Below are 57,671 nucleotides of genomic sequence, written 5' to 3'. Positions count from 1 at the left end.
GTAACTTTTTGATTTTTATCCCATCCTGCAATTTCAAGGCTTAAAACCTCTTTGCTGATTGGTCGATCATTGTAGAAATAGTCGTTATTTTCCGTAATCGTCAATAACTTCGCCAATTCATCTGCCTTCATCGCTTGGGTTGTGCTGGCTTTCGGGATATTCACTTGGATTTTACCTTGCGAGATAAACGAAGCGGTAACCAGCACAATCGCCAATAGCACCAACATAATGTCGATAAAGGGAATAATATTAATTTCGTCAAATTTTTTCACTCTGCACCCCGTGATATTGCAAATTTGTATCGAAAACCGACCGCTTGTTACTGCACACGAGAGGCATTTGCCTGCCATTTGAGTTTGTTTTCTTCCACTTTGCGTCCAAAGCCGTTGTAGAACATCATTGCCGGAATGGCGACCAAAATCCCGACCGCCGTTGCTTTGAGCGCTAAGGATAAATGCACCATAATCGAGGCGGCATCAATTTCACCACCGGAATGCCCCAATTCGTAGAATGTTAATAAAATCCCAATGACAGTACCAAGCAATCCGATATAAGGAGCATTAGAACCGATGGTGGAAATCGTGGTTAAATTGTGGGTGAGATCGATTTCCAATTCTTCCAATGTTTGATAATGTTCAATCTTGATCTTCTTATAGAACAAAATCCGTTCGATCACCTTCGCAAATAAGACAATGCTCATCAGCGCCAATAATCCCAAAATAATGTAATCAATGTAGGCTTGTAAGAATTGAAAAAGTTGATCCATAAACTGCTTGTCCCTGAAAGAATAAAAAGCGTACCGATTGTACGCATTTGATAATAGTTCGTATTATATCCTCTTGGGGCAAAAATTCAATCTGTCTAATAGGTTTACAATTTTTTGTTTAATGCTATATTCGCCGATTTAACATTGAAATAGGCAATGCTATGCAAGACACTTTTACGGAGATCACCCCACAGCAAGCGTGGGAGATGATGCAAAACGAAGATGCCGTGCTGGTGGATATTCGTGATGCGGTACGGTTTAGTTATAGCCGCCCGCAAGGCGCATTTCACCTCACCAACCAAAGTTACGGCACGTTCTTAGATGAATATGATTATGACGAGCCGATTATCGTCAGTTGCTACCACGGGGTGAGCAGCCGCAATACCGCCCAATTTCTAGTCGAGCAAGGCTTTGAGCGGGTGTATAGCGTTAAAGGCGGTTTTGAAGGTTGGGTCAGAGCCGCATTACCGATTGAACAAGGCTATTAAAAGGAGAGAAAAATGTGGCAAGACATATTGCTGAGTTATGGGATCTTTTTACTGGAATTACTGACGGTATTCGGTGTCATCGCCTTTATCGTAATGATGATATTGGAGGCAAGAAAGCAGCCGGATAACGGCACAATTCAGATGACCGACTTAACCGAAAAGTACGAAGAACAGCAAAAAGCATTAAACGGTTTCTTTTTAAGCGAGCAAGAGCTCAAACAGCAAGCGAAACAGGAAAAGAAAATACAGAAAGAAAAAGCGAAAGCCGAAAAGAAACGCTTAAAAGAAAACGGCGAACAGACGGAACAGGATAAAGCCCGCCTGTTTGTGTTGGATTTTCAAGGTGATATTCACGCCAGCGGTGTAAACGGATTACGCAAAGAGATTGATGCGGTGCTTGCGCTTGCCAATCCCGAAAAAGATGAAATCTTACTGAAATTGGAAAGTCCCGGCGGTGTGGTACACGGCTACGGTTTAGCGGCGTCTCAACTACAAAGGTTAAAAAATGCCAAGTTACGTCTCCATATTGCCGTTGATAAGGTTGCTGCTAGCGGTGGTTATATGATGGCGTGCGTGGCGGATAAAATTACGGCAGCCCCTTTCGCTGTGATCGGATCAGTGGGCGTGGTTGCGCAAGTACCGAATATTCACCGCCTACTGAAAAAGCATGATATTGATGTCGATGTAATGACCGCCGGCGAATACAAACGCACAGTTACCTTGGTCGGTGAAAATACCGAGAAAGGCAAACAAAAATTTCAGCAAGAATTGGACGAAACGCACCGCTTGTTCAAACAATTTGTAGCAAAACACCGCCCGCAATTAGAGATGGATAAAATTGCCACCGGCGAACATTGGTTCGGGCAGCAAGCTCTTGAGCTGCAATTGATTGACGATATTGCTACCAGCGATGATTTAATTCTTACCGCCGTCAAAGATAAACAGGTTATCGAGCTAAAATATCAGCAAAAGAAAAAATTATCACAACGCGTTGGCGAGCAAATGGAAAGCAGCCTAGAAAACTTGGTGGCAAAACTGCTACACAAAACCCGCAGCACAATGCTGTAATATGATGAAAGTACAAAAAAGTTGAAAAATTTTGTCTTTATATCAAAATTGTCTAATAAATAGACTTCCCAAACGCATAAAAAATGCGTATTATATGCACCCTTAAATCAGAAAATTTTTATCGAAATTTTTTGGCAAGGGAAAGAAAAGTACGGTTTTTACCGTACTTTCTTATTTGGAAATCATTTTGATCGGCGTTAGCTTTCACCAATGGATAAAACGATGCGGATAGGACAATATGAAATCAAAAATCGTATTTTCCTCGCACCGATGGCAGGGATAACCGACCAACCGTTTAGACGGCTGTGTAGTCAATTAGGTGCAGGTTTAACCTTCTCGGAAATGATGTCCACTAACCCTGATGTATGGCATACCGAAAAATCGAAACTGCGTCTTGCGCATCATCGAGAAATCGGCATCAATGCTGTACAAATAGCGGGATCGGATCCCACCGAAATGGCAAAAGCGGCGCAAATTAATGTTGAGTACGGCGCTCAAATGATTGATATCAATATGGGGTGCCCGGCAAAAAAGGTAAACAAAAAAATGGCTGGATCAGCCCTTTTGCGTGAACCCGATTTAGTCGCTCAAATATTAGAGGCAGTTGTCAATGCCGTAGATGTCCCCGTGACACTAAAAATAAGAACCGGTTGGGATACCGAAAACCGAAACTGCCTTGAGATCGCACAGATTGCTGAACAAGCTGGTATTAGCGCCCTCACCATTCACGGACGCACACGAAGTTGTCTCTTTGAAGGCGAAGCGGAATATGACAGCATCAAAGCGGTAAAGCAGACAGTTTCGATTCCCATTATTGCAAATGGCGATATCACCTCCGCCGAAAAAGCAAAACAAGTGCTTGATTACACACAAGCCGATGCGGTAATGATCGGCAGGGGCAGTTTAGGTCGTCCTTGGCTATTTTCGGAAATAGGACGTTTTTTAGAGAAAGGAGATCTCGGTTCGGCATTATCATTGGATAATAAATGCCAACTGATGTTAAAGCATATCCAAGACCTTCACCAATTCTACGGTGAACAAAAAGGTTATCGGATAGCTCGAAAACACGTTGGTTGGTATCTCGAACAGCTAAAACCCAATGCAAATTTTAGACGTACTTTTAATGCATTAGATTCAACCAAAGAACAGCTCATTGCATTAGAAGATTTTGTGAAATCGATTCATCAAGAATCTTAACGAAAGTTGGATAGAGAACAATGTTAGAACAACCATCTACACAAAACCCATTAACAGTATCAATGCTTAACGCTCAAGCACAACAAGTTAATAAACCATTGCGTGAAAACGTAAAACAAGCGGTAAGAAATTATTTGGCGCAATTAAATGGCGAAGATCCAACAGAATTATACGAATTAGTATTATCTGAAATCGAATACCCAATGCTTGATATGGTAATGCAATACACCCGTGGCAACCAAACTCGTGCTGCGACAATGTTAGGCATCAACCGCGGCACACTCCGCAAAAAATTAAAAAAATACGGTATGGGCTAATTGATAATAAAATAGCACAACTACAATAAAAAAGCGCTTTCTAAAAAGGCGCTTTTATTGACTAAAATTCATATAAACTTAAATAATATTTCCATAAGTCATTGCAAGATTTACGAGCTCATTTTATCCACTCCAGTAATAACGAAGAATATGAAAAAAAATCGGTGCTGAAAAGCATATTGAATCCATTCTATCAAGTATACCTCCGTGTCCACTAACCATTTTGCCCCAATCTTTTACACCATAATCTCGTTTAATAGCGGACATCACCAATCCTCCCAAAAAGCCTATAATACAAATAATAAACCCAACTAATCCAGCCTGCCAGTAGCTAAACGGCGTAATCGGTGACATCAAGATAGCAATAAAGGTAGCTGAAATAACTCCGCCTACAGTACCAGAAATAGTTTTAGTTGGTGAAAGGCCCGGCATAATTTTTGTACCACCTATTAACTTACCCCAAATATATTGTAATACATCGCTTGCTTGTACAGTAGTAAGCATAAAAATTACTAATAAAATATTATTTTCAGACTGAAATCCTTCTAAATTCAGAAAAAGTAAAGCGGGAACATGAGAAATACAGAAAATACAAATCATAGCAATCCATTGAATCTTAGCAGTACGAGCCAAAAATTGCTCAGTATTGCCACTTAGGCTACCTACAATTGGTAAGAGTAAAAAACCGCACACAGGAATAAAGATAGAGAACATTCCATACCATTGTACTAATACAAAATAGTATTGTATGGGTAACAGTAAGTAAAGACAGACAACCATACTATGGTCGTAGCATTTTTGGTAAATCACTGTCATAAATTCACGTAGAGCAACAAAGGAGATGAAAGAAAATAAAATCGTTACACCTATACGACCACACACAAAGGCAATATACAGTACACTTACCATTACCCACCATGCATTGATCCGTAAAACTAAATTAGCAATAGTACTATTCTCTTCACCATATTTGTTCTTAAGTAATTTCCCAACGACACTTGCACCAACCAATAATAAAAGCACCACGAAAAAAATTAAATTGATTTGAGACCACATTACTCAATATCCTCAAAAGGATTAGGATTTAATACTAGCAACACACATAGTTCGCTTAAGAAAGGCTTAGAGACACCTTTTCAAGCCCGAATAAATATAGATAGTAAAGGACACAAACAGTTATCCTAGATGCTTTAATAAAAATGAAGGAGCTGTAGTAGATTAGCCCCAAATAATTTTTCCTGTAATTGTTCATTATTCACAAACTCTCCTTGCTTGAAAAGCTTGGCTTGCTCTTTCAATCTGATGCAAAACATAATCCGATAGCATTATTTTTTGACGAGCATTTTTCATAAGAAAAATAGCTTCATTTAATTCTTCCACTTTTCTAGTAGCAAGTAACCATGTCAGTACTACTGCTACACTACGCCCATATCCTAAAGCACAAGCAACCAAAACACGATCGTTTTCACGTTGCAACCGGTCTAATTTTTCCGCTGCTTTACAGAGTTCATCAACACTGGGAGGTACTAAATCTAACATAAGAGCTTGCTCATATATTTTAGGTGCTGTAATAGGCAATTCACCACAACAATCTAGCACTGCATCAAATTCGCAAGATGCTAAAATACTCCCCACTGAAACACCTCCAAAAACAAGAGAGCTTTTCTGCTTTCCATATAACCAATAGACGATATTAAGTCCTGCTCCAATGAGATAAGGCAATAGCAACAAGTATGATGCAGAGGTCAATTTACCATCTGGCTTTTTCTGGAAAATTAATACACCACGCCAATAGGCAAATGCCACCAATCCGAGCGATAAACTGCCCCATAAACTCCATAGCCACACGCCACCCCAAAATGCTAATAGGGCAAAAATTACCATACCTATACTATAAAAACCAATCAAACGGCGATGATAAGCAACTAAATTTTGCGACTGCTTTACAAAAATCGGGCTAATACCATTTTCTGGTAATAACCACATCACCAAAAAACCAACTAATGCTCCTGTGGGTAAGTCTAAAAAATGATGTTGGTAAGTCGTGAGAATAGAAAAAGCAATCACCCCTAACCATAAGCAAAGCAGCAACCTGTATTTAGGCAATAATCGCCAATAAAATCCTCCCACTACAATCGTCAAAATAATATGTAATGAAGGAGCTTGATTATAAGGTTGATCAAAACTTTCTAGAGATTGGAATAAAAAACCGAAAACACCACCGGTTTCTGGTCTTATCCAAGTGTTCTGTAATGGAAAAAACAAAAATCCAAGAATAGCAATACTCTGACCTAGCAATAAACGTGCGGCATAATTATGCAATTGAGCACGGGATTGACACAGGAAAAACGGAAAAATATAGAGCAAATTAAGTGACCAATATGGTATAATCGTCCAAGCTAAAAATGGAATATCCCACTCCCAATCAAAGACTATTTCAGGAACATCTTCACGAAGAGATGTTAAAAAATTGGTCAATCCATAACTGAAATAGAATACTCCACTACTCCACAATAAGTAGCCCAATCGAGTTCGAGCATCTATCATTTCACTTTTTAATCGCAAGGCTAACGGTGAAGATACCATCTTCGTCAATCCATTGATGTATTTTACGGAAACCCGCTTTCTCTACTAATTGATCTATCTCTTGCTGGCTACGGCGGCGCATAACCCAATTTGGCTTTCCTTCTTTATGGCTTGTTAAACAACGAGCAATCAATTCTAATTGAGGATGCCACGGTTGACCTGTATAAATCAAATAACCACCTTGCTCAATCGTAGAACCCAAACCATTAAGAGAGCACATAATTAAATCGTTATCAGTAAACAACTCGTATAAGCCTGACACAATACCCAAAGTAGGACGTGGGTTTAGATCTTCATAATACGTAGATTCAAAAGCATTTATTTCATTAAAAGTAACTGTTCCTGGCAAACCTCTCTCTTTAATCAAAGTAAGTCCAACCATAACATTAACAGGGCTGTAATCTCGTAATCGTAACGAGTCTGGCCAATTTTCGGCAGTCAATGCATCTAACACATAACGTCCATGCCCAGAAGCAATATCCAAGATATGAATGGCTTTGTCCACTTCACGCAATTTACAGATAGCCAATCTAATAGCTTTAGCAATATTCTCTTTACGCTGGCGAATACCACGCCAACCAATCGCATTTAAATAATGCTTATCCACAAGACGCCCAAATGCATTTGTACCTTGAGGTTGATTTCGGTAAACGTAATCCAACATACTACCTGAATCATAACCCATTACTTGCCCAATACGCAGTCCTTCACTCCAACGAGCTCCCAGTTTCATCAAAGCTCGATAACTTGCCCAAAAGAGTCCTTCTAGTGAATAAGGTGGTAATGGAGTAGAAAGTTTATCCGCTTCAAGACGACTTGTGCCGAATATATGTGCACAGGTACGATCTACAATCTGTAAAGGTTCATCAAAACGTTCCCGAATAAAACGCTTCATTGGTTCAAATACCAAATAATTATTCTCTTCCCCAAAAGTATCATGCAAAAAACCATCTAATATATGCCGCTCTTTTATGTAGCTGCCAAGATGATTATAGAAATCATGCTGCGGTTTGTTATCTACCACCCAATCATCCCCTGAAATAAAGAGCTGAATTGGCGTAGTAATCGCTTGTGCATCTAAAACAACTCTCTCCGCTGTTTTGTATAAACCAAGCAACATTCGGACGGAAATAGCCCGGGTAATCAACGGGTCACGGTTAAAACTTTCTTGACTCTCTTGATTGTGGGTGAGATATTTCGCTTTCACATAGCTATTAACAAAAAAATTACCACGCAACTTTGACCACAAAGTCAAGCCTATACGTGCAAATGGTACATACAGCTTAACCTTAAATGCAGGCGCTGCCAAAATAGCACAACGAATTTTAGGAGCATAATCATGCAACCAAGTTGAAACTAACGCAGCACTAATGCTTTGAGCAATAACACAAATATTTTCAGGAACAATATGATAGATTTGCTCAATATGTTGAAAAAATGATTGAATATCAGAAACTGCGGTACCAAAACTTGGACTATCACCACGTTTACCCGGACTTTTACCATGCCCACGAGCATCCCATGCAAAATAAGCAAAATCATCAAAACCAATTTCATCTGCTACAAACATTATTCGCCCAGAATGCTCGTGTCCTCGGTGGAATAATATAATCGCCTTATTATTGCTACCACCTTTTTTAGCGGGGCGATAGCGATAGAATAACTCTGTATTATCTGCTGTTTTAAAAAATTTTTCTTGTTCAATCATCAACATTTTCCTTAGAAATACTCAACCCTTGCTTCACACGATTATAGGCAGTCAAAATAAGTACTATATTTGCAACCCAAAATAAGCTGCTAAAATAGAGTTGTAACTCACCGAAATATGCATATGCTACCCCTAGTACAGCAACTCCAAACGCCCTATCACTTTTGCCAAGAGGTCCATCATAACGGCGCCCATTGCCGTGAATTTGCCCTAATACACCGCAAAATTCAACTATAACTGATAATAAAACAAACCCAAATACTGATTCAGGAGAAAAAGGCGAGACAAAAACAAAAGGCAAATAAAGAGCTATATCTGCTACTACATCAGAAATTTCATTCAAATATCCACCTAGCGCAGATTGTTGATAAAATTCCCGAGCCAACATACCATCTATTGCATTTAATGCCATACGTAAAAACAGCCACAGAGGTAATAGATAAAATAGATAGGGAACAGTAGAAAAGTATGAAAGAACTATACCAAATAAAATTGATACACCACAGGTAAATAAAGTAACTTGATTAGCAGTAATCCCCCTTTTTTCAAGATACCCTACCAATGGCCGTAATAACTTTTGAAAACCAGGTTTGAGCCGATAAATACTCATTAATTACCTTTCGCCTTTAGAATGACTTTATCAAAATATATCTGATGCATATTAAAAAAGCAAATATTCTCTCTGAAAGAGCTTATCAAGCGAATAGATACCTGCAAACATTTAGGAAAGGCACTATGCTAAAAGCTATAATAAAGAAAAAATTGATAGATAATTAAATAACATCTGAAAAAGCAAGTATAGTTTAAATACAACTTATAATTTTTATCTACAAGTATAGAAAGTTTATCCATTTTATAACGACAAAAATAGGTTGTAAAATCAACTTTACACCTATATTTCCAAAATTGCTAAAGCCAAGCCCACCCCCTCAAAAAACCGTTCGAGATCGTGTTGATTATTGTAGTGAGCGAGGGAAAGGCGGAGTGTGCCGGTTTGGTTGAGGTAGCGTAAGTAGGGCTTGGCACAATGCTCGCCGCTGCGTAGGGCAATTCGCTGCTCGGTCAGAATAGCGGCAAGGTCGGCGTGGTGCTGATTTTGCACGGTAAAGCTCAAGGTCGGGCGGGTACCTTGCCCGATAATTTGCACGTTCGGATAAGCATCTAACCGCTTGTAGAGGGTGGCAGCCAACTTATAAAGCCCTTGATTGAGCATTGCAAAATCCCATTCATTCAGCCATTCCAACACACTGGCAAAGCCGATAATACCAGCGATATTCGGCGTGCCGGCTTCAAGGCGATAGGGGAGACCCGCCAAAATTAACCGTTCTGCATTCACCTCTTGTAGCATTTTGCCGCCGAAAACCAGCGGGCGTAATTGTGCCAAACGTTGCATTTTGCCAATCAATACGCCGACACCGGTCGGGCCGTACATTTTATGGGCGGAAAAGGCGTAAAAATCGGCATCTAATGCTTGCACGTCAATCGCTTCGCTACACACCGCTTGGGCAATATCCAATACGATGATCGCTTCGCTGTGTCGGCGGATAATCGGTATAAGCCGTTCAACCGGTTGGCGAACGCCGCTCACGTTAGACACCAAGTTCAATGCCACAATTTTGGTACGAGCCGACAACGCATTTTGGAGTATATCATCGTCAATTTGATAGGCTGAATTGAGCGGTAACACTACCAATTTTGCCCCTGTTTGTTGGGCAAGTTGTTGCCACGGCACAAAATTAGCGTGATGCTCCGCCACGGAAATCAAAATCTCATCGCCCGCTTGAAGCCGGGCAGCCAAGCCATTTGCCACGATATTCAGTGCGTGTGTCGTGCCGCTTGTCCAGATGACCGCCTCTCTCGCTTCGGCATTAAAACGTTGGGCAACCAAATCCCGTGCCAATTCATAGCGTTCGCTTTGGGCGAGATCGTACTGACTTCGATGCACCGAGCCGGCGGAGCGATAAAATTCGGCGGTCGCCTCTCCTAAAATAGCCGGTTTTAAGGTTGTAGCGGCGGAATCCAGATAAATCCACTCGGGCTGTTGTTGAAAAAAAGGGAATTGTTGACGAAATTGTGCGTTCATTTGCGATTTGCCTGCCGATAAAGTTTGTTACAGGGAATACCGTCATTGTTGCCGTCCAATTCTTTCCAACCACATTGTTGAAAATAACGCAAGGCTTCATTGTAATCTGCCATTTGGCGACAACTGCGTTTCACATTGCAGTTTAGCGTCGCAGCAAGCGGGGCGTTTGGGCGGGAATGTTGCAAAATTGGGGCGTGATCCGAGCGCTTGTTCGCCCGCCAATCCGCCGGATTGATCGGGTTTGCCGCTTGCCATAGTCCAATTCGGCATTGGCGGGCAAGACTTTCGGCTTGTTGATAGTTCGGTTGGGTTTGGCGATACGCCCACGCCATTCCCTGTTCGACCAACATCAGATTGAGATTTTCGCCCCGCTCATTGTAGATCACGCCGAGCAAACGTTGATATTTGTCGTAACCGCTCACAGCAACACGCACCTGTTTTTTAAACGCCAAGGCGGATAAGGCTTGTTTGGCTCGCTGACCAAACGGCTGGGTGCTTTCCGGCGCATCAATATATTGTAAACGGATTTTGAGCGGTTTGCGATCTTTTAAGCAAGTGAGCGTATCTCCATCACTGATACCGACCACTTGACATTCCAAATGACGCAGCTCGGCGCTGCTCCCTGCGGAAAACAGACCTAATCCTAAGCTCATTATCAATATACGCCATCGTTGCAACATTTTCTCCCCCAGTACAAATCATCATCGGGCATTTAAACGGAACGGCAAATAATAAATTGATTGTTGTTTTTAATCAAATTTTATGCCTAAAATTGTATTCTTTACAAAACAAAAACAATTAGGAACCAATATGACACAACAATCGACTTGGCAAAGTAAATTTGCCGCTATGGGCCCCGGTATTTTAATGGCTTCGGCAGCCGTAGGCGGCTCGCATATCATCGCTTCAACCCAAGCCGGCGCGATTTACGGCTGGCAGCTTGCGTTAATCATTATTTTAGCCAACCTGTTCAAATACCCGTTTTTCCGCTTCGGTGCACAATATACCCTCGCCTCAAATAAAACCTTATTGGAAGGCTATAAAGAAAAAGGCACGCTCTACCTGTTTGTGTTTTTTGTCTTAAATGTGTTTGCCACAATGATCAATACCGCCGGTGTCGGTATTGTAACAGCCGCTATTTTGAGCTTTATTTTGCCGAAATCGTGGGCGCTTACCATTCCACAGCTCAGTACGATTGTTATCAGCGTTACTTGGGGGATTTTGTTACTCGGCAAATATCGCTTCTTAGACCGTTTGTCGAAATGGATTATGACGGCATTAACCGTTTCAACGGTCAGTGCGGTCGTCATCGCCAGCTTTAAAGGCAGTGTGATGTTGCCCGATTTTGTCGAACCCTCTCCGTGGGAACTCGCCTCACTCGGCTTTATCGTGGCGTTAATGGGCTGGATGCCTGCGCCGATTGAAATTTCCGCTATCAATTCAATGTGGGTGGTCGCCAAACAGCGTTTCCACAAAATCAGCTATCAAGACGGCTTATTCGATTTTAATGTCGGCTATATCGGCACCGCCATTTTAGCCATCGTCTTTTTGGCATTAGGGGCAATTATTCAATATGGTTCAGGCGAAATCGTGGAAAAAGCAGGGGTGAAATATATCGCCCAACTGATCCGTATGTACGCCTATGCGATTGGCGATTGGTCAAGCCTGTTAATCGCATTCATAGCATTTATGTGTATGTTCGGCACGACCATTACCGTGATTGACGGCTACTCCCGTGCCAATGCCGAAGCCTTGCGGGTGTTACTCAACAAAAAAGAGAGCTCCCAAGCCCAATTAAGCCTTTGGATGACCTTTGCCGCCGTCGCCGGCTTAGTGATTATTCTTGTCTTTATGAGCGATGTCGCCAAAATGCTTAACTTTGCGATGATCTGCTCGTTTATCTCTACCCCGATTTTCGCTTACTTGAATTTATCGTTGGTACTCAAAGGGGAGCATCGGGTCAAAGGCGGTTTATTTTGGCTATCTATTATCGGCTTAATTTATTTAACCGGTTTTACCCTGTTATTTATCGCTTATAACTTTGGCTTTCTAAGTTAGCCGAAATACAAGCGGTCGTTTACGCACAAAAATCTGCAATCGATGCTTTTCTGCTTGTGAAAAAAATTTTTGTGCGTATAATACGCCCGTTCAGTCATATTCACTTTTTAATCCTTGCTTCCACAGGTTGATGACTGGCTAAAGTTGGAGGCTGTTAAACCCGTAAGGATAGTCAATGCGTCACTACGAAATCGTTTTTATGGTTCATCCGGACCAAAGCGAACAAGTACCTGGTATGATCGAGCGTTATACCGCTTCTATTAAAGAAGCAGGCGGTCAAGTTCATCGCTTAGAAGATTGGGGTCGTCGTCAATTAGCATACCCAATCAACAAACTTCACAAAGCACACTATGTGTTAATGAATGTAGAAGCGCCTCAAAGCGTAATCGACGAGCTAGAAACTAACTTCCGTTATAACGATGCGGTTCTTCGTAACTTAATCGTTCACACTAAAAGTGCAGTAACAGAAGCATCACCAATGGTTAAAGCGAAGGAAGAGCGTAAAGCCCCTGAAGCAGTTGCTGAAGTTGAAGCCGAGGATGCAGGCGAGTAATTCGCCGATTGATAACTGTTTAATCCTATCCGGCACTGTTGCCACAAGGGTTAAACAAAGCCGAAGCCCGCTAGGTATCCCACACTACAGTTTTTATTTGGAACATCGTTCCAACCAAGTAGAAGTGAATTTACAACGCCAAGCGTGGTGCAAAATCAAAGTGATTTTGAGCGGTAATCAATTTAGTACAATAGCCCAACAAATTATGGTCGGTGTTCGAGTGAAAATTCAAGGTTTTATCCACACTCACAAAGACTACAACGGTTTAAACCAGTTAGTATTACACACCGAACAGATTGAATTTATAGATTAGGAGAAGCCAAAATGGCACGTTATTTCCGTCGTCGTAAGTTCTGCCGTTTCACTGCGGAAAATGTTGTTGAAATCGATTACAAAGATATCGCTACATTAAAGAACTACATTTCTGAAAGCGGCAAAATTGTTCCAAGCCGCATCACTGGTACTCGTGCGAAGTATCAACGTCAATTAGCTCGTGCAATCAAACGTGCACGCTATCTTGCGTTACTTCCATACACTGACAACCATCAGTAATTTAAGGAGAGTACAATGCAAGTTATTTTATTAGACAAAGTTGCTCAACTTGGTACAGTAGGCGACCAAGTAAACGTTAAAGCAGGTTTTGCCCGTAACTACTTAATCCCGCAAGGTAAAGCGGTAATGGCAACTGCAGCAAATATTGCACATTTTGAAGCTCGTCGTGCAGAATTAGAAGCGAAAGCCGCAGAAGCATTAAGCGCAGCACAAGCTCGTGCCGCAGCAATTGCAAACTTAGGCGCTATCGCTATTACCTCTAAAGCAGGTGATGATGGTCGTTTATTCGGTTCTGTCGGTGCGCGTGATATCGCCGAAGCTATTTCTGCTGCCGGCGTTGCTATCACAAAAGCGGAAGTACGTCTTGCCGAAGGTGCGTTACGCACAACTGGCGAACACGAAGTGAAATTACACTTACACGCTGAAGTGAACACAACGGTAACAGTCAATATCGTTTCAGAATAAGCCGATAAAAAACCCAACCGAAAGGTTGGGTTTTTTATTTAAGCTCTACTTGAAATTATGCCGCCTTTTTTCTCAAAATCGCATAGATTTCGTCTTTTAAATGGAGCTTCTCTTTTTTCAAGACTTCAACTTCCGTATGGGTCGCCAGCTCAATATTCGATTCCATATTTTTAATCCGCTGATCCAGCTCGTTATGTTTATCAAACAGCCGTGCAAAGTGGGCATCTTCCGTTTTTAATTGACTGATTAAATCACGGTATTCAGGGAACATATAAAACTCCTTTGGTTATTATTTATTATGGTTGGAATAATAACACTTTCATTTTGACTGCCGACAACTAAATATTAAAAATTTGAAGCAGATCACAAAAAATTCAGGTAAAATCCCGATGTGAACAAATTATGTTTAACGTTATAATAGTTGCGATTTTTTACTTACTAGGATCAAGAATGCGTTATCTTTCCGTCTGTCTGACACTGCTTTTGCTTGCTACCAATACGGTATTTGCCAACTGGCAGAAAATCAGTGAGGCCGATTATGTTTGGGGGCCGTTTAAAATCTATAATCTCTCGCTGTTTACGGAAACAGGTGAATATCAGCTCGGCACTCGCCCGCTAATGCTCACACTAAAATATGCAAAACCGGTGGACGGACGGGATTTTGCGATCTCCCTTGCCCGCTCGTGGTCTAATCTTGGCATTACGTTGGAAAATCAAGATGAGGTTGTCGATCGCCTCCGCAAAATTCTGCCTAATATTAAGAAAAACGACCAATTAAGCTACATTGCATTGAGCGATAAAGGTTATTTTGTGCTTAACGATACGGTCATACCGGAAGAATTTAACCAAGCCTTCAACGATGCTGTCGTCTCTGTTTGGCTCGATCCACGGGTGGAGATCGGGCGAAAGTTGCTAGAAAGCCAAAAAAATGTTGAAACGATAGTGGTGCAGATGCCGAAGCCGGAAGCAGTCATTCCGAGTGAAGCCACTGATGATGCAGAAACAGCCTCCGAGCAAGCGGTGAGTTCCGAGCCAAATAATGCAAATACGTCAGCTCCCGAAGCACCAGCGCCTCAAAACGATAAAAAACCTGACGCTTCACCCACTAATGCAGATCAAGAGATAGAGATTTCACCCCCCGCCGATCCGATCCCTACGTGGCAAAACCCAACCAGCTAACGAATGAAATATACTATCAAAGATATTGCACAACTTTGCCAAGTCGGTAAATCGACGGTGTCCCGTGTGCTAAACGATGATCCGAATGTCAATCCCGCCACACGAGAACGCATTCAAGCCGTAATCAAATCGCTGAATTTTCAGCCGAACCGCAGTGCTAGAGCAATACGGGGCAGCCGAGAGCCTGTGGTAGGCATTATTGTTACCCGTTTGAACTCGGCAGCGGAATCCCAAACATTGAGTGCCATTTTGCCGGCACTTTACCATCAACAAATCACCCCGATTATTGTTGAAAGCCAATTTCAGCCAGAACTTGTCAGCCGGCACTTTAAATTATTCCGAGAACGCCAAGTGAATGGAGTGATTTTATTTGGCTTTTCCCAGCTCTCTCACGCCGTTCTCAATGAATGGCAGTACCATTTGGTTACGGTGGCACGTCCCTACCCGAATATTTCCGCCGTGTTTTATGATGACGCACACGCCGTCAAGCTGCTAATGCAACGTTTTTATCAACAGGGGCATCGAGAAATTGCTTACCTCGGTGTGAATAATGACGATGAAACCACCGGCAAATTGCGTAACCAAAGTTATTTGCAATTTTGTGAGCAGCACCATCTTTCACCGAATTTGGTGAAAACACCGCTTGGAGCGGACAACGCTTACCGCAATGCACCGCAACTGTTTCGGCAGCCCGTTTCCGCTATTGTATGCGCCAGCAGCAGTTTGACGATCGGCTGCCTTAAATATTTGCAAGAAACACAACAAAACCGACCACTTGCAACGATTGGTCGCAACGAATTGTTGGATTATCTGATCCCCGATTTGATCAGCCTTGATTTTGGCTATCAGCAAGCGGGCAAATGGGCGGTCGAATTATTGTTGAAACAATTACAGGGCGATGCCGAGATTGAGCAACGCAAAGTCTCGCTCGCCCTTTTAGATTGATCATACTCAGGAGAAGCAAATGATGAACATTCCGTTTAAAGCAATTATTTCCGATCTGGACGGCACACTGTTGAACGCCCACCACCGCATCGGCAATTTCACGATTGAAACCCTGAACAAATTGGCAAAATTAGGGGTCGATATTTTTTTCGCCACCGGTCGCAACCTGCCCGATGTCAAACATATCATTAGCAAAGTTGATGTAAAAGAGGCGATGTTAGTAACCTCAAACGGCGCACGGGGCAATAATTTAGCCGGAGAACTGTTAGTCAATCACCATATTCCTGAAGAGCTTGCCCTTTCGATTATGCAAAACACACCGTTTAATCCGCAAAGCGTTTGTATTAACAGCTATCAAGGGGACGACTGGTTTATCAACGTGGATATTGAACAGTTGCGAAAATACCACCAAGATTCCGGCTTTTCCTACCAAGTGATCGATTTCAAACAGCACCACGGGCGGCAAACCGAGAAAATCTTCTACATCGGCAAAACCGCCGATGATCTTTTACCGATTGAGCAACATATCCGCCACCATTATGGCGACCAACTGCAAATCACCTACTCCACCCCGCAATGCCTTGAGATGATGCACAAAAATGTCTGCAAAGCAAATACGCTCGCCGAGTTAGTAGCACTACGGGGCTATACACTGACGGATTGCCTTGCCTTTGGTGATGGAATGAACGATGTGGAAATGCTTTCGCAAGTCGGCAAAGGCTGTATTATGGGCAATGCCGACCCACGTTTAAAGCAGGCGCTGCCCGCCAATGAGATCATTGGCGATCATAAACACGAAGCCGTCGCCAGCTACCTACGGGCAACCTTCGGCATTCACTAACGGCGTTCACCGACAAGGAACTATTTTGCTAAAAATCAGTCGGAAAAGACCGCTTGTTATGTAAAATAAATAGAATGGAATGAAAAAAAGTAAATCAATCGTGATTTTGCTTGCCCTACTGGGGGCAGGCTATTTTATTTATCAGCAATTTTTTGCCCCCCAACAGACTGCCCAAATCCACTATATTACCGAGCCGGTAACACGGGGGGATTTGGATAAAAGCGTACTGGCGACCGGTTCGGTACGAGCCAGCCAACGAACCGAGGTTGGAGCACAGGTTTCTGGTAAAATTCAAAAGCTCTATGTTGAAATGGGGCAAGCGGTACAAAAAGGGCAACTGATTGCGGAAATTGACTCCGAAACGCAACAAAATGAGCTTAATACCGCCCAAGCCGAGCTTTCCGCTTCCCAAACGCAGCTCCAATCTCGCCAAGTGGCATTAAATGTGGCGCAATCTAACTACAACCGCCTCTCGACACTTTACCGCCAAAAAAGCACTTCATTAAGTGAGTTGGAGAAATCCCAAAACGATTTGGCGTTGGCAAAAGCCAATTTGGAAGAGATTAAAGTCCAAATCCAAGTGAAGCAGATCGCCGTCAATACGGCAAAAACCAACTTGGGCTACACCAAAATTCTCTCGCCGATTGACGGTGTGGTGGTATCGATCCCGATTTCCGAGGGGCAAACGGTCAATTCAAACCAAACTTCGCCGATCATTGTCCAAGTGGCAAATGTGGATAAGGCATTGATTAAATTTGAAATTGCCGAGGGCGATATTGCACAAGTGAAACCGCAACAGACGGTCAGTTTTACCCCGTTAGCCGATCCTGAACAGCGCTATCAAGGCACAATCCACAGTGTTGATCCGGCACTCACCACCCTGACGGATAACACCTACAAAGAGGCCTCCGGTAACAGCGATGCCGTTTATTATTACGCCAATGCGTTAATTAACAACCACGATCACCGCCTACGCATCGGAATGACCGTGCAAGGCAAAGTCATCATTGCGCAAAAGAAAGGGGTTTTACTTGTCCCAAGTAACGCCTTGAAAAAACAGGGGCAAAGTGCGAGCGTACAAGTGCTTGAAAATAATAAAGCAGTGGAAAAAATGGTTACTGTCGGCTTATCAGATAGTCGCTACACTGAAATTACCTCAGGGCTAAAGGAAGGGGAACAGGTCATCACCACCCAACGGGCAGAGGGCGAGCAAGTCGGCAGCGGCAATATGCGATTGAGATTTTAAGGGGCAATGCCCCTTTTATTTTAGCCGGCGGATTTAATCGGATTGTGATTTATTGAGACGGCTAAACCACATCGCCAAAATCGGCCCTGAAATATTATGCCAAAAACTGAACACGGCACTCGGCACAGCGACAATCGGGTTCGCCTTAAAGTGCAACGCCGCCAAGGCTGCGCCTAAACCTGAATTTTGCATTCCCACTTCAATTGAAACCGCTTTACTATCATAGACCGAGAGATTGAGCATACGCGCCAAGGCATAGCCAATTAGATAGCCCAAGCCGTTATGTAAGGCAACAATCGCAAAAATCAGCAGCCCCGATGCCAAAATTTTCTCTTTGCTCACCGCCACGACCGCCGTAACAATCAGCACAATGGCAATCACCGACAGCAGTGGCATTGCTTGGCTCACCTGTGCGATTTTCTGCTTAAATATGCCCCGTATCACCAACCCGATAAAAATCGGCAACAATACTATTTGCAATACCGACAAAAACATCGCCGCGGCGTTAATCTCCAACCATTCGCTGGCTAACAGATAGAACACTGCCGGCGTTAAAATCGGGGAAAGCAGGGTTGAAATTGTCGTACAGGCAACGGATAATGCCGTATTCCCCCTTGCCAAAAAGGTCATCACATTTGAAGATGTGCCACCGGGGCACGCGCCGACCAAAATCACCCCGATTGCCAGATCCGCCGGCAGTTGAAATAATTTCACTAACGCAAACGCTATACTCGGCATCACGATAAATTGTGCTGCTACACCAATTAGTACGGCCTTCGGATTTTTGGTTACTTCGGCAAAGTCTTTAAACGTTAGAGTTAATCCCATTCCTAACATCACAATCCCAAGCAGATAGGGAATCCACGGCACAAACTGTTTGAAAATATCGGGAAACTGTGCCGCAAGCAAGGCAAACACAATCACCCAAACCGCAAAGGTTTGGCTGACAAATCGAGTTAATTTTAGTAATCCATTCATAAAAATATCTCAAAAACGAAAAGGAGTGCAAGATTATCGAAAATTAGGCAAAAGTGAATAAAAATTATCAATCTGCAAGCGGTCTTTTTTACGGCAAATGTTGCAACATTGCGCTATGATGTCGCGGTGGCACAAAATAGGCTTGTTACTAAACCCTAGGGAAATTACCTATCCTAGCCGGTAACAGATTGATATTCTTCGGGTTTTAGCTTGCACAGTAAACCCCAGTCGATGATCTAATCGTTTCGCGTTGTGCAATCGCTATATAATGTTGCAAAATTTTGCTAGGATCGAACCGCTTGTTATCAAATTAAAAGGAAATCCAATGAAAACGATGAATATCACCCTCTCAACCAGCCCGGCACCGCAAGTTTGGGGCGAAAATGCGATCATTTCGGCAAACGATCAGGGCATTACCATTCACCTGAAAGACGATCAGCTCATCACCATTCAAAAAGCCGCCCGCAAAATTAAAAATCAAGGGATTTTGAATGTCGCTTTAACCGGAGCACAATGGGGATTGGAGCAATGCTGGGCGTTTCAGCAGGGCTTTGCCAGCGTGAAAAATGCGGGGACGATTGCCTTTCCGCCACTGAACGAACAACAAACGGAATTTGACGCCCGCCTTGCCTGCTCAACCTTTACCTGCGCACTCATCAACGAACCGTCCGATACCCTCACCCCCGAAGCATTGGCACACAAAGCGGCAGAATTTATTTTGCATCAGGCGGATCACTATGTCGGTAAAGGCTGCGTTTCCTTTGAAATCATCGCTCGTGAAGCGTTAAAAGAGCGGGGCTATCACGGTATTTGGACGGTCGGCAAAGGCTCGGCGCACTCGCCGGCAATGTTACAGCTTGATTTTAACCCGACCGGCAATCCCGATGCCCCCGTGTTAGCCTGCTTGGTCGGTAAAGGCATTACTTTCGACACCGGCGGATACAGCCTCAAACCTAGCGATTCAATGAGCACAATGCGTACCGATATGGGCGGTGCCGCACTCGTTACGGGTGCATTAGGTTTAGCGATTGCCCGCGGCTTAAAACAGCGGGTGAAACTCTACCTTTGCTGCGCCGAAAATATGGTCAGCAGCCGCGCTTTCAAGTTAGGCGATATTATCACCTACCGCAATGGCGTAACCGCGGAAGTCAATAATACCGATGCCGAGGGGCGTTTGGTTCTGGCAGACGGTTTAATTGATGCGGATAAACAGAATGCACAATTTATTATCGACTGCGCTACTCTAACCGGTGCGGCAAAAATCGCAGTAGGCAACGATTACCATTCGGTACTTTCAATGGACGATCAGCTCGTCAATGATTTATTCACCGCGGCTAAAGCGGAGAACGAACCGTTCTGGCGATTACCGTTCGAGCCGTTCCACCGTTCGCAAATTTCGTCCTCTTTTGCAGATATTAGTAATACCGGTTCCGTACCGGTCGGTGCAGGTGCAAGCACTGCCACCGCCTTTCTCTCCTATTTTGTGAAAAATTATCAGCAAAATTGGCTGCATATCGACTGTTCCGCCACTTTCCGCAAAAACGCCTCGGATCTATGGGCAGTCGGTGCAACAGGGATTGGGGTTAAAACCTTAGCAAATCTCTTGCTATCCAAATCATAATGCTAACGCCACGTTTAAATCGTGGCTGATTGTTGCTGAAAAAGGGATCGTAATACTGTAATAATTTACAAAAAAATGCATTTTGCCAATTGACACTGTTTTAATAAACAGTAAAATGAGTCCTGTATAAACAAACAGTTTCGGAGGCTATATGGCATATTTGCGATCCCTTGAGCGTGAACGCTCCTATCAACCCCTTCCCCTCTATCGAGATACTAACAGCCAGCGATCACTCAAACTCGATCTCAATGCCCTCTGTATCCGCCGCCCGAATGAAACCTTTTTCATTCAGGTTAAAAACCCCAATTTGATTATGTGGGGCATTGAGTTTGACGATCTGCTGATCGTTGAAAACCACCAAGCTCCTCAAAAAAACGATCTGATTGTGATCGAAAAAGCAGGCGAGTATAAGTTCTACCAATTTTTTAATGAGATTGAGGACGAAAAAATCCTGCTTGCATTGGATATCCGTGAATTCAATTTACGGATTCAATCTTGGCAAGATATTCCCCTTGCCGGCGTGATCACCAATGTCGTCCACCAAATGCGTGGGCGGCAATACGCCGCTTAGACTTGTTTTCCATCGCACTTTCACGCTAGAATTGCCTTAATATTCTACAATTGAGGGGTAACTATGACTTCAGCCATTTGGACGGCACGTTTTCAAGCGGATCAAAAACGTGAGCAGGATCATCGCTCGCCCTTTCAGCGAGATCGGGGGCGGATTTTACATTCTGAAGCCTTTCGCTGTTTACAGGCGAAAACGCAGATTCACGCCGTTGGGGAAGATGATTTTTATCGCACTCGCCTCACCCATTCCCTTGAAGTTGCCCAAATCGGCAGCAGTTTACGGGCTAAACTGGCGGAGGATAAATTCGGCTTTCAAGCGGTCTGTTGCGAACCCAAATTTGCAAAATATGCCGAGCAACTCACCGCCCTTTTACCTTCCCGCAGCCTTACCGAATCCCTCTGCTTTGCTCACGACTTAGGTCATCCGCCTTTCGGGCACGGCGGCGAAATGGCGCTCAATTACAAAATGGCGGAATATGGCGGCTTCGAGGGCAATGCACAATCTTTCCGTATTGTTACCCAGCTTGAGCCTTACACCGCAAGTGCCGGAATGAATTTAACCCGCCGCACCTTGCTCGGTATTATCAAATACCCCACACTACTTTCCCAAGCTGTTCCTCGTCAGCCCAAGCCGATCACCCATTCCCGTTACATCAATTTACACGATTTCCCAACCAGTAAAGGGCTATTTGATGACGATCAGCCTTTTTTCGATTGGGTACTCGCCCCACTTTCCGAACCGGATCGCCAACTGTTCACCCAAGTCATCGAAAACAACGATCCAAATTGTCCAAATCAAACCCGCTATAAATCCCTTGATTGTAGCATTATGGAATTGGCGGACGACATTGCCTATGGGGTGCACGATTTGGAAGATGCGATTGTCGGCGGAATGGTTACGCCGCAATCGTGGCAAAATGCCGTAGCGGAGTTTGAGCAATGCTGCTCACCTTGGATCAAAACAATGTTAGCGAAGGGAATGAGTGAAAAACTCTTTTCCGAGCATCGTTACGAACGCAAAGATGTGATTGGCGGCTTGGTCAATTATTTTGCTACCAATGTGCAATGGCAGGCGATAAGTGAGTTTGAAGAGCCGTTGCTGCATTTTAATGCGACCTTGCCTGCGGAAGTCCGTGCCGTGCTGGATATATTAAAACGCTTTGTCTATCAATATGTTATCTGCGATGTAACGACACAGCGGGTCGAATATAAAGGGCAACGTATCTTAATGGCACTGTTTGATATGCTCAGTTGTGATCCGAGACGTTTACTCCCTAAAGCCGTTGCCCAACGTTGGCAAAAAGCCGAACCGAACCAACGCCCACGGGTGATTTGCGACTACCTCGCCGGAATGTCTGACGGGCAAGCCTTTAAATTATATCAAAGTCTGTAATCCTATCATTCACGTCGCTATGTCATCACAATATGGGGTAGCAAAAATACGAACAAGTGATTTCAAAGCGTCCGTTTAAAAGAGATCGCAAAGCTCAATTCTATTACGAGGGCTGCCAATGAACGAAACCGTCATTTTGCTCCATTGCAAACATCAGCGTTAAACCGACCGCTTGTCGCCCGTTCATCATACAATTTGGTGCAAGCGGTCGGATTCCTCACGATTTTTGCAAAATAGGGGCTTGCAATGAACGGCGGAGCAATAGAAAATATCCCCCCAAGATTCTCTACATAACCAATGAGGAAATCACAATGACTCCACACATTAACGCACCAGCCGGTGCATTTGCCGATGTTGTATTGATGCCGGGCGATCCGCTGCGTGCTAAATATATTGCCGAAACCTTTTTAGATAATGCCCAAGAAGTTACCAACGTGCGTAATATGCTCGGCTATACCGGCACTTACAAAGGACGCCGTATTTCGGTAATGGGGCACGGTATGGGAATTCCGTCCTGCTCAATCTATGCTAAAGAGTTGATCACCGAGTACGGTGTGAAAAAAATTATCCGTGTCGGGTCTTGCGGTGCGGTGCGTGCAGACGTGAAATTGCGTGATGTGATCATCGGTGTCGGTGCTTGTACCGATTCCAAAGTAAACCGCATTCGCTTTAAAGATAATGACTTTGCCGCCATTGCCGATTTCGATATGACGGTTGCTGCCGTTGAAGCCGCCAAACAAAAAGGGGTGAATGTACGAGTTGGTAATCTGTTCTCTGCCGATTTATTCTATACGCCAGACGTTGAAATGTTTGATGTAATGGAAAAATACGGCATCTTAGGCGTGGAAATGGAAGCGGCGGGCATTTACGGCGTTGCCGCAGAATTTGGCGCTAAAGCCCTTGCCATCTGCACCGTCTCCGACCATATCCGTACCCACGAGCAAACTACCTCCGAAGAGCGCCAATTAACCTTTAACGAGATGATCGAAATTGCGTTAGAATCCGTCTTAATTGATGACGAAGCCTAATTGGTCAATATCTGCGGAAAACATACCGCTTGTTAATGCCGAACACCTGATTCGGCATTTTAATCTCTCTACACATTCTCTCTTATGGCACTTATTGAATACAATCCTCCCCAAATCCCTTGGTTAGACGAAATTTATCGTGATAACCACATTCTTGTTCTGAATAAACCGAGCGGGCTGCTCTCCGTACCGGGCAATCGTCCTGAATATCAAGACAGTGCAATGGTCAGAGTGCAGCAAAAATACGGCTTCACCGAGCCGGCACACCGCTTAGATATGGCAACCAGCGGCATTTTATTATTCGCCCTCAGCAAGCAAGCGGAAAAAGAGCTGAAACGCCAATTTCGTGAACGAGAGCCGAAAAAGCATTATCAAGCGCTAGTGTGGGGCAAAATGGGGCAGCACATTGGCGAGCAAGGCACGATCAATTTACCGCTTATTTGCGATTGGGAAAACCGCCCCCGCCAAAAAATCTGCTTTGAGCGGGGAAAGCAAGCGGTTACTTTTTACGATATTCTTGCACACTATCCAAATAATACCACGAGAGTCAGGCTCACCCCCTATACCGGACGCTCTCATCAACTACGGGTACATAGCTTAGCATTAGGGCATCCGATTATCGGCGATAAGTTCTATGCCAATCCTTTAGCCAAAAGCCTCTCACCACGGTTGTGTTTACACGCTGAATATCTGGCAATCACCCACCCTATCACCTTTGAACCGATGGCGTTTGAGTCAAAACCGCCGTTTTAAACTTGCCTAGAACAAAAAGGCTTAGCATCTGTAATGCTAAGCCTTCCTCCAAAATCTATTTTTACTTAAATAAAGAGTTGTCCGGTTGCAACATAACCTTGCGGAGCTTCGTGTTTTTGTTCAAAGGTTACAAATTCCCAAGCATTTTGGTTGGCTAAAACGGCACGCAATAATTTATTATTTAAACCGTGTCCAGATTTATAGGCACTAAAATCGCCTAAAATATTGTAGCCGCACATAAATAAATCACCTACTGCATCTAACATTTTGTGGCGGACTAATTCATCTTTAAAGCGTAATCCGTCTTCATTCAAAATACGAAATTCGTCCAGTACAATCGCATTATCTAAACTACCGCCTAACGCCAGCCCAATCGATTGAAGGTATTCCACATCTTTCATAAAGGTGAACGTTCTTGCCCGACTCAGTTGTTGGATAAAGTTTTGTGCCGAGAATGCCATTTGATAATGACGCACTTCGGGGCTAATCATCGGGTGGGTAAAATCAATGGTGAAATCCAGTTTTAAACCGTGAGCATACGGCTTAAACGCTGCCCATTTATCCCCTTCTTCCACTCTGATATGCTCTTTAATGCGAATGAATTTTTTCGCCGCATTTTGTTCTTCTATACCTGCGTCTAAGAGAAGATAAATAAAAGGGCTGGAACTGCCGTCCATAATTGGAATTTCCGGCGCATCGACTTCCACAATGATATTATCTAAGCCGAGAGCGGACATTGCCGCATTGAGATGCTCGACTGTGGAAATACGCACGCCGTCGTCATTGATCATACAGGTACAGAGGGTCGTATCACGAATTGCCTCGGCACTTGCCGGAAAATAAACGACAGGATTGAGATCCGTACGAGCATAAATAATCCCGGTATTTGCAGGCGCAGGGCGCAGGGTGAGCGTTACTTTCTTACCACTATGTAATCCAATACCGGTAACTTTTGTTGCTTGTTTTAAGGTTCTTTGTTTAATCATATCGTTTTTCCTTAATCCTTCACAGGATTCGGCGTTATTGACCATTTCTCATAAAGCCGGGGATAGATGCCGGTGAGAACATTTGGTTGCTATCCACAGACTGCGGTTTTGGTGCGGATTGCGGCTGTTGAAGCGGTTGCTGTCCGAACTGGTTATTTTGTTGCTGATAGCCGCCGACAAACGCCGGTTGATTCGGCTGTGGCTGTACCGACTGCGGATAGCCGTTTACTGGCGCAATAGGCTGTTGGATTCTCGGTGCGTGCATAATTTCTTCTTGTTGCCCGATACCTGTCGCCACAAGGGTTACCCGGATTTTACCTTCCATTTCAGGATAAAATGCCGAACCGAAAATAATCGCCGCATCAGGATCGGCAAAGCTGGTAACATATTCCATAATGGTATTGACTTCGTTTAATTCAATATCGAAACCGGACGAAATATTCACCAAAATTCCTTTTGCTCCCGATAAATCCACATCTTCCAATAATGGGCTTGCCACTGCTTCTTTGGCGGCATTTTCCGCACGGTTTTCGCCTTCGGCAATCCCCGTCCCCATCATTGCCCGTCCCATTTCCGACATCACTTTCTTCACATCGGCAAAGTCCACGTTCACCAAGCCTTCCGACGTGATCATATCGGTAATACCTAATACGGCATTGCGTAAAACATCGTTGGCAACCCCGAAAGCTTCATTAAACTTCACATTTTTAGGCAATACTTTTAGCAATTTGTCGTTTTGGATAATAATCAGAGAATCAACGTGTTTGGCAAGTTCTTTAATCCCTTGTTCAGCGTAGGCGGAACGTTTACGCCCTTCAAAGGTAAAAGGTTTGGTTACAATACCGACCGTGAGAGAACCTTGACTTTTCGCAATTTCGGCAATGACTGGCGCAGCGCCCGTTCCCGTACCGCCGCCCATTCCGACGGCGATAAACACCATATCGGCACCGGTTAGCATATTGGTTAGCGCATCACGATCTTCTTCTGCCGCTTGGTGTCCGACATTCGGATCAGCCCCCGCACCCAACCCTTTGGTTACACTTGCACCGATTTGAATGGTATTTTGCACTGAACTACTGCGTAGCACTTGCGCATCGGTATTTACTGAAAAAAACTCAACGCTACCGCCAACATCGTTTTGCGTATTAACCATATGATTGAGTGCGTTACCGCCGCCGCCGCCGACACCGACAACTTTAATGACCGCATCTTGCGTTGGTTCAAAAATCGGTTCAAACATTTTCGATTCTCCCTGGTGTGTTCTCTCGACACAATTAAAAATTTGATTTTGCCCAATGAATTAATTTTTTCGCCCCTCGACCGACAATATCAATAATGCCGCCGACCTTATCACCAATATCGCCCTCGGAACGACTATCCAAATCATTATAATGGCTATAATGTAATAAACCGAGCACACTGGCATATTGCGGTTTATTCACATAATCGGTTAATCCGGTAATATTGAGGGGGTCGCCCACTCTCACTTGGGAATTAAAGACAGATTTGGCACATTCTACAATATCTTCTATTTGAGAACCACCACCCGTTAATACAATTCCTGCAATTAATTCTTGTTTTATCCCTTTTTGATAAAGTTCATTACGCAAATTAATTAATTCGTCCGATATAACCTTTAATAAATCGTGATAGCATTGTGCAGTGTAATTAGACAGTTGCTCTTTGGAAAAAGTTCTCGGCACACGACCGCCTAATCCGTCAATTTGGAATTTTCTATCGGCAAAACTGGACGGCGGCGAAATCGCACTCCCGTGCTGCACTTTGATGGTTTCCGCCACATTGCGTGAGGTTGCAAAGGTTGCCGCAATATAATCGGTTACATTATTGCCGCCGAACGGAATCACCTTGCTAAAGCGCAATGCACCGTCCGTATAAACTAACACGTCCATTGTGCCGCCGCCAATATCAATTAAGCAAACCCCTAATTCCCGTTCGTCATCGGTTAGCACGGAATAACTAGAGGCTAAACCGGAAAAAATAATTTGATCGATTTTTAATTTACTACGTTCTACCGCATTTTTTAAATTACGCAGCCAATCATTATGGCAGGCAATAATATGGGCTTGCGCCTGTAAACGCATACCGGATAAACCGAGCGGGTTTTTGGTTGCCGGCAATCGATCGACTTTATACTCTTGCGGAATAATATGTAAGGTTTCCAACCCGTCCGGTAATTTAATTGAACGGGCGATATGAATCGCATTATCCAGATCCTCTTGTTTGACCGTGCCCGATAGCGGCACAGTACCGACTTCGTTGAAAGAGGTAATATGCGCACCGGAAATCGCCAGCGTAACGCCCATAATTTGACATTCGGAGATCGACTCGGCTTCCTCAATCGCCCGCCCGATTGCCGATACCACCGCATCTAAATCCACTACGCCGCCGCTTTGCACGCCTTTGGAGGGGCTTACACCGGAGCCGATCACATTCACAACGCCGTCCGGTAAGACTTCGCCCACTACCGCCACAACTTTATGCGAGCCGACTTCTAACCCGACCACAATTTTAGATTCTGCTATTTTCGTCATATTCATTCTATTCGCAAAAATTAGTGTTTATTACTTAATCCGACCGCCGCACCGTGTTCATAACGTAGATCGACATAGGACAGCCGCTTACCTTCCGGTACATCAATTTCAGGGAAAATGCTCACGAAGCGGTCGATTTTCGGCAACCAATCTCCCCGCCCCAAACGTAATTCCACATCATTATCCAAAGTGATTGTCCAAGAACCGCGGGTATCCATCGCCACCGCTTTTAAACGTAAGTTGCGGGTATTTAAGTCCCGTTTAATTTTGCCCCACGCTTCCAGCACCACTTTACTTTCGCTATCCGGCCCAAATAGTAACGGCAAATTTTGTGCGTCAAAACGCCCTTCGGGCAGCCCAAATACCACGCCTTTGTCAGAGACAAACTGGCTATGATTCCAACGTGCCGCCGGAATGTGTTCGATTAGCGTCAGACTTAGCCGATTCGGGTACACTTTCCGCACCACGACATCTCGCACCCAAGAGAGCGCTAAAAACCGCTCTTTCACCGATTGAATATCCTGTCCGAAATAGCCCTTTAATTGCGGCGCTTGAGATAGCGTTTCCCGAATATCTTGATTAGTAGTAAAACGGGTTTTATGGGTGAGCGCATAAGATTTGATCGGCGTTTTATCCAGTGATTCAAGCACGCTTGCCCAATTTGCATAGAGTATATAGCCAAAAATCAAACAGACAAACAGAATCATCGGCTTAATAAAAATCAGCCAATCGATCGGATTATCGGGCTTACTGATCTTCGTCCCAATAACAGACGTTGGTTTTTTGCGGAAAACCACACTCATTACGCACTCAGCTCCAGTACCCGCTCGACTAACCGCTCGAAACTATAACCCACCGTTGCCGCCGATTTCGGGAAAATACTGTGGCTGGTCATTCCGGGGCTGGTATTCACTTCAACCAAACGGAAATGACCTTCAGCGTCTTCCATCACATCAATGCGGCTCCAGCCACGGCAGCCCACCACCTCATAGGCTTTTTTCACTAAGGCGGCAACTTCCGCTTGGCGTGCCTCGGAAAGCACAGGGCAGATATATTGAGTATTATCGGAAATATATTTGGCGTGATAATCGTAAAACTCGCCGTCCGGAATAATTTGCACCGCCGGCAGCACTTCACCGTCTAACACCGGCACGGAATATTCCGCACCGGCTAAATTCTCTTCCACCAATACAATCGCATCATATTGCAGTGCCGCCTCGATCGCCGGTAACAGTTGATCCGCCGTTTTCACCTTGCTGACCCCGACGCTCGATCCCTCGCTCGCCGGTTTCACAAATAACGGCAAACCGAGTTTTGCAATAATTTGCTCGCAATCGACCGCTTGTCCCCGTTGCACCACAAGCATTTCCGCGGTCGGCAGCCCAACTGCATTCCACAATAATTTGGTGCGGAATTTATCCAAGGTAATCGCCGACGCCATTACACCGCAACCGGTATAGGCAATGCCAAGCTGTTCCAATGCCCCTTGCAACACGCCGTTTTCACCGATGCCGCCGTGCAAAATATTGAATACCCGCTGAATGCCTTTTTCTTTTAATTTTTCAATCGGGAAGGTTTTGGTATCGATCGCTTCCACGTTATAGCCCAAACTTTGTAGGACTTCAAACACCGCTTTACCGGAGTTGAGCGACACTTCACGCTCCGCCGATTCGCCGCCAAACAGTACGGCGATTTTTTCCTGTTTCAAATTCATCTTCGTTCTCTCTTAACAAGCGGTCGATAACCGCTGATTTTTTGCAAAATGCTGTTATACGAACAATCTAATATTTAATCGGCTGCGGACTATGGATTTGTCCACCCATATTGCAAATATTTGCCTCAATCCGCCCGCTTGCCTAACCTTTCCACTCATCTGCCAAGCTGCGAGCCAGTTTGCTGACATTGCCCGCCCCTTGTGCCAAAATCAAATCGCCGTCTTGTAAAATTTGATCCAGGACTTCACCAAGCTGGCTGGTATCCGAAACTAAAATCGGATCAACCTTGCCGAGATTGCGGATCGAGCGGCACAGCGCTTTACTGTCCGCCCCCACAATCGGCGCTTCGCCCGCCGCATACACATCGAGCATTACTAAAGCGTCCACCTGCGAGAGTACCTGCACAAAATCATCAAATAAATCACGAGTACGGGAATAGCGGTGGGGTTGGAATACCATTACCACCCGTTTATTTTCCCAGCCTTGACGTGCCGCTTTGATCGTTACATCGACTTCCGTCGGGTGATGTCCGTAATCGTCCACTAACATTATTTTACCGTTCGGGCGGATAAACGAACCGAGCTGATCGAAGCGTCTGCCAGCCCCTTGGAAATCCGCCAATGCGGCTAAAATCGCCTCATTGCTGATCCCCTCCTCTTTGGCAACCGCCAATGCGGCTGTGGCATTCAGTGCATTATGCTTGCCCGGCACATTTAACAGCACATCAATCCGCTCGCCGTTCGGACAAACAACGGTGTAATGCCCTTGAAAGCCGGTCTGTTGGTAATCTTCAATACGGTAATCCGCCTGTTCGCTGAAACCGTAAGTCATCACTTGGCGACCGACTTTCGGGGCGATTTCCATTACCACCGCATCATCGGCACACATTACCGCCAAACCGTAAAACGGCAAATTGCGTAAAAAGCGAACGTAGGTATTTTTCATCTGCTCAAAATCACCGCCGTAGGTATCCATATGATCCGGTTCGATATTGGTTACCACCGACACCATCGGCTGTAAATGCAAGAACGAGGCATCGCTTTCGTCCGCTTCGGCAATCAGATAACGGCTTGCGCCTAAATGTGCATTTTTACCCGCCGATTTAACCAAGCCGCCATTGACGAAAGTCGGGTCGAGCTTCGCTTCGGTATAAATCATTGAAATCATTGCGGTTGTTGTGGTTTTTCCGTGCGTCCCCGCCACCGCAATTCCGTGGCGGAAACGCATAATTTCCGCTAACATTTGCGCCCGTTGAATTACTGGAATACGTGCTTCTTTCGCTGCAACGACTTCAGGGTTATCTTCAGTGATCGCGCTGGAAATCACCACCACACTCGCCCCATTGATATTGTCTGCGTGATGCCCGAAACAGATTTTTGCACCGGCTTTGGCTAACCGTTGCGTTACCACGCCATCGGCAATATCCGATCCGCTAATCTGATACCCTTCGTTCAATAATACTTCGGCAATACCGCTCATTCCTGCACCGCCGATCCCGACAAAATGGATTTGGCTGACACGGCGCATTTCAGGCACCAGTTTTTTAATCTTATCTTGGAAATTTTTCATTTTATCTTCCTAATATCAGTTAATTCGCCACGTCCATAATCACTTCCGCCACCCGTTTGGCGGCTAACGGTGCGGCTTGTCGGCGGGCTTTTACCGCCATTTCGGTTAATGTTTGCCGATCAGCAAGCAGTGGCTGTAATTGGCGGTATAGATTTTCAGGGGTGAAATCCGCCTGCTCAATAATGATCGCTGCCCCCACATTCGCCAAATATTCGGCGTTTAAAAATTGTTGGCGATCTTTATGTTGAAACGGCACGAAAATTGCCGGTAAACCGGCAGCGGCAATTTCGCTGACCGTCAAAGCCCCCGAACGACAGATAACTAAATCCGCCCATTCATAAGCCGCTTGCATATCATCAATAAATTCACTTGCCGTGCCGTTGCCAGTCGCTTGGTAGATGGCTTCCACATCGCCCAATTTACCTTTGCCGACCTGATGACTGATAAACACTTTATCGCCTAACATTTTCGCTACTTTTGGCACAGTGTTATTCATTACCAATGCCCCTTGGCTCCCCCCCATTACCAAAATATTGATTGGATAACCTCGCTCGGCGAAGCGAACTTCCGGGGCTGCAAGCTGAAAAAGGTCCTGCCTCACCGGATTGCCCACCACTTCCGCTTGCGGAAACGCGCTTGGAAAGGCTTGCAGGGTTTTACGGGCAATTTTTGAGAGCCACACATTCGTTAAACCCGCCACCGCATTTTGCTCGTGCAGAACCACCGGCACGCCGCATAATTTTGCCGCAATACCGCCGGGGCCGGACACATAGCCGCCCATACCGAGTACCGCATCGGGCTGATACGCTTTGATAATTTTACGGGCTTGCAATACCGCTCTGAAAATCGCAAAAGGTGCACTTAAAAGCGCCTTAATGCCTTTGCCTTTAATTCCGGAAATTTGGATAAATTCAATCGGAATACCGTGCTTCGGCACAAGCTCTGCTTCCATTCTATCTTTTGTGCCGAGCCAACGGATCTCCCAACCTTGCTGCTGCAATTCCCGTGCCACCGCAATCGCCGGAAAAACGTGTCCGCCCGTACCGCCCGCCATCACTAATAATTTTTTTGCCATTGCTTTTTCCTATTCATCATTATTTAAATGAGCGTGTCCTATCCGCTCTAGGCGGTTTTCGTGGTCAATGCGTAACAATACGCCGATCGCCGCCGCCATAATCACTAAACTCGATCCGCCGTAACTGACTAAGGGAAAGGTCAGCCCTTTTGTCGGTAGCAATCCCGATGCCACCCCTAAATTGACAAAGCCTTGCACAAAAATCCAAATGCCGATACCAAAGGCAAAAAAGCCTTTAAAGCGGGCTTCCAATAACAAAGCTTCACGGCTAATTTTTAAGGCTCGGAAAGTTAATGCGCAAAGTAAGGCAATAATGACGCAGATGCCAAATAAACCAAATTCCTCGCCAACCACTGCCATTACGAAGTCCGTATGCGCTTCCGGCAAATACTCTAATTTTTGAACGGAATTGCCCAAGCCCCGTCCCCAAAACTCGCCCTGTCCAAACGCCATTTGCGAATTTGACAACTGAAAACCGTCCCCATACGCATCGGCAAAGGGATCCAAAAACGAAGTAACCCGTTTTAACCGATATTCCGAAGTTAATACCAAAAAGATAAAGGCTACCGCACCTGCCGCACCGAGCAACAAAAATTGCAAGACCTTTGCCCCCATAATAAACAGCATTGCAAAGGTTAATACAAACAGCACTGCCGTACTGCCCAAATCCGGTTGCAGTAGCAGTAATACGCTAAAGAAGATCAGGATCACCATTGGGCGCATAAAGCTGAGGTTCTTGGTTCGCATTTCATCAAACTTCCGCACATAAAAGCTGGAAAAATAGCAGATCACCGCTAATTTGGCTAACTCGGCAGGCTGAAAGTTAATCGGCCCAATCGGAATCCAGCGGGTTGCGCCGTTCACATTTTTGCCCAAAATTAACGTTGCCAGCAGTAATATCAATGCGCCACCGAACAGCCAGCCGTTATAGCGTTCCCAACGCTCACTGGGAATTTGCACAATAAAAGCACAGGCACACAACGCCGCCAACACATAAACCCCATCACGCACGGCAAAATAAAAAGGGTCATTGTATAGCCTTGTACTAACCGGAATAGCAGCGGACGTAACCATTACAAAGCCGATTACCAGCAAAATAAGGAATAACCAAATCAGGCTACGATCATATAACGCATTAAGCGGGGTGAGTTGCCCCCATTTCTGCCATTCCTGCTTGAGCCTTGCCAGCATCAGTTCACCCCTTGTGCTAATTCGGCAAATTGTTGCCCCCGCACTTCAAAATTCGGAAATTGATCCAAGCTGGCACACGCCGGCGAAAGCAACACCATATCACCCGCTTTCAGTTGAGGGCGGATCTGTGCCACCGCCTGTGCCATTGTTTCCACTAGCACACTGTTTTCGGTTAATGCCGCCAAAGCCACGCCGTCCCGACCGAAGCAGTAACAACGGATATGCGACTGGTTAAGATAAGGCGTTAATTCTGAAAAATCCGCCCCCTTGCCGTCGCCGCCGAGCAACAGATAAAGCGTGCCCTCCACTTGTAAACCGTTTAATGCCGCAACAGTACTGCCCACATTGGTCGCTTTGGAATCGTTGATCCAGCGTACGCCGTCTGTGGTCGGCACAAGTTGAAAACGGTGATCTAGCCCCGTATAGCCCTGCAAGGCGTTCACAATCCCCGTGCGATTTATGCCTGCCTTATCCGCCAATGCCATTGCCGCCAACGCATTCATTACGTTATGGCGACCGCTTATCTTCAGTTTGGCAATCTCAATCACCGGCTCGCCGTCTGCATAAAGCCAGCCGTTGCAAGCGGTATAATCCGCCGCATTTTCTGCAAAAGAAAAGGATGAACTGACCGCTTGAGCGGGCTGCGTTTGCGGATCTTCACCGTTGATAATCACATTTTGAGCATTATGGTAAATGCGCAACTTCGCTTGACGGTAATCCTCAAGGCTGTCATAGCGATCCATATGATCCTCGCTGACATTCAGCACCGTTGCCGCAACGGCATTGAGCGAATAGGTGGTTTCAAGCTGAAAGCTGGATAATTCCAAGACGTAGAGCTGATAATCCTGCTCAAGTAGGCTCAATGCCGGCACGCCGATATTACCGCCCATTCCCACCTTGATGCCGGCTTGCTTTGCCATTTCGGTAGTGAGGGTCGTTACCGTGCTTTTGCCGTTTGAGCCGGTAATCGCAATAATCGGCGCATTCGCTTCACGGCAGAACAATTCAATATCGCCGACTACTTCCACGCCGGCTTGTATCGCCTGCTGAATTTCGGGCGTTTTCACCGACAACCCGGGGCTAATCACGATTAAATCGCTGGCGCACAGCCATTGGACGTTCAACCCACCGGTATGTAGCGGCACATCGGCAGGTAGTTGCTCTGCGCCCGCAGGATTGGAACGGGTATCAATCACCCGCACGCTTGCCTGTTTTTTGCGTAGAAATTCCACACAGGACAAGCCCGTTTTGCCCAAACCAATGACCGTAATCGTTTTGCCTTGATATTGATTTTCCATTGTTATTCTCTTGATTTTATGACGAACGCTTAGCGTCCTTACAATTACATCGATATATCCGTTTTTAGTTGCCCGTTGCAAATATTTTCTGAAAACTGACCGCTTGTTTAATTAGGTTTGCGGACGAGTTGCAAGGCAATTTTCTCGATATCCTCTCTACGATACAGCCAATTAAGCCAATTTTCCGGGATGGTTTCTATCCCGTAGTAAGCACCGGCAATTTGTCCGCAAATTGCTGCGGTTGTATCGGCATCATCACCCAAATTCGCTGCTTTTAAAATCGCCTCTTTAAAATTATCTGTGTGCCAAAATGCCCATAATGCCGCCTCTAACGATTCAATCACAAAGCCTGATCCAATGATGTCATCTGCCGATTTTTCCTTAAATTGTTCTGACGTAATCACAGATAAACGATCAAACTTCGTCTGCTCAAAATCAAATAAATCGTTTTTATCTCTACCACTCAACGCATTGAATAACAGTTGGGCGAAATATTCACAGGCTTGTAAACATTCTTCGGAGGCGTGCGTGGTTTTTGAACTTAAACGAGCATACTCTGCTAAATGTTCGGGCTGATGAAAATAAAAGAGCGGAATTGGCGCTAACCGCATTAATGATCCATTGCCTGAATATTTCGGGTCGATATTTTGGCTATACGCCACTTGAGTACGCTGAAATTCAAATAGCGATTGGATCGTATGTTTGCCTATTCCAAAGGCTTTACCCGTACTTGAATTATGCCCTGAACTCGCCCAATGCCAATATCGTTGCATTTGATCACTCGGATCAAAGCCGTTACAGTCTAAAAGGCTTTCGGCTAAACATAACGCCATTGAGGTATCATCAGTCCATTGCCCTCTCTCAAGTTTAAACTTTCCGCCGCCGCTCATCTCCGTCAATGGGTGAATAATCCTCTCCCTCGGGCAAAACTCAACGGTTGTGCCAACCGCATCACCGCAGGCTAATCCAACCAAACAGCCCTTTGCCCTGCTCTCTAAATTCATCTCGGTATTATCTCAACTTCAGCGTTACCAAGCCAATTAACACCAACATTAAGGTGATAATCCAAAAACGCACGATAACACGAGGTTCGGGCCAGCCTTTAAGTTCAAAATGGTGGTGAATCGGCGCCATACGGAAAATGCGTTTTTTGCGTAATTTGTACGAACCGACCTGCAAAATCACCGATAAGGCTTCGACCACAAATACGCCGCCCATAATCACCAGCAATAATTCTTGGCGGACTAACACCGCAATAATGCCCAATGCACCGCCGAGAGAGAGCGAGCCGACATCGCCCATAAACACTTGTGCCGGATAAGTGTTAAACCATAAAAAGCCCAGCCCTGCGCCAACAATCGCCGTACAGATAATCACTAATTCACCGCTGTATTTAATATAAGGAATGTGCAAATATTGGGCGAAATTATAGTTCCCCGTTGCCCACGCAATCAACGCAAAAGCTGCGGCGACCATTACCACCGGTACAATCGCTAAGCCGTCCAAGCCGTCCGTGAGGTTCACCGCATTACTCGTGCCGACAATCACAAAATAGGTCAGCACAACATAAAACAGTCCCAGTTGCGGCATCACTTCTTTAAAAAACGGCACAACCAGTTGGGTAGCAGCACTATCCTTACCAATCGCATATAGACCGAACGCCGAAATAAGTGCAACCACCGATAACCAAAAATATTTCCAACGGGCGATTAAACCGTCCGTATTTTTACGGGCGATTTTCCAGTAATCGTCCACAAAGCCAATCACCCCGTAACCGCCTAATACAAACAATACGAACCAAACATAAGGGTTACGCAGATCCGCCCACAGTAATGTACTGATGCCGATAGCGAATAAAATCATCACGCCGCCCATTGTCGGTGTGCCACGCTTTTTATAGTGGCTTTCCGGCCCGTCGTGGCGCACTTCCTGTCCGAATTTTAAGATCTGTAAACGGCGGATCACTGTCGGCCCGATTAGCAGCCCGATAATCAGCGCCGTTAATAACGCCATAATGGAGCGGAATGTAATATACGACACCACATTAAACGCCGTATAGTATTGAACAAGATATTCAGCAAGCCAAACTAACATTAGTTAATCCTTAAAAAGTAACATTAAACGCACGCCAAATTGAGCCGATCAGCTCTTCCATTTTTTGGCTACGAGAGCCTTTCGCTAATAATACAAGCGGTTGATTTTCCGATTTTTTTTGCAAAATGACTGATAAGAGAAAATCCGCCATTTTGGTTTTATCCGTAAAATGATGAGCGTCATTTTGGCTGATTACACGGCTTTGCTCGCCGAAACTCACCACCAAATCTAGCTCGGCTTGGGCAACAAAATCCGCCACCTCTTGATGACGTGCGGCACTTTCCGCCCCCAATTCCGCCATATCGCCCACCGCAAAAATACGGAAGGCAGGATACTGTTTCAACACGCTGACCGCCGATTTCATTGAATCGACATTTGCATTGTAGCTGTCGTCAATCAACAACAGGTTTGGCTCAATCTCAATCGGGAACAATCGTCCTTTCACCATAGAACGCTGCTCAAGCCCGCCTTTCACGGCGGTTAAATCCGCCCCGACCGCCATTGCCAACGCCGCCGCCGCCAACGCATTACTGATATTATGCTCGCCCAAATACGGCAGGTTAATTTCAGTCTGCCCTTGCGGGCTATGCAAGGTAAATTGAGAGCCGTTAAGGTTGAGGCGGATATCGCTCGCCCAGAAATCTGCCGTACTATCCTGTGCGGAAAAAGATTGTCTTTTTCGCGTACCAATCGCCGCTTGCCACTGCGGATCGTCATAATCCAGATTGACAATCGCCGTGCCGTTCGGCTTCAACCCCTGATAAATCTCACCCTTCGCCTGCGCCACACCGGCAAGCGAACCAAAACCTGCCAAATGGGCGGCAGCAACATTATTCACCAAACAGGCATCAGGTTGGGTCATCTCGCTGGTGTAAGCAATTTCACCGATATGGTTCGCCCCCAGTTCCACCACCGCAAATTGATGTTTCTCGGTAAGACGAAGTAAGGTCAATGGTACACCTAAGTCATTGTTTAAATTGCCGAAAGTGTAAAGCACTTCCGCTTCGCAAGCGGTCAGTTGTTGCAAGATTTTTGCGGTCATCTCTTTAAGAGTCGTTTTGCCAGACGAACCGGTCATCGCCACTGTTTTTGGATTGAGCTTGGCTTTCAGCCATTTTGCCAACCGCCCTAATGCTAAACGGCTGTCGGTAACGATAATTTGTGGTACGTTCACCGCCATTTCTCGTTCCACCACGACTGCCACACAGCCTTGTGCCACCGCATTGGCTAAATAATCGTGAGCGTCAAATTTCTCGCCCTTTAATGCAAAAAATAGCCCCGATTTAACCGCTTGTCGGGTATCGGTGCTGATATTTTCAATACTGACTTCGCCATTGCCAAGCAATCTGCCGTTTAGGATCTCAGCAATCTGATTTAATGTGAGGGTTATCATTATTTTTTACTACTTTAGTTTAAGTCTATCGTACCGTTAGTTATCTTTCCAAATCTCCCTAGCTCCTCTTTGCTAAAGAGGGGAATCCGATCGAGGCAAATAGTATATTTCACGAATATTATCTCTATTCCACATTGATGTTGATATTTTCAATACTGGCTTCACCATTACCGCGCAATCTACCATTTAGAATCTCGGCAATCTGGTTTAATGTGAGTGTTATCATTATTTTTACTACTTTAGTTTAAGCCTATCGTACCGTTACTGATCTTTTCAAATCTCCCCTAGCCCCTCTTTGCTAAAGAGGGGAATTCTATTGAGGCGAACAATACATTCAGTGAATATTATCTCCATTTTTTCTATTTTGTATCGTTAAAGCACTTCAATATTCAAATCCCACTTAACCAGTTCCCCTCTTTAATAAAGAGGGGTTAGGGGAGATTTTAAAAATCCTTATTACCCGCTCAAACGCGTTCTCACCACGGCTAATCGGAAAACAGATTTCAAACACCACCTAACCAGTCCCCCTCTTTAGTAAAGAGGGGATAGGGGAGATTTGAAAAATCCTTATCGCCCGCTCAAATGCGGCTCTCACTCACTGCTCATCGAAAAACAGATTTCAAACGCCGCCTAATCACTCCCCCTCTTTAGCAAAGAGAGGTTAGGGGAGATTGAAAACTTATTGTCTGTTCAAATACTCTCTCGCCCATTGTTGATCAGAAAACGGGTATTTTTTCGTGCCGATAATCTGGTAATCTTCGTGTCCTTTACCGGCAATCAATACGACATCTTTCGGGTCAGCTTGAGCAATGGCTTGTTCAATCGCATATTGGCGAATGTGCATTGTCTGCACTGCTTTCGGTTTCTTAAAGCCTTGCATAATATCGGCAAAAATCACGTCCGGATCTTCGGTGCGGGGATTATCATCCGTAACAATCACCTTATCCGCCCACTGTTCTGCGATAGACGCCATTAGTGGACGCTTACCGCTATCTCGATCACCGCCACAGCCAAATACGCACCAAAGCTCGCCCTCACAATGCAAACGTGCCGCGGCTAAGGCTTTTTCGAGGGCATCCGGTGTATGGGCGTAATCGACAATCACCATCGGCGCTTCGCCGTTCTCGCCCGTTACCGCTTCCATTCGCCCGCAAACGCCCGTGAGTTGTGGAGCGGTTTCAATCAATTTGACTAAATCGTGGCCTAAAGCAAGCAGCCCAGCCAATGCAGTTAAGAGATTGCTCACATTGAATGCGCCGATTAGACGGCTCTCAATCGTGCCACCACCCCAGCTAGATTCAAACTCAATCCTCGCCCCTTGTAATGTATAAGCAATGTTTTTCGCTTGTAACCAGCGAGCTTGATTTAGTGGGCGATCTTTTTCAATGCTCACAGCCACCGCCTGAGGCAAGGCAGCCAGCCATTCACGCCCAATCTCATCATCGGCATTAATCACCTGATACTTACTTGCCAATTCACCAAATAAACGGTATTTTGCCTGCGCATATTCCGCCATTGTGTGATGATAATCTAAGTGATCGCGGCTTAAATTGGTGAATACCGCCAAATCAAAGGCTAAAGCTTCGGCACGGTATTGGGCTAAGCCGTGTGATGACACTTCCATTGCACAAAAATCAGCGCCTTGAGCCACAAAATCCGCCAAGTTGCGTTGAATTTCTACCGCCGATCCGGTGGTATTGACCGCTTCTTTTACCTGCCCGAAAAGCCCGTTGCCGATCGTCCCCATTACTGCGGCTTTCCCGCCGAGTAAATTTTGCCACTGGGCAAGTAGTTGCGCCGTTGTGGTTTTGCCATTGGTGCCGGTAATGCCGACTAAGGTCAATTTTTGTGAGGGTTCACCGTAAAATGCACCGGCAATTGCAGATAAACGCTGTGCCAAGTTCGGCACATTCAACACACAAGCGGTTGGATTTTCCACCGGATTTGCAAATTTTTCGTCTAAACTAACCGCTTGTTGTGCTTCGTCTGCTTCCGCTAAAATCAATCCCGCCCCTTGTGCCAATGCAGCCGGAATAAATTGGCGACCGTCTAATTGATGCCCCTTGAGTGCCACAAATAAATCCCCCGATTGCACTTGGCGGCTGTCGAGGGTCATTTGGCGTAAAGGAGAAAGGCTTGTCCAATCAGACAATGCTGGAAAAAAGGGCAGTAAACGCTTCATTGCTGTTCCTCTTGAAAATGGTTCGGTTTAAGTTGGCGGATGGCGTTTCTCTCCGCTTCGCTGACATTGTCCGGCTTGAGATTACGGGCTTTCAGGGTGTAGCCCATAATGCTTGAAAATAACGGGGCGGAGATCGCACCGCCGTAGTAAGCACCCGCTTTCGGCTCGTTAATCAAGACCACTAAGGCAAAACGCGGATCGGACGCCGGAGCAATACCCGCCGTGTAAGCAATATATTTTTCCACATATTTGCCCTTTTCGAGCTTACGGGCCGTCCCGGTTTTGACAGCAACACGAAAACCGTCCACTGCTGCCCGCTGTCCGCCCTCGCCTTTTTGGGCGACACTTTCCATCATATGCACAACTTCACGGGTAATTTTTTCCGGCAGTACTCGCTCGCCAATCACCGGTGGATCGACTTTAGTGATCGATAACGGGCGATAAATGCCGAAACTGCCGAGAGTGGCATAAGCCCGCACTAATTGGAGCGGGGTAACGCTCAAACCGTAGCCATAAGACAGGGTAGCACGTTCAATATCCGCCCAGCGTTTGCGATCGCCGTTCGAGCCTTTTTGCTCGCCGAGCCCTAAGCCCGTATCTTTGCCAAAACCGACTTTTGAGTAGGTGTCCACCAATGCCGTAGAAGGCATTCTTAACGCTAATCGGCTCACGCCCACGTTACTGGATTTTTGCAAAATACCGGTCAGTGTCAGGCTTTCCCTTGGCGCAACATCACGGATCGTATGCCCGTTTACCACGAAAGGTCGGGTATTAATCACTTCGGAAAGGTAGGTTACTTTGTTTTGCAATGCGGTTAAGACCACCAACGGTTTTACCGTTGAACCGGGTTCAAAGGTATCGGTAATCACACGGTTGCGCGCCAATTCGGACTTAAATTCACTACGGTTATTCGGGTTAAACGAGGGCGCATTCGCCATTGCTAAAATCTCCCCCGTTTGAATATCGACCAACACCGCTGAGCCGGATTCCGCCTTATTTTCCAGCACCGCTTTTTTAATCTCTCGATACACCATTGATTGCAATTCTTCGTCAATACTTAACACCACATCTTGCGGGTCGTACTGCTGTTCATTGCGTACCTGCTCAATCATATTGCCACGGGCATCTTTACGGATAACCTGTTTGCCGTTTTTGCCGATCAACAAGCCGTCAAAACTGCGTTCCAGCCCTTCCGTACCTTGTTTGTCGTCCACATCGGTAAAGCCTATCAGTTGGGAAACTTCTTCCGCCATCGGATAGAAACGGCGGAACTCCATTTTCAGCACCAAACCGCCGATATTTAAGGCTTTCGCATAGTCGGCGATGGCTTCGGATTCGTGGCGGGAAATGTAAATAAAACGCTGTTCGGAAGCTTGGTAGAGTTTATCCATCAAGGATTTATATTTTTGATTGACACTCTTAGCCAGCTCTTGCATTTTTTCACGCTCAAGGCGGATCGTTTCATTTTCAACACGCATAAAAGCCGACTGCGGATTATTGCGTACTTTTTCGATCAATGTGTGATAATCCAGCTCGGTCGCACGGGCAAGTAACTGCCAATAATCATCGCTTTGAATATTAAAAATTGCACGGGGATCGTATTTTTTACTGCCTTTTACCGCTTTTTGCTTAATAAAATTTTCGACTTTCGACTCAATTTTGCCAGCAGACACATTCATTTCCATTGCTAAATTACGCCACTGTGCTTTGCTGCGTTTTAATTTGCTGTCGAAATATTCCTTTGGATCGAGCGTAATCGAGTACATCGGCACACTGATAGAGAGCACTCGCCCGTGGCGATCCAAAATTTTGCCCCGTGTAAAATTGAGGGTTTGAGTACGCAAAGAGCGGTTATTCGCTTCTTTAATTAGCCGCTCGGCATCCGTTACCTGTAAATAGACACTTTGTGCCGCCAACGCCACCGCCATTGCGAGAATCAATAACGCAACAACGACAAACCGAATCGGCAAAAAACTCGGCTCATTTTTGAGCGTTGCTACCGATTCGGGCTGCTTTGGCGCTTTAGGCTTGTTAAACTTAACGGATTTACTCATTCTACTAAAATTACTTCTTGCTCTTTCTTAATCGGCTGTAAACCAAATTTTTCCGCCACCGCTTCTACACGGGATTTTTGGCTTCTGGAATTTTCCTCTAACTGCAAATGCACATATTGATGCTCTAGCTTTTGATTAGTCTGCACCAATTTCCCTTGCTCTGCGGTCAATAACCGGGTTTGGTGGGTGATCCAAATGGTTGCCACGGCACTAGCAATGACTCCTAACAGTAAAAACAGTGCCACTTTGTTGTGGCTGGTTAAATCGTCCAAAATCACTTGGCGCAGCGGATAACGTGTTTGTGCCATTAGCGTTTCTCCGCAATCCGTAACACCGCACTGCGTGAGCGGGGATTTGCCGCAATTTCTACCTCGCTCGGCATCACCGCTTTGCCGATCGTTTTCAGCGGAATATTTTTGGTTAATTCACTCTCTAAAATCGGCAACCCTTTCGGTACTGCCTCGCCTTTGCTGTGCTTGCGCATAAACTGTTTAACCATTCTGTCTTCAAGGGAATGGAAGCTAATGATCGACAAACGCCCTTGCGGTGCTAATACGGATAATGCCGATTGCAAAGCCTTTTCCAATTCGTCCAACTCACTGTTGATAAAAATGCGGATAGCTTGGAACGAACGGGTCGCCGGATGCTTATGCTTATCTTTAAACGGCACGGCTGCCGCAATAATCTCGGCTAATTGCAAAGTGCGTGAAATTTTTTCATTTGCAAATTGATTGTAGGAAACGACCGCTTGCGCAATGCGTTTTGCAAACCGTTCTTCGCCAAATGTTTTTAACACCCAAGCCAGATCCTCGACCGACACTTGCGCCAGCCACTCCATTGCCGATAAGCCTTTGGTGGTATCCATTCGCATATCCAACGGCCCGTCCCGCATAAAGCTAAACCCCCGCTCGGCTTCGTCAAGCTGAGGGGAAGAGACGCCCAGATCAAGCAAAACACCGTCTATTTTGCCGACTAAATCAAGGGACTGGCAGATGTCCGGCAATGCCGAAAATGCACTGTGGATAATGCGAAAACGAGGATCTTGAATGGTTTTTGCTTCGGCAATCGCACGAGGATCACGGTCAATCGCAATCAAGCGCCCTTGCGGTGATAATTGGCTTAAAATCAAACGGGAATGACCGCCTCGCCCAAATGTGCCATCAATATAAATCCCCTCCGGCTTGATAGCCAAGCCTGCAACGGCCTCGTGCAATAAGACGGTAATATGCTGCGCTGAAGTGTGATTCATTTGATGTTCCAATTATAACGAGAGATTTTTTAGTGCATCGCAGTCGAGCATTTCCGCCGAACTGCCCAAGGCAAGATCTTCGGCAATCTGTATTTGCCATTGTTTTTCTTGCCAAATTTCAAATTTATTGAGCTGCCCGACAAACATAATACTGTGTTCAAGTTGAGCGTGCTGGCGTAATGTCGGGCTAAGCAAGATACGTCCGGCATTGTCCATTTCACATTCGGTCGCAAAGCCTTGCATTACCCGCTGAATACGGCGTTGCATCGGGTCAAAATTAGAAAGTGCCAACAGTTTTTGTTCGACAACTTCCCATTCGTGCAGAGGGTAAAGCAGTAGGCAAGGCTGGCGGATATCCACCGTACACACCAAGCTCCCTTGGTGCTGTTCTAACAAGCCGGCACGATAGCGGGTTGGGATCGCAAAACGCCCTTTGCTGTCTAAGCTGATCGCACTGGCTCCCCGAAACATAACCTTGCCCTTTCGACTTTCAGTAATTTACTGATTGATAGACACTGAAAAAGTTCCCACAAATACCCACTTTTTCCCACACAAATGGAATTTTATACATTAAGCACTGACTGGGCAAGGTTTTATTCCGTTATTTTGGTTGGTAACAAGGAAAGAGGAACAATAAAAAAGAAAATCCCACTACTATTAACAGTGGGATCTAGAAAACCGTATTCGGTGATTTACTCGCCAAAATTTTCCGGTAGTTGTTTAAGCACTTCCGCCCATAATACCGTGCTTGCTTGGCGGTGCATTGCAATATAATCGCTCGCCTTTCGGCTGTCTTTCACACGACAAGCCTGTTTTAAATGGCGATAGAACGCTAAGGTGGTTTGGCGAAACTCTGTGCTATTAAATACTAGCTCCGCCACTTTATGATACAGTTCTTGGAAGCTGTTTAAAATTAAACCGTAAACAGGCTTATCTGCAATAAAGGTAAATTGGTGATAGAGCTTATAATCGAAACGGGCAAATGAACAGGCATCGTCCGCTAGATCGTCTAAATCCTGAAATGCCTCATAGGCTGCTTCGGGGTTAAGCCGGATAGCTTCGGGAATATAATATTCTCCCATTCGGGTACGCAGGGACACCACATTGGAGATAATCATCGGTGTAATTGAGCGATCGAGCTTAATCAAAGTGCCGATAATATTCGGGCCGGCAGTTTCCCACACGTTATTTACCCTCGTAGGTTTACCGTGTTGGATATTCAGCCAACCATCACGCGCCAAACGCTGCAGCACCTCACGCAAGGTCGTGCGTGTTACACCGATAATATCGGCTAATTCACGTTCTGCCGGTAAGTCCGATCCTGCCGGAAAATGATGATTCCAAATGCTTTTAACAATATATTCCTCTGCCAATGCAGCCGGACTTTGTGCTTTTAGTAGCTCAGATGTATCCATTGATTCGCTTCCGATGGGGTAATGGTGAAAAAACACTCCATTTGTGAAATAAAAAATGTGACCTAGTTATCAAAAATCAAATTATCTACTCGCTTCGCTATTATCGTTTAATCTAAAAAAGATTACAATCAACAAAATCTATACTTAAATTGAATAAAACTATGAATAACCTTGATGCAATCTTTAAAAATTTTCTGGGGAAAGCACCGGAGTGGTACAAAATCAGTATTCTTGCCTTTCTTATCATCAACCCGTTACTCTACTTTTTTATTAGCCCGTTTATTGCCGGCTGGGCGTTGGTTGCGGAGTTCATCTTTACCTTAGCAATGGCGCTCAAATGCTACCCGTTACAGCCCGGAGGTTTGCTGGCAATTGAGGCACTTGTCATCGGTATGACTAAAGCCGATCACATCAAGCACGAAATAATGGCAAATTTTGAAGTTATCCTGTTGCTGATGTTTATGGTGGCAGGTATCTACTTTATGAAACGCTTGCTACTTTATATCTTTACAAAACTCTTAGTCGCCATTCACTCGAAAAAAATCCTCTCCCTCGCCTTTTGCCTTAGTGCCGCCTTTCTCTCCGCTTTCCTTGATGCACTCACTGTGATTGCCGTGATTATCAGTGTCGGAATGGGCTTTTATAAAGTGTATCACAAAGTCGCCTCCGGCGGCGGATTTGAAGAAGAAGGGGATGAATCCTGCCACGATGACCAACTCATCAACAATAAACAAATTCTTGAACAGTTTCGAGGCTTTCTGCGCAGCCTGTTGATGCACGCCGGCGTAGGCAGTGCCTTAGGTGGAGTAATGACAATGGTCGGCGAGCCGCAAAATTTAATCATTGCCAACCAATCCGGCTGGGGCTTCGGGGAATTTTTCCTGCGTGTTGCACCAATCAGCGTGCTGGTGTTAATCAGCGGCGCATTAACCTGCTATTTTTTGGAAAAATACAAACTTTTCGGCTACGGCGACCGCTTGCCACGCAAAGTTTGGGTGGTATTAGCGCAATACAATCAACGTAAAGAGCAAGAGATGACCAAACAGGATCGCCTAAAACTGGTCTTTCAAGCTATTGCAGGCGTATGGTTGGTTATCGGTTTAGCCTTACACCTTGCCGATGTCGGCTTAATCGGGCTTTCTGTGATTATTTTTGTAACCGCTTTCTGCGGTGTAACCGATGAACATTCCCTCGGCAAAGCCTTCCAAGAATCACTGCCGTTCACCGCTTTATTGGTCGTCTTTTTCTCGATCGTTGCCGTAATTGTCGATCTCAAATTATTTGACCCGATTATTCAATATGTACTTTCCGCCCAAGAAAGCTCGCAGCTGGCACTGTTCTATATCTTTAACGGTTTACTGTCAATGATCTCCGATAACGTGTTTGTCGGCACAGTCTATATCAATGAGGCGAAAACCGCCCTTGAAGCAGGTGTTATCGGGCGTGAGCGATTCGATTTAGTCGCCGTCGCAATCAATACCGGTACTAACCTGCCGTCTGTTGCCACACCTAACGGGCAAGCCGCTTTCTTATTCCTGCTGACCTCTGCGATCGCACCTTTAATTCGTTTATCCTATGGACGAATGGTCTATATGGCATTACCATACACCCTTGTACTGTCATTGGTCGGCTTCTTCGCATTGGAAGTGTTATTGCCGGGTCTGACCACCTTAATGACAGAATGGGGTTGGTTAATCACTCGTTAATTCAAGGATTCGTATGTTTGCTTATTTTAAAGATCTCTCATTAAGCCGCAAGGCGTGGTTTCTGCTCACCATAAGTTGCTGTGCGTTAGAAGCTACCGCCTTATATTTTCAGCACGGAATGGGGCTTAAGCCTTGCGTAATGTGCATTTACGAACGGCTGGCACTCTTTGCTATTCTAGCCGCCGGCATACTGGGCATACTCGCCCCAAAAATCACTTTAGTACGCTGTGCAGCCTTGGCATTAGGGCTATACGGTGCAATCAAAGGGCTGTTGCTTGCCCTCAAACATACGAATTATCAGCTTCACCCTGCCCCTTGGAATCAATGCTCGCCTTTTGTGGATTTTCCCGATACGCTACCGTTGCATAAATGGTTTCCCTATGTGTTTGAAGCAACCGGTGATTGTGGCAAAATCAGTTGGCAATTTTGGGGGCTTTCAATGCCACAGTGGCTGATTGCTATTTTTGCCGTTTATTTGGTGATATTTGTGCTGATTACGCTTAGCCAGTTTAAACGCACACGCAGACAGCGGGATCTTTTTCATTAAGCGGGTTTTGCAAAAAACCATCGTAAAACGACCGCTTGCAATGCAAACGGTCGTTCAACTTTAACCATTATCCTGCTAAACGCAGGCACTGAAATTATAGGCTTTCAGTGAAAGTACGGGTGATAACATCACGTTGTTGTTCCGGTGTTAAAGAGTTAAAACGCACCGCATAACCTGATACACGGATTGTTAATTGCGGGTATTTTTCCGGATTTTTCACCGCATCTTCTAAGGTTTCACGGCGTAATACATTCACGTTTAAGTGCTGACCGCCCTCAACCTTAATAGTCGGCGCAACATTTACCGGTACTTCACGATAAGCGATTTGACCTAACTCGCTGATTGCGATAATTTGGTCTTCTTGGAAATCACCTTTTGCCGCTAAGCAACGGGCTTCGTTTTTTTCTTCATCTAACAGCCAGAAAGAATTTAACAAGTTTTTGTTTGCAGACTCGGTGATTTGTACGCCTTTGATCATTTTAAGCTCCTAGTAGGGTTAAATATTAAAAAAGTTGAAATTTTCAAAAATATTTGAGTATTCTAACCTGAAACGGATAAAATGCGAGAGATTTTTGAGCATTTTTTAGAAAAATTAAGTAAACGAGCAAAAAACAAACGAATTTTAACAACCCTATTTCAACCCCCAACAATCTATTAACAGGTAAGACGATGAAAACGTGGACAGAAGCCATCGGCGATGAAAAAGCCCAACCTTATTTCCAGCAAATTCTCCATTATGTGCATAATGAACGGTGCACAGGTAAAACCGTTTACCCACCTCAAAATGAAGTGTTTAGTGCCTTTGCGCTGACTGAATTTGAACAGGTGAAAGTCGTCATACTCGGGCAAGATCCCTACCACGGCCCTAACCAAGCCCACGGCTTATCTTTCTCGGTCAAGCCCGGTATTGCACCGCCGCCCTCGCTGCTCAATATGTATAAAGAGTTAGCCCAAGATGTGAATTTTCAGATACCGCAACACGGCTATTTGATCGACTGGGCAAAACAAGGCGTGCTAATGCTCAACACCGTATTAACCGTTGAACAGGGCAAAGCACACTCCCACGCCAATATCGGCTGGGAAACCTTTACCGACAAGGTTATTCACCAACTCAATCAACATCGGGAAAAACTGGTGTTCTTGCTATGGGGAAGCCACGCCCAGAAAAAAGGGCAATTTATCGACCGCCACCGCCACTGCGTACTCACGGCATCTCACCCATCGCCGCTCTCCGCTCATCGAGGTTTTTTCGGTTGTCGCCACTTTTCCAAGGTCAACGACTATCTTCGTTCACAAGGGCTTAGCGAAATCAACTGGCAATTACCGCTCACCCTTTAGCCATTACAAGCGGTAAGTTTTGCGCCATTTTCTGCAAAATGCTGCCGCTTTGACACAAATATGGGGAATGCCATATCAGCAATTCAATGTACTTAAACGAACGCTGCATAGCGTCCCTATACAGCTATTAGAATAGCTGTTTGATCTACTACCGCAATTTTCTTAATCTCAAACGGATCTAACCGCTTGCTAGGCGTTGCTGTATTCGGTTTTTTGGTCGAGCCAGCGGCGGATAAGTTTTTCCGCCGTATCAGGTTGTTCTAAAATCAGCCGTTTGGCGTAGGTCTGCACTAAGGGGATCATCTTGCGATCACGCATCAGATTGGCAATCTTAAACTCCGCCATTCCCGTTTGTTTTGTGCCAAGAATTTCGCCCGTGCCTCGAATTTCAAGATCTTTTTCGGCAATCACAAAGCCGTCTTGGCTATCTCTTAACACTTGCAAACGTTTGCCGGAAATTTTGCCGAGCGGCGCTTTATACATCAAAACACAGTGGGAAGCGGTTGCGCCCCGCCCGACACGTCCACGCAGTTGGTGAAGCTGTGCCAAGCCTAGTCGCTCGGAATTTTCAATGATCATCAAACTGGCATTCGGCACATCAACCCCAACCTCAATCACGGTGGTTGCCACCAGCAAATCAAGATTGCCCTGTTTAAATTCCGCCATAATCGTTTGTTTTTCTTGGGGTTTCATTCGCCCGTGCACTAAGCCTATGCGTAAATCCGGCAATGCCCGTTGCAAATCTTCTGCCGTAGCCGCTGCTGCTTGTGCTTCCAGTACTTCTGACTCGTCAATCAAGGTACAAACCCAATAGGCTTGACGCTTTTCCTGCTTACAGGCGTGGTAAACCCGCTGAACAATTTCCGCCCGCCGATCTTCCGAAATCGCCACGGTTGTAATCGGTGTACGCCCCGGCGGTAATTCATCAATAATGGAGGTGTCCAAATCCGCATATACGGTCATCGCCAGTGTGCGAGGAATCGGGGTGGCGGTCATAATCAGTTGATGGGGATAAACATCGTCCTTTGCGCCCTTTTCCCGTAAGGTTAGCCGTTGATGCACGCCGAAACGGTGCTGTTCGTCAATAATCACTAATGCCAAATGGTGAAATTCAACCTGATCTTGAAACAAGGCGTGTGTGCCGATGATCATTTGCACGCTACCGCTTTGGATTGCTTCTAACTGGGCTTTACGTGCTTTCCCTTTCACTTTACCTGCCAGCCAGCCCACTTCAATCCCGAAAGGTTGCAGCCAGTTGGCAAAATTATGGGCGTGCTGCTCGGCAAGAATTTCGGTGGGTGCCATTAGTGCTACCTGCTTGCCGTTATCAATCGCCAATAATGCGGCAAGGGCTGCCACTAGGGTCTTTCCCGATCCGACATCGCCCTGTACCAAACGCATCATCGGGTGGGCGCGGGCAAGATCCTGCTCTATCTCCGCCACCACTCTACGCTGTGCATTGGTCGGCTGAAACGGTAGCGTGGCGAGAAAGCGGGTTTTAAGCTCCGTTTGATATTGCAACGGCTCGGCAAAATGTTGTTGCACGCCGATACGGATTTGCTGCATTGCCAAATTATGCGCCAATAATTCCTCAAAAATCAGCCGTTTTTGTGCCGGATGCTCGCCTTGCTCTAATTGTGCGGAGGAAATACTCGGTGGCGGGCGGTGTAACAGTTGCAGTGCCTGTTTGAGACTATATCGGTGGGGATTAAATTCATCGGGTAATAGTTCGGCAACTTGAACTTTATCCAATAGCGCCAAGGCTTGATCGGTCAATTTGCGCAGCGCCGCCTGCTTTAGACCTTCGGTTGTGGAATAAATCGGGGTAAGGGTTTCTGCCAATACAAGCGGTTGGTTGCCGCGAATAATTTGATATTCGGGGTGGTGAATTTCCGCCATATAACGCCCTCGTTTAATCTCACCAAAGGCTTTCACCCTTGTCCCTGCAGCAAGGCTGTTTTTCATTCCGGCATTAAAATTGAAGAATTTGAGATTAATTTTGCTCGTGCCGTCCGACAAGGTAGTCGATAAAATCGGGCGTTTGCCGAACTGCACTTCGGTCAGTTGTACAATACCCTCAATGGTTGCATAAGACTCGGGGCGTAAATCGGCGATCGGCGTGATGCGGGTGCGATCTTCATAGCGGATCGGCAAATGGAACAGTAAATCCTGCACGTTATTGATGCCGATACGGCTAAGTTTTTCCGAAATTGCCGCCCCAACCCCTGATAATGCCGTAAGCGGCACGCCGTCTAATAACTGTTGCACCATTTTAGCCACACCGTCAGAATTAAAACTTTTGCAAATTAAAGGGGCGAACGCACCGCTTGCACCGTACCGGGTAAGTGGCTGATCTTCGCCAAAATATCGTCCAGATGAGCTTTACTTTGCACCGCCACCCGCAATAAAACTTGGTATACGCCGCCTTCTCTCGCTTGGCTTTGAATACTCAAAATATTGCTGTTTAATTTGGCGATTGTGCCGGTAATATCCGCCAACACGCCTTGTCGATTTAAAATATCCACGCAAATTTCCGCTTCAAATTCCGCCTGTTGATCTTGAGCAAGATCCCAATTAACCGGCGTATAGTGGCGTTTATCGCTGATATAATCCTTCACATTACGGCACATCACATTATGAATCGTCAAGCCTTTGCCTGAATTGATATGGGCGATAATGTCATCACCCGGTACCGGCAAACAACACTGGGCAAAGCAAATCAAGCCGCCTTTTCCGCCGCCAATCGCTAGCGGGCGAACGCCCTCTGTGGTCGGCATATCCACTTCCATTGCTTGCCCGCTTAGGTAGTGGGCAACCACACCGCTGATCTGATTACCCAAGCCGATTTCTGCTAACAGATCGTCAAAACTTGTCAATTTCAGCTCTTTCAGCAGTTTATCAATCACAAGCGGGTCGATCGTGTCGAAAGTTTGCAACTGGAGCGATAATAGTAGCTGACGGCGACCAAGGGCAATCGCATCGCTGCGTTGCTGGCGTTTTAAGGTATTCCGAATACTTGAGCGGGCTTTGGCAGTTACCACAAAATTAAGCCATAACGCATTGAGGCATACAGTGTCGGCAGTGAGAATTTCAATCGTTTGCCCCGATTGCAGCGGCTCGGACAACGGATAAGGCGAGCGATCCACCATTGCACCAATGCAGCGATCGCCAATGTCGGTATGCAACGCGTAGGCAAAGTCCACCGCCGTCGCATTGGCAGGCAGTTGAACAATCCGACCTTTCGGGGTAAAAACATAAATATCGCTGGAAAAGAGATCGGATTTGACGTTCTCAATAAATTCAGCGGAATTGCCCGCACTCTGCTGCATTTCCACAATGCTTTTGAGCCATTGATGCACTCGTAGCTGCACGCTGGTACTTTCCTGCCCCTGATAACCCCAGTGTGCCGCCACACCGAGCCGAGCCTGTTGATCCATTTCTTCGGTGCGAATTAATACATCGACCGGCACACCTTTCGGGCCAATCATTGAAGTATGCAGTGATTGATAACCGTTGGTTTTCGGCACGGCAATATAATCTTTCACTTGGAAAGGGCGTGGCTTATAGAGAGCGTGCATTTGCCCTAACACTCGGTAGCAATTGTCCAGCGACTCCACCACCACCCGAAACGAGTAAATATCTAAAATTGAGTTAAAACGCTGCTCTTTTTTACGCATATTTTCATAAAGATAATAGAGCGGACGTTCCTTGCCGTAAAGGCGGGCTTTAATTCCCACTTCTTGCAGTCGGGTTTGAATATCGCGGCTGATACGGGCGATCATCTCTTGATGTGTGCCACGGGCGGTTTCAATCGCTTTTTTAATCACACAATAGCGGTAAGGATACATTGCCTCCAAGCAGAGATCTTCCAACTCATTTTTAATATGTTCAATACCTAAGCGGTGGGCAAGGGGAGTGTAGATTTCGAGGGTCTCTTTGGCGATCCGGCGGCGTTTATCCGGGCGCAACGCCCCAAGGGTGCGCATATTGTGGGTGCGGTCTGCCAACTTAATCAAGACCACCCGCACATCTTTGGTCATCGCCAAAATCATTTTGCGGAAATTTTCCACCTGCGCTTCTTGACGGGTACGGAATTTCAGTTTGTCTAACTTGGATACGCCTTGCACGATTTCGGCGGTACTCACGCCAAATTCCGCTGCCAACTGCTCTTCAGTATAGGGGGTATCTTCAATCACATCGTGCAACAACGCCGCCATTATTGCCTCGTGGTCGAGTTTCATTTCGGCAATAATGCCCGCTACCGCCACCGGATGCGTAATATACGGCTCGCCGCTGGAGCGAAACTGCCCTTCGTGCGCCTGTTTGGCAACCTCATACGCCCGCTTCACCATTTGGATTTGCGCTTGCGGCAAATAGCGTTGAATAATCTGATTTAGACTGTCAAAAATCTCCATACCTCACCCCGAATAATCTGATCTCAATCCCCTAGATACAAAATGGGCAGTGGGAAATACAACGTGAAGACGTTTGCATTATCCACTGCCCATTTCTGCAATGGCGACAACTAGGCTTTTGCTTGAACGTCCGCAAGGAAGGAAATCGCTTCTCGTTCTGCCACTTCTTGCTTAAGCGCTTCAATATTTTCTTGCTGATCCATAATTTGATTATTAATCAAGCCTTCCTCGATCTCACGCAATGCAATCACGGTCGGTTTATCGTCTTCTTCCGGTACAAGCGGTTCACGAGTGTGAAGCTGTAATTGTCTTGCACGGCGTGCTGCGGTTAAAATTAAATCAAAACGGTTGCCAATTTTCTCTACTGCGTCTTGTACGGTAACACGAGCCATTATCTACTCCGAATGTTGCAAAATTTGGGAATGTAAAAGATCGGGTATTATACCGAACTTATTAACCGGATACAATTCATCTGCCGTATTTTATCGCTGTCATTTAATTGTCAAAAATTATTTTTATACTCTGCCTATCCCCACCATTGCAAAAGGACATCAAATGACATACGCCAAACTATTCACATTCATCAACACTGCGGTTTTATTTAGCCTTACCGCAATTGCCGCTCCACAAAAATTTGAGGCTCAACTTGCCGGCTACGCTATTTTGCAGGCACAAACCTTTATTGCCACCCCAAAAGAGGCGGGCGAGCATTTTAACCTCAGCGGTAAATTCACCCAGCCGGGTAAGCGGCTTGATACGCCTTACAGTCAATCGGCTAAATCCGGACAATTTCGCCAAACCAATCTTAAATTGCCTTTTGAAAATCAAGCGGTACAAGGGCATTCCGGTATCAAAGTGATGCCGGACGGCACAGTTTGGCTGCTGACCGATAACGGCTTCGGCACCAAGAAAAACTCTGCCGACAGTGCTTTATTTATCAATCAATACCGCATTAATTGGGAAAAGGGTAATCTTGAGCGGCTACGCACGGTATTTTTGCAAGATCCGCATAAAATCGTCCCGTTTCCGATCCAGAATGAAAATACTGCTACCCGTTATTTAACCGGAGCGGACTTCGACCCTGAAAGTATTCAGATCCACAACGACCATTTTTGGATTGGCGAAGAATTTGGGCCTTATCTGCTTGAAGCCGATCAAACGGGCAATATTGTCGCCATTTATGACACGCTGCTCGACAGCCACCCGCTACGTTCTCCCGATAATCCGGCGCTCACGCTACCGTCCTCGCCCGACAAACCCTTGCCGGACTTTCAAGTCAAACGTTCAAAAGGCTTTGAAGGAATGGCAAAATACGGTTCAACGCTCTACCCAATGCTCGAAGGTGCATTATGGGACAACGAAAAACAGCAATATGAAAACGTGAAAGGTAAGCATTACTTACGCATTCTAGAATTCGATCTCGACCGAAAAGCCTACACGGGCAAAAGCTGGCAATACCCTTTGGAATCCAATCTCCACGCCATCGGCGATTTCAATATGATCAACGCACAATACGGACTGGTGATTGAACGGGATAACCTTGAAGGCACAACCGCCTACCCTTGCCTAAGCGATGATAAAACCCACTGTTTCGATCAATCGGCAAAATTTAAGCGTATCTACAAAATCCGCTTGGCAGACAACGGCATTGCCGAAAAAGTCGCTTACATTGATTTAATGGACATCGCCGATCCCAACAAGATTGCCCGCAACCCCCTAGTGAACGGGCGGTTTGTTTTCCCTTTCTTTACTATTGAAAATGTGGATATCGTCGATGAAAATCATATTATTGTCGGCAACGATAATAACCTGCCTTTCTCCGCCAGCCGAGAGCCGAACACCGTTGATGATAACGAATTGATATTATTGAATGTCGGCGAGTTTTTAAAATAATTTGCAAAAAATGGGGGAGAACCGACCGCTTGCTGATTTAGCGGTCGGTATTTTGCCGGATTATGCCCAAGTTACCGAAGTAAATCCGTTATAGACTGCCCCCATAAATAAAATGCCGATAATCACCAGTATCATTTTTTCACTGCGGCTTAGATTCAACTTTTTACCTTGAGATTGATAACGTGAATACAGGAATAATGCAATGCCCGGCACATAGAGTAATACGGAGAGCAGCAGGTAATCCAAACCTGCGGCATATAGAATCCAAAGCCCGTATAGTGTGGCGATAAATCCGGTTAATTTAATGTACCATTTGCTGTTTTGTTGAACGGCTAACTTTAACAGGTAAGCGCCGATTAAAAGGTAAGGCACTAAAATCATTGAGGTTGAAATGAGCAACAGTGCGTTGTAGCTTTTGCCGGTTAGTAATACCAGTATTAGGCACAGTTGAACAATAAATCCGGTAAACCATAGGGCGTTAATTGGTGTACCATTGGCATTGCGTTTATCTAAGATTTTAGGAAACGCGCCGTTTTTCGCCCCACGATAAGGCACTTCGGCGGCATACATTGTCCAACTGATATAAGAGGCTAATACCGATACAATTAAGCAACAGGTAATGATGATTTTTCCCGATGAACCGATGATATACGCCAATAACCCTGCCATAGAGGGATTAGACATTGCGGCAATCGTTTCGCGGGGTAAAATCCCTAAGGAAAGCACCGTAATCGCAATATATAATGCTAAGGCAATGATAATGCCTAATACCGTTGCGATGCCGACATCCGAGCGTTTTTGAGCGTGGGCTGACAGCACGGAAGCGCCTTCAACGCCGGTAAACACCCATAGGGTAATCAGCATTGTATTTTTTACTTGATCGGTGATGGGGCTATTTAATTGCAACGCTTGCGTATCTTGGTTGAAAGTATCCGGTGAAAATGCCCAAATTGCCAAGCCGATAAACAAGATCAACGGAAATACTTTCACAAAAGTGGCGATAAGATTGACTGTTGCCGCTTCTTTTACGCCCTTAGCAATTAGAATATGCACTAACCAAAGGATAGCGGAAGTGCCGATAAACGCCGCCACCGTATTGCCTTGCCCGAAAATAATCCGATCGGGGCGATCGGTAAAAGTTCCAATACCTTCAAACGCCACCACTAAATAGCCGACAATGCCGATGGTCGCACATAGCCAATATCCCCAAGCCGACATAAAGCCCATTAGCTCGCCAAAACCTTCACGGGCATAGGTATAAATGCCGCCGTCTAAATCGGGGCGTAAGCGGGAAATAAAGAAAAAACAAAGCCCTAAGAAAATGATACCGACGCCGGTGATTGCCCAACCGATCATAAGTGCTTCCGCGCCGGCAACTTCCGCCATATTTTGCGGCAAGCTGAAAATGCCTGAACCAATCATTGAGCTTAGCACTAAAGCCGTGAGCGAAATTAACCCGATTTTTTTGTGAGGCATCCTGTTCCCCTATTTTAGTTTAGTGATTGTTTAAATGTTCGGACAAATAGCGGATATGTTCTGTGCCGATACCACAGCAACCGCCGATAATTGTAGCCCCTGCCTGTTGCCACGTTTTTGCCCATTGATAGTAGGCAGGCGGATCGAGATCGGCCCGCACCTCGTCTAAGCCGTCATTTGCGGTCGCATTTTTCGGCTGCGGTGCAAAAGCATTGGCGTAAGCACCGATTTGGATATGTTCTGCATTATGTTGAATAAGGGTTTGGCGGGTGATCTGAAGTGCTGATGCAATCACTTCGGGCTGACAACAATTAAATAAAATTGCCCCAACCGCTAATTCAATCATCTTTTCGACCGCTTGCTGCACCGTTTCCCCCGAGCGTAAACAAGGTTGTGCAGAGGGTTCGTCATCTTGTAAGGTAAATGAGACCCAGAGCGGACGGTTATCCGGTAGTAACGGCTTGATCGACTGTGGTTCAATGATGCTACTTTGGGTTTCGCATAGCCAAATATCCACATAAGGCGAAAGCCCTTTAATAAGCGGTAATGCAATCTCATTCACCCGTGTGGCTTGAAACAAATCGGGACGGTAAGAACCAAATAACGGCGGGATCGAGCCGGCAATTTTGACACCCGCAACGTTCGCCTTTTTCACCGCATTGCGCGCCAGCTTCCCCGCTAAATCTGCGAGGGTACGGCTATCGGTTTTAAACCGCTGTTCGCCGATATGGAAGGGAACAAGCGCATAGCTGTTGGTAGTAATAATGTTTGCCCCGTTCAGAATAAAATCTTCGTGTACCTGCTGAACCGCCTCAGGTTGCTCATAAAGTGCCAATGCCGACCATTCAGGCTGGCGAAAAGGTGCATTCAGCCGCATTAATTCACGGCTCATTCCACCGTCAAGGATAGTGATCATCGTTGTGTTCTCAAACAAAAAGTAAAAAAAGACCGCAAAAACGCGGTCAAATTAAGCCCTATTATGTAGTGAATGCACAAAAATAGCCATTTTAACAGAATGTAGGGACACACTACGTGTGTCCTTTATAAAAATCAAATTATTTCAATAGGTTAAAATCCGGACACACGCAGTGTGTCCCTACAAGTGAACAAAAAACAACTTTGTGCAAC

General features: G+C 45.5%; 55 protein-coding genes and 1 pseudogene (1 of these 56 running past the window's edge). 22 read left to right on the top strand and 34 right to left on the bottom strand.

The window, feature by feature from the left end:
* On the bottom strand, positions 1-272 hold the 5' portion of the coding sequence (gene exbD / locus RO21_RS02900) for a TonB system transport protein ExbD (protein ID WP_047976302.1). The gene continues 112 nt to the left of window position 1, outside the view; only the first 272 of its 384 coding nucleotides appear in the window; its start codon is at positions 270-272; its stop codon lies off the left edge, out of view.
* A gap of 47 nt (positions 273-319) precedes the next feature.
* Positions 320-766, bottom strand: coding sequence for a TonB-system energizer ExbB (gene exbB, locus RO21_RS02895; protein ID WP_047976301.1), 447 nt, complete (start codon positions 764-766; stop codon positions 320-322).
* A 161-nt stretch (positions 767-927) separates the two neighbouring features.
* Here exbB and glpE point away from each other — a divergent pair, with 161 nt between their 5' ends.
* The 4 genes from glpE (at position 928) to fis (ending at position 3,836) form a co-directional block, all read left to right on the top strand.
* Positions 928-1,254 carry a thiosulfate sulfurtransferase GlpE gene (gene glpE / locus RO21_RS02890; RefSeq protein WP_047976300.1) on the top strand — a complete coding sequence of 109 codons (327 nt, stop codon included), beginning with the start codon at positions 928-930 and terminating at the stop codon, positions 1,252-1,254.
* A gap of 12 nt (positions 1,255-1,266) precedes the next feature.
* A complete protein-coding gene (sohB, locus tag RO21_RS02885) occupies positions 1,267-2,322 on the top strand; it encodes a protease SohB (protein ID WP_047976299.1) in 1,056 nt (351 codons plus the stop codon).
* A gap of 222 nt (positions 2,323-2,544) precedes the next feature.
* Positions 2,545-3,519: a tRNA dihydrouridine synthase DusB gene (dusB, locus tag RO21_RS02880; RefSeq protein ID WP_047976298.1), complete on the top strand. Its 975-nt coding sequence runs from the start codon at positions 2,545-2,547 to the stop codon at positions 3,517-3,519.
* Positions 3,520-3,539: 20 nt separating this feature from the next.
* A complete protein-coding gene (gene fis, locus RO21_RS02875; protein WP_047976297.1) occupies positions 3,540-3,836 on the top strand; it encodes a DNA-binding transcriptional regulator Fis in 297 nt (98 codons plus the stop codon).
* A gap of 123 nt (positions 3,837-3,959) precedes the next feature.
* Here the strand turns inward: fis and RO21_RS02870 are convergent, their stop codons facing one another.
* From RO21_RS02870 to RO21_RS02845, 6 genes are all read right to left on the bottom strand, one after another.
* On the bottom strand, positions 3,960-4,892 hold the full coding sequence (locus RO21_RS02870) for a phosphatidate cytidylyltransferase (protein WP_047976296.1): 933 nt from the start codon (positions 4,890-4,892) through the stop codon (positions 3,960-3,962).
* Positions 4,893-5,087: 195 nt separating this feature from the next.
* Positions 5,088-6,422, bottom strand: a complete 1,335-nt coding sequence (locus RO21_RS02865) for a phosphatase PAP2/dual specificity phosphatase family protein (RefSeq protein ID WP_241482359.1) — start codon at positions 6,420-6,422, stop codon at positions 5,088-5,090.
* Positions 6,385-8,130 (bottom strand): bifunctional alpha/beta hydrolase/class I SAM-dependent methyltransferase, encoded by a 1,746-nt coding sequence (locus tag RO21_RS02860; RefSeq protein ID WP_047976294.1) that lies wholly within the window; start codon positions 8,128-8,130, stop codon positions 6,385-6,387. Before RO21_RS02860 ends, RO21_RS02865 begins: the two co-directional genes overlap by 38 nt.
* Positions 8,123-8,740, bottom strand: a complete 618-nt coding sequence (locus RO21_RS02855; RefSeq protein ID WP_047976293.1) for a CDP-alcohol phosphatidyltransferase family protein — start codon at positions 8,738-8,740, stop codon at positions 8,123-8,125. Before RO21_RS02855 ends, RO21_RS02860 begins: the two co-directional genes overlap by 8 nt.
* A gap of 282 nt (positions 8,741-9,022) precedes the next feature.
* Positions 9,023-10,213 carry an aminotransferase class V-fold PLP-dependent enzyme gene (locus RO21_RS02850; protein WP_047976292.1) on the bottom strand — a complete coding sequence of 397 codons (1,191 nt, stop codon included), beginning with the start codon at positions 10,211-10,213 and terminating at the stop codon, positions 9,023-9,025.
* Positions 10,210-10,893, bottom strand: a complete 684-nt coding sequence (locus tag RO21_RS02845; RefSeq protein WP_053067699.1) for a thermonuclease family protein — start codon at positions 10,891-10,893, stop codon at positions 10,210-10,212. The genes RO21_RS02850 and RO21_RS02845 overlap by 4 nt, the downstream gene beginning before the upstream one ends.
* A 130-nt stretch (positions 10,894-11,023) precedes the next feature.
* Here RO21_RS02845 and RO21_RS02840 point away from each other — a divergent pair, with 130 nt between their 5' ends.
* The 5 genes and pseudogenes from RO21_RS02840 (at position 11,024) to rplI (ending at position 13,841) form a co-directional block, all read left to right on the top strand.
* Positions 11,024-12,271 carry an NRAMP family divalent metal transporter gene (locus RO21_RS02840; RefSeq protein WP_047976290.1) on the top strand — a complete coding sequence of 416 codons (1,248 nt, stop codon included), beginning with the start codon at positions 11,024-11,026 and terminating at the stop codon, positions 12,269-12,271.
* 175 nt (positions 12,272-12,446) lie between these two features.
* Positions 12,447-12,824, top strand: coding sequence for a 30S ribosomal protein S6 (gene rpsF, locus RO21_RS02835; protein WP_047976289.1), 378 nt, complete (start codon positions 12,447-12,449; stop codon positions 12,822-12,824).
* A pseudogene (priB, locus tag RO21_RS02830) lies at positions 12,811-13,174 on the top strand (primosomal replication protein N). The gene rpsF and the pseudogene priB overlap by 14 nt, the downstream one beginning before the upstream one ends.
* Positions 13,149-13,376: a 30S ribosomal protein S18 gene (gene rpsR / locus RO21_RS02825; RefSeq protein ID WP_005598105.1), complete on the top strand. Its 228-nt coding sequence runs from the start codon at positions 13,149-13,151 to the stop codon at positions 13,374-13,376. The pseudogene priB and the gene rpsR overlap by 26 nt, the downstream one beginning before the upstream one ends.
* Before the next feature lie 15 nt (positions 13,377-13,391).
* The gene (gene rplI / locus RO21_RS02820) at positions 13,392-13,841 is read left to right on the top strand and encodes a 50S ribosomal protein L9 (protein WP_047976287.1); all 450 of its coding nucleotides are present in this window, start codon (positions 13,392-13,394) and stop codon (positions 13,839-13,841) included.
* 55 nt (positions 13,842-13,896) lie between these two features.
* Here rplI and RO21_RS02815 read toward each other — a convergent pair whose 3' ends face one another.
* Positions 13,897-14,112 (bottom strand): HP1242/YdcH family protein, encoded by a 216-nt coding sequence (locus RO21_RS02815; protein WP_047976286.1) that lies wholly within the window; start codon positions 14,110-14,112, stop codon positions 13,897-13,899.
* Positions 14,113-14,291: 179 nt separating this feature from the next.
* On the opposite strand from RO21_RS02815, the gene RO21_RS02810 reads away from it, so the two are divergent.
* From RO21_RS02810 to RO21_RS02795, 4 genes are all read left to right on the top strand, one after another.
* Entirely contained in the window at positions 14,292-15,020 is a 729-nt protein-coding gene (locus RO21_RS02810; protein ID WP_047976285.1) for a hypothetical protein, read from the top strand.
* A gap of 3 nt (positions 15,021-15,023) precedes the next feature.
* On the top strand, positions 15,024-15,965 hold the full coding sequence (locus RO21_RS02805; RefSeq protein ID WP_047976284.1) for a LacI family DNA-binding transcriptional regulator: 942 nt from the start codon (positions 15,024-15,026) through the stop codon (positions 15,963-15,965).
* Between the two features lie 22 nt (positions 15,966-15,987).
* Positions 15,988-16,806 carry a Cof-type HAD-IIB family hydrolase gene (locus tag RO21_RS02800; protein ID WP_047976325.1) on the top strand — a complete coding sequence of 273 codons (819 nt, stop codon included), beginning with the start codon at positions 15,988-15,990 and terminating at the stop codon, positions 16,804-16,806.
* Between the two features lie 79 nt (positions 16,807-16,885).
* Complete coding sequence (locus RO21_RS02795) at positions 16,886-18,052, top strand: efflux RND transporter periplasmic adaptor subunit (RefSeq protein WP_047976283.1); 1,167 nt, start codon at positions 16,886-16,888, stop codon at positions 18,050-18,052.
* A 33-nt stretch (positions 18,053-18,085) separates the two neighbouring features.
* Here RO21_RS02795 and RO21_RS02790 read toward each other — a convergent pair whose 3' ends face one another.
* A complete protein-coding gene (locus RO21_RS02790; protein ID WP_047976282.1) occupies positions 18,086-19,030 on the bottom strand; it encodes a bile acid:sodium symporter family protein in 945 nt (314 codons plus the stop codon).
* A 334-nt stretch (positions 19,031-19,364) separates the two neighbouring features.
* On the opposite strand from RO21_RS02790, the gene pepB reads away from it, so the two are divergent.
* The 5 genes from pepB to rluA all read left to right on the top strand — a co-directional run bounded on the left by pepB (position 19,365) and on the right by rluA (position 24,395).
* The gene (gene pepB, locus RO21_RS02785) at positions 19,365-20,651 is read left to right on the top strand and encodes an aminopeptidase PepB (protein WP_047976324.1); all 1,287 of its coding nucleotides are present in this window, start codon (positions 19,365-19,367) and stop codon (positions 20,649-20,651) included.
* 151 nt (positions 20,652-20,802) lie between these two features.
* Positions 20,803-21,222, top strand: coding sequence for a LexA family protein (locus RO21_RS02780; protein WP_047976281.1), 420 nt, complete (start codon positions 20,803-20,805; stop codon positions 21,220-21,222).
* Between the two features lie 63 nt (positions 21,223-21,285).
* Positions 21,286-22,614 (top strand): anti-phage deoxyguanosine triphosphatase, encoded by a 1,329-nt coding sequence (locus RO21_RS02775; protein ID WP_047976280.1) that lies wholly within the window; start codon positions 21,286-21,288, stop codon positions 22,612-22,614.
* Positions 22,615-22,925: 311 nt separating this feature from the next.
* The gene (deoD, locus tag RO21_RS02770) at positions 22,926-23,642 is read left to right on the top strand and encodes a purine-nucleoside phosphorylase (protein ID WP_047976279.1); all 717 of its coding nucleotides are present in this window, start codon (positions 22,926-22,928) and stop codon (positions 23,640-23,642) included.
* 84 nt (positions 23,643-23,726) lie between these two features.
* Complete coding sequence (gene rluA, locus RO21_RS02765; protein ID WP_047976278.1) at positions 23,727-24,395, top strand: bifunctional tRNA pseudouridine(32) synthase/23S rRNA pseudouridine(746) synthase RluA; 669 nt, start codon at positions 23,727-23,729, stop codon at positions 24,393-24,395.
* Positions 24,396-24,460: 65 nt separating this feature from the next.
* Here the strand turns inward: rluA and lpxC are convergent, their stop codons facing one another.
* The 18 genes from lpxC to fadR form a co-directional block, all read right to left on the bottom strand.
* Positions 24,461-25,381, bottom strand: coding sequence for a UDP-3-O-acyl-N-acetylglucosamine deacetylase (gene lpxC / locus RO21_RS02760; protein WP_047976277.1), 921 nt, complete (start codon positions 25,379-25,381; stop codon positions 24,461-24,463).
* 34 nt (positions 25,382-25,415) lie between these two features.
* On the bottom strand, positions 25,416-26,621 hold the full coding sequence (ftsZ, locus tag RO21_RS02755; protein ID WP_047976276.1) for a cell division protein FtsZ: 1,206 nt from the start codon (positions 26,619-26,621) through the stop codon (positions 25,416-25,418).
* A gap of 34 nt (positions 26,622-26,655) precedes the next feature.
* Complete coding sequence (gene ftsA, locus RO21_RS02750; RefSeq protein ID WP_047976275.1) at positions 26,656-27,933, bottom strand: cell division protein FtsA; 1,278 nt, start codon at positions 27,931-27,933, stop codon at positions 26,656-26,658.
* Between the two features lie 20 nt (positions 27,934-27,953).
* Positions 27,954-28,736, bottom strand: a complete 783-nt coding sequence (locus tag RO21_RS02745; protein WP_047976274.1) for a cell division protein FtsQ/DivIB — start codon at positions 28,734-28,736, stop codon at positions 27,954-27,956.
* A complete protein-coding gene (locus RO21_RS02740) occupies positions 28,736-29,647 on the bottom strand; it encodes a D-alanine--D-alanine ligase (protein WP_047976273.1) in 912 nt (303 codons plus the stop codon). The genes RO21_RS02745 and RO21_RS02740 overlap by 1 nt, the downstream gene beginning before the upstream one ends.
* A 142-nt stretch (positions 29,648-29,789) precedes the next feature.
* Positions 29,790-31,217 (bottom strand): UDP-N-acetylmuramate--L-alanine ligase, encoded by a 1,428-nt coding sequence (gene murC / locus RO21_RS02735; protein WP_047976272.1) that lies wholly within the window; start codon positions 31,215-31,217, stop codon positions 29,790-29,792.
* A gap of 19 nt (positions 31,218-31,236) precedes the next feature.
* The gene (gene murG / locus RO21_RS02730) at positions 31,237-32,292 is read right to left on the bottom strand and encodes an undecaprenyldiphospho-muramoylpentapeptide beta-N-acetylglucosaminyltransferase (RefSeq protein ID WP_047976271.1); all 1,056 of its coding nucleotides are present in this window, start codon (positions 32,290-32,292) and stop codon (positions 31,237-31,239) included.
* 9 nt (positions 32,293-32,301) lie between these two features.
* Positions 32,302-33,483, bottom strand: coding sequence for a putative lipid II flippase FtsW (gene ftsW, locus RO21_RS02725; protein WP_047976270.1), 1,182 nt, complete (start codon positions 33,481-33,483; stop codon positions 32,302-32,304).
* Positions 33,483-34,781 carry a UDP-N-acetylmuramoyl-L-alanine--D-glutamate ligase gene (murD, locus tag RO21_RS02720; protein ID WP_047976269.1) on the bottom strand — a complete coding sequence of 433 codons (1,299 nt, stop codon included), beginning with the start codon at positions 34,779-34,781 and terminating at the stop codon, positions 33,483-33,485. Before murD ends, ftsW begins: the two co-directional genes overlap by 1 nt.
* A gap of 107 nt (positions 34,782-34,888) precedes the next feature.
* Positions 34,889-35,785, bottom strand: coding sequence for an ADP-ribosylglycohydrolase family protein (locus RO21_RS02715; RefSeq protein ID WP_047976268.1), 897 nt, complete (start codon positions 35,783-35,785; stop codon positions 34,889-34,891).
* 7 nt (positions 35,786-35,792) lie between these two features.
* Positions 35,793-36,875 (bottom strand): phospho-N-acetylmuramoyl-pentapeptide-transferase, encoded by a 1,083-nt coding sequence (mraY, locus tag RO21_RS02710; protein WP_047976267.1) that lies wholly within the window; start codon positions 36,873-36,875, stop codon positions 35,793-35,795.
* 10 nt (positions 36,876-36,885) lie between these two features.
* Positions 36,886-38,268, bottom strand: a complete 1,383-nt coding sequence (gene murF / locus RO21_RS02705; protein ID WP_047976266.1) for a UDP-N-acetylmuramoyl-tripeptide--D-alanyl-D-alanine ligase — start codon at positions 38,266-38,268, stop codon at positions 36,886-36,888.
* A gap of 679 nt (positions 38,269-38,947) precedes the next feature.
* A complete protein-coding gene (gene murE, locus RO21_RS02700; protein WP_047976265.1) occupies positions 38,948-40,450 on the bottom strand; it encodes a UDP-N-acetylmuramoyl-L-alanyl-D-glutamate--2,6-diaminopimelate ligase in 1,503 nt (500 codons plus the stop codon).
* Positions 40,447-42,504: a penicillin-binding transpeptidase domain-containing protein gene (locus RO21_RS02695; RefSeq protein WP_047976264.1), complete on the bottom strand. Its 2,058-nt coding sequence runs from the start codon at positions 42,502-42,504 to the stop codon at positions 40,447-40,449. Before RO21_RS02695 ends, murE begins: the two co-directional genes overlap by 4 nt.
* Complete coding sequence (gene ftsL / locus RO21_RS02690) at positions 42,501-42,812, bottom strand: cell division protein FtsL (protein WP_047976263.1); 312 nt, start codon at positions 42,810-42,812, stop codon at positions 42,501-42,503. Before ftsL ends, RO21_RS02695 begins: the two co-directional genes overlap by 4 nt.
* Positions 42,812-43,753, bottom strand: coding sequence for a 16S rRNA (cytosine(1402)-N(4))-methyltransferase RsmH (rsmH, locus tag RO21_RS02685; protein ID WP_047976262.1), 942 nt, complete (start codon positions 43,751-43,753; stop codon positions 42,812-42,814). Before rsmH ends, ftsL begins: the two co-directional genes overlap by 1 nt.
* Before the next feature lie 12 nt (positions 43,754-43,765).
* The gene (gene mraZ, locus RO21_RS02680; RefSeq protein ID WP_047976261.1) at positions 43,766-44,224 is read right to left on the bottom strand and encodes a division/cell wall cluster transcriptional repressor MraZ; all 459 of its coding nucleotides are present in this window, start codon (positions 44,222-44,224) and stop codon (positions 43,766-43,768) included.
* Between the two features lie 221 nt (positions 44,225-44,445).
* Positions 44,446-45,168 (bottom strand): fatty acid metabolism transcriptional regulator FadR, encoded by a 723-nt coding sequence (gene fadR / locus RO21_RS02675; protein WP_047976260.1) that lies wholly within the window; start codon positions 45,166-45,168, stop codon positions 44,446-44,448.
* Positions 45,169-45,329: 161 nt separating this feature from the next.
* Here fadR and nhaB point away from each other — a divergent pair, with 161 nt between their 5' ends.
* The gene (gene nhaB, locus RO21_RS02670; protein WP_047976259.1) at positions 45,330-46,874 is read left to right on the top strand and encodes a sodium/proton antiporter NhaB; all 1,545 of its coding nucleotides are present in this window, start codon (positions 45,330-45,332) and stop codon (positions 46,872-46,874) included.
* A gap of 13 nt (positions 46,875-46,887) precedes the next feature.
* Positions 46,888-47,421 carry a disulfide bond formation protein DsbB gene (dsbB, locus tag RO21_RS02665; protein WP_047976258.1) on the top strand — a complete coding sequence of 178 codons (534 nt, stop codon included), beginning with the start codon at positions 46,888-46,890 and terminating at the stop codon, positions 47,419-47,421.
* A 94-nt stretch (positions 47,422-47,515) separates the two neighbouring features.
* Here the strand turns inward: dsbB and grcA are convergent, their stop codons facing one another.
* Positions 47,516-47,899 (bottom strand): autonomous glycyl radical cofactor GrcA, encoded by a 384-nt coding sequence (grcA, locus tag RO21_RS02660; protein WP_047976257.1) that lies wholly within the window; start codon positions 47,897-47,899, stop codon positions 47,516-47,518.
* Positions 47,900-48,090: 191 nt separating this feature from the next.
* Between grcA and ung the strand changes: the two genes are divergently transcribed.
* The gene (gene ung / locus RO21_RS02655) at positions 48,091-48,759 is read left to right on the top strand and encodes a uracil-DNA glycosylase (RefSeq protein ID WP_047976256.1); all 669 of its coding nucleotides are present in this window, start codon (positions 48,091-48,093) and stop codon (positions 48,757-48,759) included.
* 189 nt (positions 48,760-48,948) lie between these two features.
* On the opposite strand, the gene recG is transcribed toward ung, so the two are convergent.
* From recG to rpoZ, 3 genes are all read right to left on the bottom strand, one after another.
* The gene (recG, locus tag RO21_RS02650) at positions 48,949-51,030 is read right to left on the bottom strand and encodes an ATP-dependent DNA helicase RecG (RefSeq protein WP_047976255.1); all 2,082 of its coding nucleotides are present in this window, start codon (positions 51,028-51,030) and stop codon (positions 48,949-48,951) included.
* 35 nt (positions 51,031-51,065) lie between these two features.
* The gene (spoT, locus tag RO21_RS02645; RefSeq protein ID WP_047976254.1) at positions 51,066-53,174 is read right to left on the bottom strand and encodes a bifunctional GTP diphosphokinase/guanosine-3',5'-bis pyrophosphate 3'-pyrophosphohydrolase; all 2,109 of its coding nucleotides are present in this window, start codon (positions 53,172-53,174) and stop codon (positions 51,066-51,068) included.
* A gap of 110 nt (positions 53,175-53,284) precedes the next feature.
* Positions 53,285-53,566 carry a DNA-directed RNA polymerase subunit omega gene (rpoZ, locus tag RO21_RS02640; protein ID WP_047976253.1) on the bottom strand — a complete coding sequence of 94 codons (282 nt, stop codon included), beginning with the start codon at positions 53,564-53,566 and terminating at the stop codon, positions 53,285-53,287.
* A 163-nt stretch (positions 53,567-53,729) separates the two neighbouring features.
* Between rpoZ and RO21_RS02635 the strand changes: the two genes are divergently transcribed.
* Positions 53,730-55,067, top strand: a complete 1,338-nt coding sequence (locus RO21_RS02635; protein WP_047976252.1) for an esterase-like activity of phytase family protein — start codon at positions 53,730-53,732, stop codon at positions 55,065-55,067.
* A gap of 60 nt (positions 55,068-55,127) precedes the next feature.
* Here the strand turns inward: RO21_RS02635 and RO21_RS02630 are convergent, their stop codons facing one another.
* Both RO21_RS02630 and RO21_RS02625 read right to left on the bottom strand, forming a co-directional pair.
* Positions 55,128-56,543, bottom strand: coding sequence for a basic amino acid/polyamine antiporter (locus RO21_RS02630; RefSeq protein ID WP_047976251.1), 1,416 nt, complete (start codon positions 56,541-56,543; stop codon positions 55,128-55,130).
* 19 nt (positions 56,544-56,562) lie between these two features.
* Entirely contained in the window at positions 56,563-57,459 is an 897-nt protein-coding gene (locus RO21_RS02625) for a homocysteine S-methyltransferase family protein (protein WP_047976250.1), read from the bottom strand.
* Positions 57,460-57,671 lie beyond the last annotated feature (212 nt).

Origin of the sequence: Muribacter muris (assembly GCF_001038205.1) — a bacterium.
Classification (GTDB): Bacteria; Pseudomonadota; Gammaproteobacteria; order Enterobacterales; family Pasteurellaceae; genus Muribacter; species Muribacter muris.
Note: the sequence above shows the minus strand (reverse complement) of the source record. Positions and strands in the feature narration are given on the sequence as shown.

Coding starts and splice junctions, on each gene's coding strand:
- exbB (WP_047976301.1), bottom strand. CDS start 766: ATGGATCAACTTTTTCAATTCTTACAAGCCTACATTGATTACATTATT.
- glpE (WP_047976300.1), top strand. CDS start 928: ATGCAAGACACTTTTACGGAGATCACCCCACAGCAAGCGTGGGAGATG.
- sohB (WP_047976299.1), top strand. CDS start 1,267: ATGTGGCAAGACATATTGCTGAGTTATGGGATCTTTTTACTGGAATTA.
- dusB (WP_047976298.1), top strand. CDS start 2,545: ATGCGGATAGGACAATATGAAATCAAAAATCGTATTTTCCTCGCACCG.
- fis (WP_047976297.1), top strand. CDS start 3,540: ATGTTAGAACAACCATCTACACAAAACCCATTAACAGTATCAATGCTT.
- RO21_RS02870 (WP_047976296.1), bottom strand. CDS start 4,892: ATGTGGTCTCAAATCAATTTAATTTTTTTCGTGGTGCTTTTATTATTG.
- RO21_RS02865 (WP_241482359.1), bottom strand. CDS start 6,422: ATGGTATCTTCACCGTTAGCCTTGCGATTAAAAAGTGAAATGATAGAT.
- RO21_RS02860 (WP_047976294.1), bottom strand. CDS start 8,130: ATGATTGAACAAGAAAAATTTTTTAAAACAGCAGATAATACAGAGTTA.
- RO21_RS02855 (WP_047976293.1), bottom strand. CDS start 8,740: ATGAGTATTTATCGGCTCAAACCTGGTTTTCAAAAGTTATTACGGCCA.
- RO21_RS02850 (WP_047976292.1), bottom strand. CDS start 10,213: ATGAACGCACAATTTCGTCAACAATTCCCTTTTTTTCAACAACAGCCC.
- RO21_RS02845 (WP_053067699.1), bottom strand. CDS start 10,893: ATGTTGCAACGATGGCGTATATTGATAATGAGCTTAGGATTAGGTCTG.
- RO21_RS02840 (WP_047976290.1), top strand. CDS start 11,024: ATGACACAACAATCGACTTGGCAAAGTAAATTTGCCGCTATGGGCCCC.
- rpsF (WP_047976289.1), top strand. CDS start 12,447: ATGCGTCACTACGAAATCGTTTTTATGGTTCATCCGGACCAAAGCGAA.
- rpsR (WP_005598105.1), top strand. CDS start 13,149: ATGGCACGTTATTTCCGTCGTCGTAAGTTCTGCCGTTTCACTGCGGAA.
- rplI (WP_047976287.1), top strand. CDS start 13,392: ATGCAAGTTATTTTATTAGACAAAGTTGCTCAACTTGGTACAGTAGGC.
- RO21_RS02815 (WP_047976286.1), bottom strand. CDS start 14,112: ATGTTCCCTGAATACCGTGATTTAATCAGTCAATTAAAAACGGAAGAT.
- RO21_RS02810 (WP_047976285.1), top strand. CDS start 14,292: ATGCGTTATCTTTCCGTCTGTCTGACACTGCTTTTGCTTGCTACCAAT.
- RO21_RS02805 (WP_047976284.1), top strand. CDS start 15,024: ATGAAATATACTATCAAAGATATTGCACAACTTTGCCAAGTCGGTAAA.
- RO21_RS02800 (WP_047976325.1), top strand. CDS start 15,988: ATGAACATTCCGTTTAAAGCAATTATTTCCGATCTGGACGGCACACTG.
- RO21_RS02795 (WP_047976283.1), top strand. CDS start 16,886: ATGAAAAAAAGTAAATCAATCGTGATTTTGCTTGCCCTACTGGGGGCA.
- RO21_RS02790 (WP_047976282.1), bottom strand. CDS start 19,030: ATGAATGGATTACTAAAATTAACTCGATTTGTCAGCCAAACCTTTGCG.
- pepB (WP_047976324.1), top strand. CDS start 19,365: ATGAATATCACCCTCTCAACCAGCCCGGCACCGCAAGTTTGGGGCGAA.
- RO21_RS02780 (WP_047976281.1), top strand. CDS start 20,803: ATGGCATATTTGCGATCCCTTGAGCGTGAACGCTCCTATCAACCCCTT.
- RO21_RS02775 (WP_047976280.1), top strand. CDS start 21,286: ATGACTTCAGCCATTTGGACGGCACGTTTTCAAGCGGATCAAAAACGT.
- deoD (WP_047976279.1), top strand. CDS start 22,926: ATGACTCCACACATTAACGCACCAGCCGGTGCATTTGCCGATGTTGTA.
- rluA (WP_047976278.1), top strand. CDS start 23,727: ATGGCACTTATTGAATACAATCCTCCCCAAATCCCTTGGTTAGACGAA.
- lpxC (WP_047976277.1), bottom strand. CDS start 25,381: ATGATTAAACAAAGAACCTTAAAACAAGCAACAAAAGTTACCGGTATT.
- ftsZ (WP_047976276.1), bottom strand. CDS start 26,621: ATGTTTGAACCGATTTTTGAACCAACGCAAGATGCGGTCATTAAAGTT.
- ftsA (WP_047976275.1), bottom strand. CDS start 27,933: ATGACGAAAATAGCAGAATCTAAAATTGTGGTCGGGTTAGAAGTCGGC.
- RO21_RS02745 (WP_047976274.1), bottom strand. CDS start 28,736: ATGAGTGTGGTTTTCCGCAAAAAACCAACGTCTGTTATTGGGACGAAG.
- RO21_RS02740 (WP_047976273.1), bottom strand. CDS start 29,647: ATGAATTTGAAACAGGAAAAAATCGCCGTACTGTTTGGCGGCGAATCG.
- murC (WP_047976272.1), bottom strand. CDS start 31,217: ATGAAAAATTTCCAAGATAAGATTAAAAAACTGGTGCCTGAAATGCGC.
- murG (WP_047976271.1), bottom strand. CDS start 32,292: ATGGCAAAAAAATTATTAGTGATGGCGGGCGGTACGGGCGGACACGTT.
- ftsW (WP_047976270.1), bottom strand. CDS start 33,483: ATGCTGGCAAGGCTCAAGCAGGAATGGCAGAAATGGGGGCAACTCACC.
- murD (WP_047976269.1), bottom strand. CDS start 34,781: ATGGAAAATCAATATCAAGGCAAAACGATTACGGTCATTGGTTTGGGC.
- RO21_RS02715 (WP_047976268.1), bottom strand. CDS start 35,785: ATGAATTTAGAGAGCAGGGCAAAGGGCTGTTTGGTTGGATTAGCCTGC.
- mraY (WP_047976267.1), bottom strand. CDS start 36,875: ATGTTAGTTTGGCTTGCTGAATATCTTGTTCAATACTATACGGCGTTT.
- murF (WP_047976266.1), bottom strand. CDS start 38,268: ATGATAACCCTCACATTAAATCAGATTGCTGAGATCCTAAACGGCAGA.
- murE (WP_047976265.1), bottom strand. CDS start 40,450: ATGAAGCGTTTACTGCCCTTTTTTCCAGCATTGTCTGATTGGACAAGC.
- RO21_RS02695 (WP_047976264.1), bottom strand. CDS start 42,504: ATGAGTAAATCCGTTAAGTTTAACAAGCCTAAAGCGCCAAAGCAGCCC.
- ftsL (WP_047976263.1), bottom strand. CDS start 42,812: ATGGCACAAACACGTTATCCGCTGCGCCAAGTGATTTTGGACGATTTA.
- rsmH (WP_047976262.1), bottom strand. CDS start 43,753: ATGAATCACACTTCAGCGCAGCATATTACCGTCTTATTGCACGAGGCC.
- mraZ (WP_047976261.1), bottom strand. CDS start 44,224: ATGTTTCGGGGAGCCAGTGCGATCAGCTTAGACAGCAAAGGGCGTTTT.
- fadR (WP_047976260.1), bottom strand. CDS start 45,168: ATGGATACATCTGAGCTACTAAAAGCACAAAGTCCGGCTGCATTGGCA.
- nhaB (WP_047976259.1), top strand. CDS start 45,330: ATGAATAACCTTGATGCAATCTTTAAAAATTTTCTGGGGAAAGCACCG.
- dsbB (WP_047976258.1), top strand. CDS start 46,888: ATGTTTGCTTATTTTAAAGATCTCTCATTAAGCCGCAAGGCGTGGTTT.
- grcA (WP_047976257.1), bottom strand. CDS start 47,899: ATGATCAAAGGCGTACAAATCACCGAGTCTGCAAACAAAAACTTGTTA.
- ung (WP_047976256.1), top strand. CDS start 48,091: ATGAAAACGTGGACAGAAGCCATCGGCGATGAAAAAGCCCAACCTTAT.
- recG (WP_047976255.1), bottom strand. CDS start 51,030: ATGGTGCAACAGTTATTAGACGGCGTGCCGCTTACGGCATTATCAGGG.
- spoT (WP_047976254.1), bottom strand. CDS start 53,174: ATGGAGATTTTTGACAGTCTAAATCAGATTATTCAACGCTATTTGCCG.
- rpoZ (WP_047976253.1), bottom strand. CDS start 53,566: ATGGCTCGTGTTACCGTACAAGACGCAGTAGAGAAAATTGGCAACCGT.
- RO21_RS02635 (WP_047976252.1), top strand. CDS start 53,730: ATGACATACGCCAAACTATTCACATTCATCAACACTGCGGTTTTATTT.
- RO21_RS02630 (WP_047976251.1), bottom strand. CDS start 56,543: ATGCCTCACAAAAAAATCGGGTTAATTTCGCTCACGGCTTTAGTGCTA.
- RO21_RS02625 (WP_047976250.1), bottom strand. CDS start 57,459: ATGATCACTATCCTTGACGGTGGAATGAGCCGTGAATTAATGCGGCTG.